The sequence below is a fragment of the Glycomyces albidus genome (assembly GCF_009451885.1).
GTDB classification, from domain to species: domain Bacteria; phylum Actinomycetota; class Actinomycetes; order Mycobacteriales; family Micromonosporaceae; genus Glycomyces; species Glycomyces albidus.
The window spans coordinates 57672-115342 of the sequence record NZ_WIAO01000014.1 but is presented as its reverse complement, the minus strand read 5'-3'; the positions used below and the strand labels follow the sequence as shown (position 1 = coordinate 115342).

Here is a 57671-nt window from a genome sequence, read left to right as displayed (position 1 = left end):
CGCATCGACGCGGCCCCGGCGACCGCCGCATCGAGCGTGCCCCAGTCGTAGGTCTCGATCATCAGGTACCGGGTCCCCGGGCCGTAGTAGCCGCAGTGCAGGACCGCGTTCCCCTGGCCGAGCGCCGGGTCGAGTTCTTCGGCGTACTGCGACGGGTCGTCGGACACCACGCCGCGGTCGCCCGACGCCGAAGTGCCGAACAGCTCGGTCACCGGCCCGAGGTCGTACCTCGCGCAGGTGTCCCAGTGCCAGAACGGGCCCAGGTCCCCTGAGGGAACCCACGCCTCTGCGCTCTCCCCGCCGCTCTCCCCGCTCCTGTCCTCGTCGCCCCAGTCCTCGCCGCCGCGCGACTCGTCCGGCTCGGTCTCGTAGGCGTCGAACGACGGCTGGAGGCACGACTCGGAGTCGCCCTCGGGGTGGTCGTCGAGGAACCCGCGGGCCCGCTGGTAACCGAGGTTCCACGACATGAGGTCCTGGTCGTCGGAGTCCCAGCGGCCGTCGAGCATGCACGCGTAGTCCTCGTCGTCCAGCCCGGCGAACTCGGGCACGGCGTCGTCCGAGAGCTGCTGGAGGTAGTACCGGTCCAACTTGTGGTCGTGGTCGATGTTGTACCGGGCGATGAGCGCGTCAGGATTCGCGGCGGCCAGGCCCAGGAGCGTCAGGGCCCCGGAGGCCAGGACCGCGCGCGGCAGCCAGTTCGCCCGGAGCTTCCAGCAGCCGACCAGGACCAGCGCGAACAGGACCGCGAGCCAGAACTCGACGGTGAAGATCCAGACCCGCATACGCGTGAGCCCGAACGTCTCGGTGTACGTGTACATGCGGTACGCCGCCGACGCGACCACCGCCATCGACATGAGCGCGAGCAGCCCGAGCATCACCCGGGCCGTCCACCTGTCGGCCTTCGCACGCTTGGGCGCGAGCCACGCCGCGATCGCGATGACCGCCAACACCAGCACCGCGACCGCGCTGAGCTCCCAGAAGCCGCGCCGCGCGTATTCGGCGAACGTGAGCCCGGACGTCTTCATGACGTACTCCTCGCCGCCGAAGTACACCCGAAGCTGCACGGCGATGAACACCGCGAACAGGAGGTTCAAGGCGCCCAGGGGGACCGCGAGCTCGAACCGCGAGACCGTGCGGTGCCCGCGCTCCTCCTCGCCGTCCCAGCGGGGCCTGACGACCGCCGCGTACGTCCACACCAGGACCACCGCGAACAGGATCACCGCGAGCATGAGCCGCAGGAACACCTCGACCGGGTCGAGGTCGGGGAGCAGCCGCGCCGCGAGGTCGGCGAACGTCGAGTCCGCGGCCGCGAAGAGGCCGCCGAAGACCAGCAGCAGGACGACCGTGACGCCCGCGGTCCATGCCATGCGCACCGTGCCCGGGTTCGCGCCGTCCGCGGACCGGCGCCCGCGCCCGGCCCACTTGAAGGACTCGGCGAGCCCTTCGAGCCAGCCGAAGCAGACCGCGACGAGCGTACCGCCGATGCGGTGCTGCGGGGCCAGTGCCAGCGGCGTCAGCACGAACGCGGCGAGCGTGCACAGGGCGACGACCCATCCTGCGTCGCGGATCGCGGCCACCGACCACAGCGCGGCGACCAGGACCGCGCCCGGGAGCCGGGAGCGCACGTCTTCTCCGGACATGGCCAGCGGCACCGCGACCATGGCGATGCCGAAGAGCGACATGCCGATCCCGACACCGTCGTTCGGGAACGCCGACCAGGCGCCGAAGAGCGCGACGGCGCCGGCGAGGAGGATCGCGGTCTGCGTGGCGCTCAGCTCGGGCCGGTGCCAGCGCGGGTTGGGGAGGACCGTCCGCGGCCGCTGCGCGGCCATCTGCTGGTAGTACTGGTGCTGCCGCTGCTGGGCGTAGGGATGCTGCGGCGCGGTGACGAGCACGCCCTGCTGCACCGGCGGCTGCGCCTGGTGATGCGGGGGCGCGTGCCGGTCCGGGGCGGGCGGCGTCGGGTGCCCGTCCCGCTGCACCGGCGGTTGCGCCTCGTGATGCGGGGGCGCCTGCGCCGGCTGCTCGTCCGGGCCGGACGAGTCCGGCCTCCGGTCCGGGTCGAGCGGTGTCGCGTGCTCGGCCGGGGCGTCCCCGGCCGTCTCGCGGTTTCCGGCCGACTCCGCCGGGGGAGTCTCGGCCGGCTGCGCCTCGCCTCGGGCCTCGTGCCCGTCGGCGGCCTCTGATCCAGGCGCGGGGGAGTTCTCGGGTTCGCTCATGTGATTGAGCCCCTTCTATCGGAGGGAGTGCGAGGATATCCCGGGTCAACCACTCCGGGAAAGGTCCCTAATGGAGTGGTGACGCTCCGTCGCCGGAAATAACGCCCCACAGTGGTGCAATACGGGACCTGCCGTGAGAAGACCCACCCGGTGCAACCCTGTGGTTCACTGAGGGCGTGGATGCGCACGACGGCGAGGGACTCCGGACGGTCGGCAGCCGGCTCAACTGGCTGCGGGCCGGCGTCCTCGGCGCGAACGACGGCATCGTCTCGGTCGCCGGCATCGTCATCGGCGTCGCGGGCGCGACGGCCGACCGCTCCACCATCCTCATCTCCGGCGTCGCCGGCCTCGTCGCCGGCGCGTTCTCGATGGCCGGCGGCGAGTACACCTCGGTCTCGACCCAGCGCGACACCGAGGCCACGCTCGTCGAGGCCGAGCGGCGCGAACTCGAGGAGAACCCCGACGAAGCCGAGGACGAGCTCGCCGAGAACCTCGAGCGCCGCGGCCTGTCCGCGCACACCGCCCGCAGGGCCGCCCGCGAGCTCTCCGAAGAGGACCCGCTGGGCGCCCACGCCCGCGTCGAGTTCGGGCTCGACCCCGACGACCTCACCAACCCCTGGCACGCCGCGATCTCGTCGTTCATCAGCTTCACGTGCGGCGCGCTGCTGCCGCTGCTCGCGATCACCCTCCTGCCCGACGGCATCCGCGTGATCGGCTGCGCGATCGCCGTCGTGGCCGCGCTGGCCCTGACCGGGTACACCTCGGCGCTGCTCGGCGGCGCCCCGAGGGCCCCGGCGATGCTGCGGATCACGGCCGTCGGCGCCGTCACGATGATCGTGACGTACGCGGTCGGCTCGGCGTTCGACGTGGCGATATAGCGCGGCCGGCTCGGCCGTCGACGTCGCGTACGAGCGCGGGCTGCGGCTCGCCGTGCGGTTCCGCCCGGCCCGCGGTTCGCCTACGCTGGAAGTGCCGACCCTGTCAGACCGCGTCCGGTGGAGGGAGGTGATCGTCGTGCAGGTGAAGAAGGGCGACCGGCTGCGCTTCCTGGGCCGCCAGGTCGGCATGAAGGACCATGTCGCCGAGGTCGAGGCGGTGCTGGGCGAGGACGGCGCGCCGCCGTACCGGGTGCGCTACGAGGACGGCCACGAGGCCGTCGTGGTCCCGGAGTCGGACTGCGTCGTGGAGCCCCGCGGGCTCAGAGCCAGTTGATGCGCCTGAACACCACCCACAGGACGACGGCCGAGACGACCATGACGCCCAGCGCCAGCGGGTAGCCGAAGGTCCAGTTCAGCTCCGGCATGTGGGTGAAGTTCATGCCGTAGATGGTGCCGACCAGGCCGGGCGCGAACAGGATCGCCGCCCACGAGCTGATCTTCTTGACCTGGTCGCCCTGCTCGTGCGTCTGCGCCGCGAGCGCGTGCATCTCCTCGTTCTGCGCCTGGGTCACGAGCGTGGAGTGCACGGTGAGCGCGTTCTGCAGCAGCGTGCGGAACGTGTCGGCGCGCTCGACGGTCCGGAGGACGTTGTCGAGCACGTCCCGCATGTCGCGGCGCAGCTCCAGGTCCACCGCGTACTTGTCGTACCCGGCCTCGAGGGATTTGAGGACGCCCACGAGCGGGTGCGTGGCCCGCTGGAACGCCATCGCCTCGCGCAGCAGCTCGTAGGTGCGCCGGGTGACGGCCGGGTCGCCGGAGAAGATGGCCTCTTCGATCTCGTCGATGTCGTTCTCCAGGCCGGAGACGACCGGCCGGTACCCGCGCACCACCTCGTCCATGACGGCGTACAGGACCGCCTGGGGCCCGAGCGCGCACAGCACCGGGTCGCCTTCGATGCGCTTGCGGACCTTCGCGAGGTCCGGGGACTCGGCGTGGCGGATGGTGATCGCGAAGTTCGGTCCGATGAACAGGTGGACCTCGCCGAACTCGACCTGCTCGGGCTCGTCCAGGTAGCGGGCCGCGCGCAGCACCACGAACAGGGTCTCGCCGTACCGCTCCAGCTTGGGGCGCTGGTGCCCGGTCCGCGCGTCCTGGATCGCGAGGTGGTGGAGCTCGAACTCCTCGGCGACCGAGGCGAGTTCGGCCGCGGTGGGGCGGTAGAGGCCGATCCACGCGAAGCCGCCGTTCTCGTGCAGGTCCTCGTAGGTCTGGTCGAGGGTCACGTGGTGGGTCTCGCGGGCGCCTTCGCGGTAGATGGCGCTGTCGACGATCGGCATGCGGCCAGTCTAGGGCGGCCCGCCACGGGCCCGACCGGACGCGAGGCCCGGTCGCGTCAGGATCGCGTCAGGATTCCCGGGACAGGTGCTCGACCGGCATCGTCAGGTACCGGTCGATGGTCGGGCCGACCGTCTCGGCCAGCTCCGCCTCGCTCAGCGACGCCATCGGCTCGAGTTTGAGGATGTACCGGGTCACGACCAGGCCGAAGATCTGGGAGGCGATGAAGTTCGCCCGGATCGGGATGTGGTCGACCTGGCCGCCCAGGGTCGACTCGACCGTCTTGACGATCCGGTGCTCGAAGAGCTGCCGCAGCACGAACGCCATGGCGGGCTTGGAGAGGCTCGTGCGCACCACGGCGAGGAGCTTCTCGTGGTGCGGGCCGTCCCAGATCGCGACGAACGCGTGCATGAGCCGCCCGCCCGCGCCGTCGACGTCGCCGCTCTTGAGCACGGCCTCGACCTCCGGGGCCGGGTCGAACGGGATCTCGATGGCGGCCATGAACAGCTCGTCCTTGGACCCGAAGTAGTGGTGGATGAGCGACGGGTCCACACCGGCCTCGCCGGCGATGCGCCGCATGGACACCGATTCGAAGCCCTCGTCCGCGAACAGGCGCCGGGCAGCGCTCAGGATCTCCGACCTCGTGTCGGGGTTCCCCGAGCGCCGCCCGGTCCGCTTGGTTCTCGCCACGTGAGGAACCTTAATCGGTCCGCCGCCTGAGGGTCGCGGCTCCGAGCACGGTTGCGACGACGACCGCACCGAGCACGACCGCGAGGTCGGCCCACATGTCCCCGGTGACGTCCGGGTTGAGCTGGACTTCGGTGAGCGCCTTGACCGCGTACGTGAGCGGCAGCGCGTCGGAGACGCCCTGGAGCCAGCCGGCCATCTGGTCGGCGGGCCAGATCAGCCCGCACAGGAAGAGCTGCGGCACCACGAACACCGGCATGAACTGGATCGCCTGGAACTCGGTCGTGGCGAACGCGGACACGAACAGCCCGAGCGCCATCCCGAACAGCGCGGTGACGATGCAGATGAGGAACACCGCCCACGTCGGACCGGCCGTGTCGAGCCCGAGGAACCAGAACGCGACGGTGGCCGCCACCGCGGTCTGGGCCGCGGCCGCGGTTCCGAACGCGATCGCGTAGCCGACCACCAGGTCGAGCTTGCCGGTGGGGGTGGTCATGAGCCGTTCGAGCGTCCCGCCGGTGCGCTCGCGCAGGAGCGTGATCGAGGTGATCATGAACATGAGCATGAAGGGGAAGGCGGCCAGCAGGATCAGGCCGGTCTGGTCGAAGACCCGCGGTGCCTCGTCCATGATGGCGCTGATCAGGGCGATGATGAGCGCCGGCACGGCCAGGATGAGCCCGACGGTGCGGTGGTCGTTGAGGAGCTGGCGCAGGATGCGCCCGGCGGTGATGAACGTGATCCGCGGCGACATGTCAGTTCACCCCTTCGAGTGCGCGGATGAGGTGGAGGAACGCGGCCTCGAGGTTCGCGGTCCCGGTGGCGGCGCGCAGGTCGGCCGGCGTGTCGTCGGCGATGAACACGCCGTCGCGCAGCAGCAGGAGCCGGTCGCAGCGGTCGGCCTCGTCCATGACGTGGCTGGAGACCAGCAGCGTGGCGCCGCCGGCGGCGAGGGCCCGGAACCGGTCCCACAGCTCCTCGCGGATCACCGGGTCGAGCCCGACCGTGGGCTCGTCGAGCACGAGCACCTCGGGTTCGATGACGAGCGCGCACGCCAGCGAGGTGCGGGTCTTCTGCCCGCCCGAGAGGTTCCCGGCGAGCTTGTCGGCGTGGTCGCCCATGCCGACGCCCTCGATGGCCTGCATGGCCTCGTGGCGGCTCCGGCCGTAGAGCGCCGCGAAGTAGGCGACGTTGGCCTTGACGGACAGGTCGCGGTAGATCGAGGCGTCCTGGGTCACGTAGGCGACGCGGCGGCGCAGCGGCTTCGTCCCGGCCGGGTGCCCGAGGACCTGCACGGTCCCGGACTTGACCTTCTGGGTGCCGACGATCGACCTGATGAACGTGGTCTTGCCCGAGCCCGAGGGCCCGAGCAGTCCGGTGACCGTGCCCGCCGAGATCTCGGTCGACACGCTTCTGAGCACCGGCTTCTTGCCGCGGTCGACCACCAGGTCGGTCACCACGATCGCGGGGGTGGACGGCATCGGGGCCTCCAAAGAATTCAACGAGTGATGAATTCACCGTAGCACAGGAATTCAACGCACGTTGAAATGCTACTCCTGGAACCGGCGGCACGCTTCCGTTCGCCCGCCTCGGGCACGACGAGGACCGGCCCCGCGTTCGTGGGCCGCGGGGCCGGTCTCATCGGAGGAGCAGGCCTTAGAGGACGCCCCGGTCCCAGGGGCCCCAGATCGCGATCGTGCGGGCCGGCTCGGCCCGGTCGCCGCGGGCCGCGCCGCGCAGGTTCGCGAAGAGCACCTTCCCGTCCGGCGAGAACACCGCTCCGCTCCACACGGCGGTGCCGTCGTGGCCGGCGACCTCGAGCAGCTCGCCGCCGCGCGTGAGCCCGCGCAGCACGGGCGCCTCGCGGCCGGTGCCCTCGCACAGCACCAGTCTCCCGGCCGGGGACACCGCGATGGCGTCCGGGAACGGCAGCAGCGCCGCGTCAGGGGACTCGAACACGAGCGTGAGCGTCCCGCCGCGAAGACCCCGCGGCCGGAACTCCCAGAGCTGGCCCTCGCCCTCATCGCCGCCCGAGACCGACGCGGCGTACACCGCGCCGTCCGCGGAGAAGCAGCCCTGGAGCCGGCCGAACACGGCCGCGCCCTGCGCCCAGCCCTGGTCGAACACCGCGTACGGGTTCGCCTCGGCGCCGGCCGGGTCGGGGTCGTCGACGTCGACCCACTCGACGTGGACGGCGCGCGAGGCGCGGCGGCCGCTGCGCGCGTCGGCGTTCCACTCGTCCGCGAACTTCAGCATCTGGAGCCGCCCGCCCTCGGCGAGCCGCCCCGGCACGTTCGGCAGGAACCGGTAGAACCCGGCCGAGTTCTGGTCCTCGGTCAGGTACACCGCGCCGGTGCGCGGGTCCACCGCGGCCGCCGCGTGCACGAACCGGCCCATCTCCTTGAGCGGCAGCGGCTCCGACTCCGCTTCGGCATCCGAGGGCACCTCGAAGACGTACCCGTGCGGGGCCTCCCAGCCGGCCGCGGTCCCGGCGGTGGCCTCCTCGCACGAGAGCCACGAGCCCCACGGGGTCGCGCCTCCCGAGCGGTTCGCGAGCGTGCCCGAGAGCGAGCGCCGCGCCCCCTCGAACGCGAACGCGCCGTCCTTCCAGGACACCGCCAAAGTCGTGGTGCCGCCCGCGGCGAGCGCGTCGTACCGGTGCTTGGCCTCGCCTGCGGCGACCTCCGGGACGCCGGTCACGCCGTGGCCGCGCACCAGGCGCCACTCGCCGCGGCGCCCGGTCGGGAAGCACGCCATGCCGCCGTGCGCCGGCGGCGTCGCCGACCCGTCGGCCAGCGGCGACCCCGCGACGGAGCACACCGCGAAGTCGAAGCCGTCCGGCAGCCGCAGCGTCTGCGCGAAACCGGAGTCGGCGTCGGTGCGGGTCAGCTCGCGCAGCGGCCCGTAGCCGCCGTTCCCGGGAGCGGTGCGCGGCTTCCGGCCGTCCGCGGCGCGCGCGGCCCGGACCGCGAGGCCCTCCACCGCCGAGGCCGCGAAGCCCCCGCCCGCCGAGGCCGCGCCGCGGCGCAGGAAGCTGCGGCGGTTCGAACCTTGCAGAGTCACCAAGACCTGGGCTCCTTCTGAGGAAGGTGAGGGGCGGGGCGGGCGTACCGGCCCGATCATCGCGGCCCAAAGGGTGGGGAAGGCAATCAGGACGTGAACGGAAAGTGACCGGTGGCATAAGGCTTCGACCTCCGCGAAACGTCGCACCAGGCTGACACAATGGGGCGTGTGAGCACGACCGACACGAACCAGCACCGCGAGGACCCGGACTTCGATTCGGCGAGGGCCCGGCACGAGACCCTCGCGGCCGAGATCACCGAGCACCGCCGCCGGTACTACGCCGAAGACGCGCCCACGATCTCCGACAGCCAGTTCGACGAGCTCATGCACGAACTGGTCGACATCGAGACCGCATACCCGCAGCTGAAGAACGAGGACTCGCCCACCCAGCAGGTCGGCACCTTCTCCGAAGCGTTCACCCCGGTCGTCCACCTCGAGAAGATGCTCAGCCTCCAGGACGTCTTCAGCCTCGACGAAGTGCGGGCGTGGGCCGACCGCATCACCGCCGAGGTCCCCGACGAGCCCTACCTCTGCGAGGTCAAGATCGACGGCCTCGCCGTCGACCTCGTCTACGAGCGCGGCCGCCTCACCCGCGCCGCCACCCGCGGCGACGGCACCACCGGCGAAGACGTCACCGCCAACGTCCGCACCATCGGCTCCGTCCCGCACCGCCTCAGCGAAGGCGACGGCTTCCCCGTCCCCGAGCTCCTCGAGGTCCGCGGCGAGGTGTACTTCCCGACCGCCGACTTCGAGCGCCTCAACGAAGCCCAGGTCGAGGCCGGCAAGGCCCCGTTCGCGAACCCGCGCAACGCCGCCGCCGGCTCCCTGCGCCAGAAGGACGCCGCCAAGACCGCCGAGCGGCCCCTCTCGTTCATCGCCCACGGCCTCGGCGCCCTCCAGGGCTTCCAGCCCGAGTCCCAGTCCCGGTCGTACGAGGCGCTCGCCGCCTGGGGCCTGCCCACCAGCCCCTACTGGCGGGTCGTCCCCACCATCGACGAGGTCTTCGCCTACATCGACGAGTTCGGCGGCAAGCGCCACGGACTCGTCCACGAGATCGACGGCGTCGTCGTCAAGATGGACGACTTCGGCGTCCAGCGCCGACTCGGCGCCACCAGCCGCACCCCGCGCTGGGCCGTCGCCTTCAAGTTCCCGCCCGAGGAGGTCAACACCAGGCTCCTCGACATCAAGGTCTCCATCGGCCGCACCGGCCGCGCCACCCCCTACGCCGTGCTCGAACCCGTCCGCGTCGCCGGCTCCGAAGTCGAGTTCGCGACCCTGCACAACGCCGACCAGGTCAAGGCCAAGGGCGTGCTCATCGGCGACACCGTCGTCGTCCGCAAGGCCGGCGACGTCATCCCCGAGGTCGTCGCCCCGGTCGCCGCCGCCCGCACCGGCGACGAGACCGAGTTCGTCATGCCCGAGCGCTGCCCCGAATGCGACTCCGTGCTCGCCCCCGCCGCCGAAGGCGACATCGACCTGCGCTGCCCCAACGGCCGCACCTGCCCGGGCCAGCTCCGCGAGCGCCTCGCGTACCTCGCGGGCCGCTCCTGCTTCGACGTCGACCGCATGGGCTACATCGCCTGCGCGGCCCTCGTACAACCGCTCGAGCCCGCCGAACCGGTCCTCACCGACGAAGGCGGCGTCTTCGACCTGCGCATCGAGCAGCTCCTGCCGATCCGCGTCGTCGTGCGCGACCCCGACACCGGCCTGCCGAAGGTCGACGAGAAGACCGGCCGGCCGAAGGTCGTCACCCCCTTCGCGAAGCAGCCGGACAAGAAGACCGGCGAGATCCTCCCGCGCAAGAACGCCGAGGAGATGATCCAGAACCTCGACAAGGCGAAGTCCCAGCCCCTGTGGCGGGTCGTCAACGCCCTCTCGATCCGCCACGTCGGCCCGGTCGCCGCCCAGGCCCTGGCCGAGCACTTCCGCGACCTCGACCGCATCCGGAACGCCGACGAGGCCGAGATCGCCGCCGTCGAGGGCGTCGGCCCCACGATCGCCGCGGCCATCAAGGACTGGTTCGCCGTCGACTGGCACCGGGAGATCGTCGAGCGCTGGCGCGCCGCGGGCGTGCGCATGCGCGACGAGGACCCCGACCCCTCCGAGGCGCTGCCCCAGACGCTCGAGGGCGTCTCGGTGGTCATCACCGGCGGCATTCCGGGGTACACCCGGGAGGGGGCGGCCGCGGCCGTGAAGGCCCGCGGCGGCAAGTCCACCTCCTCGGTCTCGAAGAAGACCGGGGTGGTCGTGGCGGGGGACAAGCCCGGGTCGAAATACGACAAGGCCGTCGAACTCGGCGTCCGGATCGTCCCGGGGGAGGACTTCGAGCGGCTCCTCGAGCACGGTCTGCCCGAGTCGGTAACGCAAAACGACGAGAACGAACCAGAATGATCACAAGTCGGTAACGATCCGTATTCCGTTGAGGGGGGAAGCTCGTTAGAACCAGGCAGAGTCGTCTCGTGGAAGCACGCCCCTGCCGCGGCCGCGGCTCGGAGCGGCCGCCCGAAGCGGCCGCCGGGTCCGAAACCGACCCGGGAGGTCGTGCCGCCGACGTACGGAGAACGGTTTCTGTCACGGACATGTCGCGCCTGGTCACAAGTGTGCCGCATGTGCCCCCAGCGTTGTCTGGGAGCGAAAATCGCGATATGACAGAGGAGTCGGCCACGACCGTCCCGAGGTGATTCTGGCGCGTCGCCGCGGAACGGTGTGGCAGTGGGAGGAGCGATATGGCCACGACGCTCATGCGCAACACTGCGCCGAGAGAGCATCCAGGCCGGTACTACGGCTTCATGTCGGCGGTCACCGTATTGGCGATCGCCGGCGCGGGGTTCACCGCCGTGCGCGCCGGCGCATTCGAGGGCGGCTGGTTCGACGTGCCCTTCGCGTTCTGGCTGACCGCCGGCCTCGCGCTCATCGCCGAGTTCCGCCCCACCCGCTGGGGCGGCCTGTGGATGTCGCCGATCGCGTCGATCTACCTCGTGTACGTGCTCGCCACCATGATCACCTGGGGCTTCCTCCCCGCCCTGGTGGTCCAGTCGGGCGCGATCGTGCTCCTCTCCGTCCAGATCGGCTCCTCGGCCTGGCGGATGGTCTTCAACGTCTCGCAGCAGGGCGTCGCCCTGTGCGTGGCCTGGCAGGTCTGGAGCGCGATCTCCGCCGAGGCCACCTGGAGCGGGGCCGCGCACCAGCTCCTCGCCGTCTTCGCGGCCGGCACCGCGTGGACCCTGACCAGCTCGGCCCTGGTGGCCGGACGCCAGAGCCTTCGCACCGGACTCGGATGGAGCGACCTCGCATTGCAGTGGCTCAAGAGCGAGTGGGCGCTGCGCGCCACCCAGGTCGCGATCGCGCCGATCCTCGCGACCGCCGCCATGTCCTCGTGGTGGCTGGTGGCCGCCTCGGCGATCCCGATCTTCAGCGTCTACCGGATCCTCCAGACCGCTGCCGACCGCGAGCGCGAGGCCGACCACGACCCGCTGACGGGACTGCTCAACCGCAAGGGCTTCCAGCAGGTCGTCGACGGCAAGCTCACCGACGCCGCCGAGACCGACACCGCGGTGGCGCTGCTCATCCTCGACCTCGACCGGTTCGCGGACGTCAACTCCGCGCTCGGCCACGAGGTCGGCGACCAGCTCCTGGTGGAGCTCGCGAAGCGCTTCACGACCGACACCCCGCCCGGCAAGGCCATCGCGCACCTGGGCGGCGACGAGTTCGCGTTCGTGTGGTCCGAGCTCGACGGCATGACCGACCCGATGGAGTGCGCCCGCGAGATCCGCGCCCGCCTGGACGCCCCGATCGTCCTGGGCGACGTCAGCCTCGAGATCGACGGCTCGGTGGGCGTCGCGGTGTTCCCCGACGACGGCGCCGACTTCCAGACCCTGTTCCGCCACGCCGACATCGCGATGTACGAGTCGAAGCAGCGGGCCGGCTCGTACACCCGCTACGGCGCCGAGTTCGACCACCACTCGCCCGAGCGGCTCCACCTCCTCGGCGACCTGCGTCGGGCCCTCGACCACCCTGACGCGCCCGGGGTCAACCTCTACTACCAGCCGCAGGTGCGCCTCGTCGACGGCGAGGTCATCGGCGCCGAGGCGCTGCTGCGCTACAGCCATCCCGAGCGCGGCATGGTCAACCCGTCCGAGATCATCGAGACCGCCGAGCACTCGTCGGTGATGCGGATGCTCACCGAGCGGGTCGTCGACATCGCCCTGCGCCAGCTCCGGGCCTGGAAGGAGGCCGGGTACGACCTGCGGATGGCCGTGAACGTCTCCGTGCGCGACCTCCAGTCGCCGGAGTTCACCGACTTCCTGACCGAGCGCATCGACGCGTACGGCGTGAACGCGAAGCGGTTCCAGCTCGAGATCACCGAGTCCGCGCTGATGGCCGACCCGAGGCGCGTGCTCCTCAACGTGCAGCGGCTCTCGGACCTGGGCGTGGGCATCAGTCTCGACGACTTCGGCACCGGGTTCTCCTCGATGCAGCACCTGCGCCGGCTCCCGGTCACCGAGATCAAGATCGACAAGTCCTTCGTGACCTCGCTGGTCGACGACCCGGACAACGCCGCGATCGTCTCGACCACGATCGACCTGGGCCGGGCCCTGGACGCCGAGGGCGTCGAGGACGACAAGGTCCGCAAGCAGCTCGACGACTGGGGCTGCCACGCCGGCCAGGGCTGGCACTTCGCGAAGCCGATGAGCGCCGACGCGTTCGAACGCTGGCTGGCCGACCGGCGCAAGGACCGCTGAAGCCGGTAGCGCCACAAGGGAGTTCGGCCGGGCCCGCCGACCTGTGCGCGCGGTTCCGGAACCTTGCTCGCGAATGTCGGTGGCCTGTGCGAAGCTGTCGTCATGAACATCGAAGTCAACGACGACGTGCTGGCCCGGTTCGAGCCGCACCGGCGCGAGCTGTGCGCCTACGCGTACCGCATGCTCGGTTCGTCCTTCGAGGCCGAGGACGCCGTCCAGGACGCGTTCACGCGCGCCTGGAAGTCCTACGACTCGTTCGAGGGCCGCTCCTCGCTGCGCTCGTGGCTCTACAAGATCACCACGAACGTCTGCCTGGACATGCTCAAGGGCCCGCAGCGGCGGGCCCGGCCGATGGACCTGGCCCCGGCCTCGGACGCCGGCGCGCCCCTGCCCGCGCCCGAGCCCGACTACCTGTGGGTCGAGCCGATCCCCGACTCGATGGCCTTCGGCGCCGACCCGGCAGCGGCCGCGGAGGCCAAGGACACGCTCCGCCTCGCGTTCGTCGCCGCCGTCCAGCACCTGCCGGCCAAGCAGCGCGCCGTGATGCTCATGCGCGAGGTCCTGCGCTTCTCGGCCGCCGAGACCGCCGAGGCCCTCCACCTCAGCCCGGCCTCGGTCAACAGCGCCCTCCAGCGCGCGAAGGCCACCATGGAGAAGGTCCACACCGAGCCCAAGCCCGAGTCGGCCGACCTGGACGACGCCGAGCTGCGCAAGCTCGTCGACGGCTACGTCAGCGCCTTCGAGGCGTACGACATGGACGCCCTCACCGCGCTGTGCACGCAGGACGTCGCCCTCTCGATGCCGCCGTTCCCGCTGTGGGTCCAGGGCCACGCCGGCGTCGCCGAGTTCATGCTCGGCACCGGCTCCACCTGCCGCGACTCCCGCCTGGTCCCCGTCGGTGCCAACGGCCTCCCGGCCTTCGGCCACTACCGCCCCAGCGGCGAGCCCGGCGTCTGGGAGCCCTGGTCGATCACGGTCCTCGAACTCGAGGACGGCAAGATCGCCGGCCTCAACTACTTCCTCGACACCGCCCGCCTCTTCCCCCTCTTCGGCCTCCCGAACGAGTACCGCGAGTAGCTGTCGCGTCCGTCGCGCCCCGGTCCGGTCGGGATTCGGCCGGGCCGGGGCGCAACCGTTCACGCCCCCGCGGGCGTGTCCACACTGAAGCGTCGAGCGACGCGGCACCGACACGCACCCGGTCGCACCCCGAGGAGTCCCATGCGAACCCCCGTCCGAACCCTGAGGGCGATCGCCGCCGCGGGAATCGCCGCGGCCGCGATCCTCACGGCCGCACCCGGCTTCGCCCAGGAACCCGAGCCCGAAGCCGAGCAGGACCTCGTTCCGCTCATTCCCCTCGAACTCGACTTCGAGCTCGCCGCCCCGCTGGCCGTCGGGAACAACCGGCTCACGATGGACTGGACGGCCGACTACCCGCCCTCGTACGAGGGCCTGCCGCTGACGATCTGGATCATGAACCACGAGAGCACGCTGTGGTTCTGGGAGCACCCCGATGAGGACCGCTGCAGGACGATCGCCGAAGGCGTCATCGAGTGCACCGTGAACCTCGGGGACGAGACCGCCGACGCACCGTTCGTCGTGAACGCCCACGTGTACGACCTTCCGATCCTGACGGACCGGGTCCCCTTCTCCGTGCGGACGTGGAGCGACCCCGTCGTGCACGACGTGTACTGGGATTCGCCGATGTACTACCTCTTCCTCGGCGAGGAGGGCGCCTACGAGGAGGGGGAGGAGCCCACCGACCCGCCGACCGAGCCGTCCCGGTCGCCGTCGCAGGACCCGACCTCCGCCGGACCGAGCGCGTCCGCCACCGCCACGCCGAGCGCGAAGCCCGACACCCTTCCCGCGACGGGGACGAGCTCCACCCTGCCGCTGGCCGTCGCCGCGACCGCGATCCTGACCGGCGCGGGTGCCCTCGTGCTCGCGCGTCGAAGAGCCGCCGAGCAGCGGTAGCCGCAAGCGCGGCGAGGCGAATGGAGGTGCTGTCCGAGCGGCGCAGCGTCCGGGCCGAGCTGCCCCTGTCGACCCGCCCCAGCAGGGAGACCCGCTACCGCATCGAAGACCCGTACCTGCGCTTCTGGCTCTACTTCCTGGCGGGGGCGATCTCCAAGGTGGAGCGCGGGCGGGGGGACCTGGTGCTCGAGTCGATCCGCAAGGGCTGGGCCTCATGGCGTGGTCGAGCAGTCGAACCGGTCGTCCGGGAGGCGCTGTGGCGGCTGGCACCGGAGCTGCTCCCCGAGGGCACCGATGCGGTCGGCGGGTACTGGACCAGGTCGAACAATCCGGAGATCGACATCGTCGGTGGTGACCGCGAGCCGGTCGCCAGGCGCGTCACGGTCGTCGGCTCGATCAAGTGGCTCGAGAACAAGCCGTTCGACCAGCGCGACTTCGCCGCTCTCGTCGCACACCGCGCCCGGCTCCCCGGCGCGGACGAGGACACGCCGCTGCTCGCGGTCGCCCGCTCCGGCTGCGGCATCGGCGCCGTCCGGTGCATCGGACCGGAGGAGCTGCTGCGCGCCTGGGGCGGTCCCTCCGCATAGGACCGCATGCCGACGGCCGCCCCGCATGAAGCGGGGCGGCCGTCGGCGTTCCTGGACTCCTCGGGGCGCAGGCTACTGCGGGTAGGGCATGTAGAACGGCTCCCACTGGTGGCCGTCGAGGTCGAGGAAGGTGCGGCCGTACATGCCGACCTCGGCCTCCTGGGTGCGGCGGTCGTTCTTGGAGGTCTCCTCGGTGCCGCCGGCCATGAGGGCGGCGTCGGTGAGGTCGTCGACGGCCTCGCGTTCGGGGAGGGCCAGGGCGTATGCGGCGGCCGAGTAGTTGGCGGTGTCGGCGATGGGGCGCTCGGCGAAGGTCGTGTAGAAGTCGCGGGCGAGGAGCATCACGCAGATGTTGTCGTCCACGACCACGCACGCGGCGTTCTCGTCCGTGAAGTCGGGGTTCACGCTCCAGCCGAGGGCGAGGTAGAAGTCCTTGGACTTCCGGAGGTCGGCCACGGGCAGGTTCAGGAAGATCATCTTGCTCGCCATCGGCTCACGCTTCTTTCCGGTCTCGGTGTGCCTTCCGAGTAATGACGAGTCCCGCTGGGCGGATTCATCGTTCGCGCCCGTACTTCCCGCCGGCGCCGTTCGCCGACCGCTCGCCGCCCGTTCGGCGGCGGCTCGGCGCAGACTCGCCGCAGGATGGCGACACTCCAGCGACGCGCGTCACATCAATACTTCACTCGGGCCACGCGGCCTCTTAGGTTCCTTGTAAACCCGTCACCGTGCCGACACGCGCCAGTCATGACGTCGACACGGCAACCCCTTCAAGGAGGAAGGCCCGATGGCAACGCCCACCCGCGAGGGACCCCCGCCCGAGGTCACCGACGAGCAGCTCGCCGCCATGCACGACGACCCCCGCTTCGCCGACCTCAAGCGCCGCCTGTACCGGTTCATCATCCCGGCGACGATCGGATTCCTCGCCTGGTACCTCCTCTACGTCCTCCTGTCCGCCTACGCCCGCGACTTCATGGGGACGGTCGTCTTCGGCAACGTGAACGTGGCGCTCCTCTTCGGCCTCGGCCAGTTCGTGTCGACCTTCGCGATCGCCTGGGGCTACTCCCGCTACGCCTCCCGCAACTTCGACCCCAAGGCGATCGAACTGCACGACGCCATCCATTACGGAGAGGACCGCTGATGGACATCCTCGCGCAGGCCGAAGGCTCCGGCCGCACGCTCACGATGGTCCTGTTCCTCGCCACCGTCGCCGTCACCATCGGCATCACGGTCTGGGGCCACCGGTACACCCGCACCGCCACCGACTTCCACTCCGGCGGGCGCAGCTTCTCCTCATGGCAGAACGGCTTCGCGATCGCCTCCGACTACATGTCGGCGGCGTCCTTCCTCGGCATCGCCGGCACCATCGCCCTGTTCGGCTACGACGGCTTCCTCTACTCGATCGGCTTCCTCGTCGCCTGGCTCGTGGCGCTGCTGCTGGTCGCCGAGATGCTGCGGAACACCGGCCGGTTCACCATGGCCGACGTCCTCTCGTTCCGGATGCGCCAGCGCCCCGTCCGCACCGCCGCGGCCGTCTCCACGCTGAGCGTCTCGATCTTCTACCTGCTCGCCCAGATGGTCGGCGCCGGCGCGCTCATCGCACTGCTCCTGGGCATCCAGGAGGGCGAGACCTACCTCGGCATGGACGCCGCGACCGCCAAGATCGCCGGCATCGTCCTCGTCGGGCTCATCATGACCCTCTATGTCGCGCTCGGCGGCATGAAGGGCAACACCTGGGTCCAGATCTTCCAGGCGATCATCCTGGTCGGCGGCGCGGCCGTCCTCACGATCATGGTGCTCGCCCAGTACGGGTTCAACGTCTCCGACCTCCTCGGCGACGCCGCCAGTGCGTCCGGCCAGGGCGCGGCCTTCCTCGAACCGGGGCTGCGCTACGGCGTCGAGGTGCCGGGGGACGCCGTCCAGACCATGTGGAACAAGCTCGACCTCGTGAGCCTCGGACTCGCCCTGGTGCTCGGCACCGCGGGCCTGCCGCACGTGCTCATCCGCTTCTACACCGTCCCCGACGCCCGGGTCGCCCGCAAGTCGATCAACTGGGGCATCGGCCTCATCGGCGCGTTCTACCTGATGACGCTCGTGCTCGGCTTCGGCGCCGCCGCGATCGTCGGGGTGGAGGCCATCACGGCGCAGAACCCGGCCGGGAACACCGCCGCCCCGCAGCTCGCCGAAGTCGTCGGCGGCGACGTCGGCGGCACCACGCTGGGTGCGGTCATGCTCGCGGTCATCGCCTCCGCGGCGTTCGCGGCGATCCTCTCGACGGTGTCCGGCCTGGTCATCGCCTCGTCCTCCTCGCTGGCCCACGACCTCTACAACGCGGTCATCCGGCACGGCAAGGCGACCGAGCGCGAAGAGGTCGGCGTCGCCAAGCTCGCCTCGATCGGCATCGGCGTCGTCGCGATCCTCCTGGCGATCTTCGCGCAGGACCTGAACGTGGCGTTCCTGGTGGGCCTCGCGTTCGCCGTGGCCGCCTCCGCCAACCTCCCCACACTGCTGCTGAGCCTGTTCTGGAAGCGGTTCAACACCAGCGGCGCCCTGTGGGGCATCTACGGCGGCCTGATCTCCTCGATCGCGCTCGTCGTGTTCTCCCCGGTCTTCTCCGGGGCCGAGACTTCGCTGCTCGGCGAAGGGGTCGACATCGCATGGTTCCCGATGTCGAACCCCGGCTTGGTGTCCATCCCGCTCGGTCTCATCTGCGCCGTGGTCGGCACGCGGATGAGCGACGAGTCCCGCTCCGACCGGTTCGCGACCCTCCAGGTGAGGGCGCTGACCGGGGCGGGATCCGAGCGGGCCGTGGATCACTGAGCCACGCGATGGCGGGGAGGGCCGGGGCGGCCCTCCCCGCCGGCCCCAAGGGCCTGGCCTGCCCGCTCTTCCCGCAGGCCAGGCCCGCAAGGCGTCCCCGGCGCGCCCGCCGCTCCCTCGGGCCCGTCCGCTGGACGGGCCCCGCTGTGCGCCACGTTACAGTGGCAGGGTGATCGCGCGATCCCCTCACCGCCAGCGACGGCGGACCGGCAGCGCGGCGACCCTCGCCGCGCTGCGCTTGTCGCGCCAGATCGGCGAAGCCCTCGCCGACGGGCTCACCGGCAAGGGCGCCCAGCTCGCCGCCCGCCGCCTGGCCCGGCTCCTCGCGGCGGACGCCGTCGCGCTGGCCGACTGCGAGAAGCTCCTGGCCACCGCCGGGAGCCTCGACCCCGACGCGGCCCAGGCGCTCCTGGTGGAGACGCTCGACGTCCTCGAACCGGTCACCGCGCCGCCGCTGCGCGCGGCCCCGCTCGTCGTCTCGGGCGACCTGGCCGGGTGCCTGCTCGTCTCGGGGGACGTCAGCGACGCCGACCTCGCCGAGGCCGCCGACCTCGTCGCCCGCGCGCTCGACCACGCCGACCTCGTCCGGGCCCGCGAACGCATCGCCGAAGCCGACCTCCGCACCCTCAGGGCCCAGATCTCGCCGCACTTCATGCACAACGCCCTCGCCGCCATCAGCGCCCACACCCGCACCGACCCCGAGCGCGCCCGCGAGCTCCTCACCGACTTCTCCGACTACCTCCGCTACTCGTTCGCGGGGACCGGGGACTTCGCGACGGTGGCCGACGAGCTCCACGCCGTCCAGACCTACCTCGAGCTCCAGCGGGCCCGCTTCGACGACCGACTCGACATCACCGTGCGCATCGCCCCGGAGGTCCTGCCCGTGCCCATCCCGTTCCTGGTGGTCCAGCCCATCGTCGAGAACGCCGTCCGCCACGGCTTCGAGTCCCGGCCCGGCACCGGCCACATCGCCGTTCGCGGCTTCTCCGAGGGGCCCCTGTGCGTCATCGAGGTCGAGGACGACGGCGCCGGGATGGACCCCGACGTGGCCAAGGCGATCCTGACCGGCAGCCGCGCCGGCTCGGGCCGCATCGGCCTCGCCAACGTCGACAAGCGCCTGCGGGCCGTCTACGGTCCCGAGTACGGCCTGTGGCTCGACACCGCGCCCGGCGCGGGCACCAAGGCCACCGTGCGCATCCCCCGCTACGCCAGAGGAGTCCACGCATGAGCAGCGCCCGCACCTTGACGCGCGCACATGTCGCGCGCCGCCCTGCGCCGGGAGTGTTCCTCGCCGAGCCGGGACGGAGTTCCGGCACCTTGATGCGGCCGCCTTTCGCGCGCCGTGCCTCGGCAGGACTTTTCTCCGAGCCGGAACGAAGTCCCCGCACCTTGTCGCTCTCACACGGCGCCCGCCGTGTCGCGGCGGGACGGCTTCGCGCGGAGTCGGAACGCGGCTCTCGCGCCCGGCCCGCTCGCCGACCGGACGGGAGCGGGCGATGAGCGGCGGTCTGCGCATCCTCGTCGTCGAGGACGAGCCCTCGACCCGCGCCGAGCTCGCCGGGCAGCTCGCCGAGCAGCCGAGCGTCGGCGACGTCCAGTGCGCCGCCGGCGGCGACGAAGCGGTGCGCCTCCTCGGCGAGGGCACCTTCGACGCCGCGTTCCTCGACATCGCCATGCCCGGCCTGACCGGGATCGACGTCGCCCGCATCCTGCGGCGGCTCTCGCACCCGCCCGCGATCGTCTTCGTCACCGCCTACGACAACCACGCCGTCGAGGCGTTCGGGCTCGGCGCGGTCGACTACCTGCTCAAGCCGTTCCGGCCCGAGCGACTCGCCGAGGCCGTCGCCCGCATCGGCCGCCGCTCCGGCCCGGCCCCGGCGGGGGACAAGGCCGACGACCTCGCCGTCGTCCAGGTCGAGCTCGCCGGGCGGACCGTGTTCGTGCGGCGCGACGACATCGCCTACGCCGAAGCCCACGGCGACTACGTGAGGCTCCACTCAGGACAGCACTCGCACCTGCTGCGCCAGTCCCTCACCTACCTCGAAGAGGTCTGGGACGCCGCTGGATTCGTGCGCGCCCACCGCTCGTTCCTGGTCAACCTCGCCGCCATCACCGAACTGCGCGTGACCTCCACGGCCGGCCTCGTCGCCGTCACCGGCGCCGGCGAAGTGCCCGTCAGCCGCCGCCACTCGCGTCTGCTGCGCGAACGCCTCCTCCAAGCGGTGCGCGGCGACTCATGACCCGCACGCGCCCGACCGCCGCCCCCCGCCGCCCGGCGGGGACGCCGCACCGCACCCGCTGCCCGGTGCCGGCGTGGCACTGGACGAGCCGCCGGCCAGAGGTGCCGCACCGCACCCGCTGCCCGATGCCGGAATTGCAATGGACCCGCCGCTCGGCTGGGGTGCCGCACCGCATCTGTCGCGCTATGCCGGAGTTGCATTGCACCCGCCGCGCGGTGGCGGCGTTGCCTCGGACCCCCTGTTCGATGACTGCACACCGGATGCGCCGCCCAGGTGTACCGCACCGCACCCGGTGCCCGATGGGATCGCCGCACCGCACCCGCCCGCCGCTCGCCGGACTGGAGTCCGCGCCGTGATCCAACGCGTCCGCGTCACGAGCCCCCAGACCCGCCTCGCGCAGCGGCGCGGGGCGGACGCCATGGGCCGGTTGAGCCACCTCGCCGGGCGGCCCCCGATCCCCTCCTCCGCGATCGACCTCGTCGCCGCCGAACGCGCCCTCCGACGCCAGCGCCGCCTCGCCGCCGGCACCGCCGCCGCGCTCGCCGTCGCACTAGCCGCGCTGCTCACCGCCGCCGCGGTCGTCCCCGGCCGGCTCGGCTGGGCCGTCCTGTTCTTCGCGCCCTACCCGGTCCTCCTGGTCCTCGCCGCCGTCCACGTGCGCCGCGCCGAACGCGTCGAGGCCGACCACGACACGGACGGCCCCTGATGCTCGGCCTGGCCGCGATCATGCTGGTGCTCATCGCCAGCGTCGTCATCGGCGTGTGGGGCGTGCGCGCCGCCCGCTCCACACCGGACTTCCTGGTGGCCTCCCGCTCGATCGTGCCCGGCTGGAACGCGCTCGCGATCGCGGGGGAGTACGTCTCGGCCGCTTCGGTACTCGGCCTCGCGGGCCTGCTCGTCAAGAACGGCGTCGGCGCGATGTGGTACGCCGTGGGCTTCACCGCCGGGTACGTGCTCGTCGCGGCCCTCGTCGCCGGGCCGATGCGCCGCAGCGGCGCCTACACCGTCCCCGACTTCGCCGAGTACCGGCTCGGCTCACCGCGCATCCGCCGCATGTGCGGCCTCGTCGTCCTGGTGATCATGCTGCTGTACCTGCTGCCGCAGTTCAAGGCCGCCGGAGTCGTCCTCGAACTCGTCTCCGGCATCCCGTACTGGATCGGCGTCATCGGCGCCGGCCTCGTCGTCTCCTCCACGATCGCGGTCGGCGGGATGCGCTCGGCGACCTACGTGCAGGCGTTCCACTACATCGTGAAGCTCGTGTTCATCGCCGGCCCCGCGATCGTGCTCATCGTCCTGGCCGGAACCGACCGCCGCGAAGCCGCCCTCGCCACCACCGGCCCCGACCCGGACTGGGCCCGGCCGCTGCTCGACCTCGACGGCTCGGGCCACTCGGTCCTGGCGACCGTGTCGGTCCTGGTGGCGACCACCTTGGGCGCCATGGGACTCCCGCACGTCGTGATGCGCTTCCACACCGTCGCCGGCGCCCGCGCGGCCCGCCGGGTCGCCGTCTCGGTGATCGTCCTGCTCAGCCTGTTCTACCTGTTCCCGATCGTCTACGGCCTCCTGGGACGCATCGTCGTCCCGAACCCCGAGGAGACCGACGTCGTCCCGGTGCTCGTGCCCGAGGCGATCGCGCCGGGCACCGTGGGCGCGGTCCTCACCGCGCTCGTCGCCGCGGGCGCGTTCGCGGCGTTCCTGTCGACGTCCTCGGGGCTGCTGCTCGCGCTCGCCGGGGGCCTCTCGCACGACCTGTTCGGCGGCTCGCTCTCCAAGCTGCGCCTGGGGGTCCTCGCCGGCACCGCCCTCGCGGTGGTGCTGTCGCTCCCGGCCGCCGACGTCGATATCAACGTCCTGGTCGGCTGGGCCTTCGCCGTCGCCGCCTCCACGTTCTGCCCGCTGCTGACCCTCGGGATCTGGTGGCGCGGCCTCACCGCGACCGGCGCCACGGCCGGGCTTCTCGTCGGCGCCGCCTCCTCCACCGGCGCGGCGCTGGCGTCGGTGATCCTCGACCTGCCGCCCGGCACCTGGTCGATCCTGCTCGCGCAGCCGGCACTGTGGACGGTCCCGCTGGCGTTCGCGACGATGGCCGCCGCGTCCCGGCCCGGCTCGGTCCCCGACTGGGCCGGCGAGGCCGTCCTTCGCCTGCACGTGCCCGGGCGCTACTCGACCGGCGACACCGGCCCGATCCGCGTCAGGGACCGCGGCGCCGCCTCGAGGTGAGGGGCGGGGCGCACCGGCGGCCGCGATAACCGCTCGACACCGATCGCCCCGTCGGGTAACCTGGCCGCCATGTCAGGATCACCGGGGTTGAACGCGTGCGCCGCGTTCGGTCCGACCTTCTTCATTCGGCTGCGCGCGGCGGCCTAGGCCCCGCACGCGCTCTCTTCCCGGCTGCCGCCGGTCTTGAACGGTGCCTTCTGCACGCACCGCTGCGCCGCTGCGCGGTCTAGGCGAATCGATCGACCTGATTCGACTACTCCGCCTGGAGGATTCCGATGTCCCGCAGCCAGTTCCCGCGCGCCCGCGAGTCCCGCGGCGTCTCCGACCGCAAGCGCCTGTCCCAGAACTTCCTCGCCGACGCGCACCTGGCGCGCCGCCTCGCCGCGGACGTCGGACCCGACGACCTCGTCGTCGAGGCCGGCCCCGGCGGCGGCATGCTCACCGGGCCGCTCCTGGACCGCGCCCGCCGCGTGATCGCCTACGAGAAGGACCGGCACTTCGCCGAGCGCCTGCGCTCCCGCTTCGGCCACCACGAGCACTTCCGGCTCCACACCGGCGACTTCCGCGACGCCCGTCCGCCGCGGGAGCCGTTCCGCGTCGTCGCCAACGTGCCCTTCGCGATCACCACCGACATCGTCCGCTGGTGCCTGGACGCCCGCTCGCTCACCACCGCGAGCCTGGTCGTCCAGCTCGAGTTCGCCCGCAAGCACACCGGCGATTACGGCCGCTGGTCCAAACTCGCCGTCGACGCCTGGCCCGAGCACGAACTCGCGCTCGGGATGCGCATCGGCCGCCACCGGTTCCGGCCGGTCCCCAAAGTCGACGCGGCCGTCCTCCACCTGCGACGGCGGCCTGAGCCGCTGCTGCCCCGGCGCGACCTCGCCGACTACCGCGACCTGGTCGCCCTCGGCTTCACCGGCATCGGCGGCTCCCTCGCGGCCTCCCTGCGCCAGGCCGTCCCCGCCCGCGCCGCGGCCCGCGCCTGCGCCGAGGCCGGCATCGCGAAGGACGCCCCGGTCGGCCTCGTCCCGCCCGACCGCTGGATCGCCCTCTACAAAGCGCTCACCCGCTAGCGGAAGGGCGAGCCGGACCGGTTGCGCAAGGGCGCGCCGGCCCGGCCGTCCTCACCGGCGGCGGAACGGGCGCGCCGGACCGGTCGCTGCACTCGGCCGGTCCGGCTCGTCCGTTTCCTGCGCTGTCGGCGCCCCCTTATGCCGTTCCCGTACCAGGGGCCTCCCGCGTTTCGGCTTGAGCCGCACACCATGGGCGGCTCACACCCGGATCCACCGGACGGGCCCGATCCGATTAAGGTTGAATCGCCCGGCCCGGAACCCCCTCTGTTGGAGCCATTCATGAGCGAAGCCATCTGGATCGAGCTGATCAAGGTGCTCCCCGCCTTCCTCTGGATCGGTTTCGGGTTCATCGCGCTGGCCGTCGCCAAGCGCATCTTCACGCAGCAGGCCCCGCGAATGACCAAGGTCGAGACCCCTTGGGTCACCGTCGAACTCGCACAGCAGGCCATCGAGGAGGCGTCCCACCGCAGCCCGCAGCCGCCTCTGCCGGACTGGAACGCGGCCTTCCAGGCGCCGCCGCCGGTCCAGCAGCCGGCCTACGGCGTCCCGTCGCAGTTCGGGAGCGCACCGGGCAGCGCCCAGCCGTACGGCGTCGCACCGGGCGGCCCTCAGCCCTACCGCGCCGCACCGGGAGGTGCTGCGCCCTACGGCGTCGCCGCTCCCGGCGGCCGGCAGGCCGGGACCGACACGGGGGCGTCCGCCCGGGTCGCGCCGCCGAAGCAGGTGCTCGACACCGCCGACGAAGCGGACGAGACCTCCGAGGAACCGGTCCAGACCGAGCCCGCCCCCCTCCGCCCCCCGAACACCCCGCCGGCCGACGAGCCGGCGACCGGAGCGAACGCCAACGGCGCCAAGCCGAACGACGACCCCGCCGGCCCCCTCACCGAGCCGCGCCCGGCGAACCCCGACATCCCGGCCTACCAGTTCGCGCCGCCGCCGACCACGTACTACGCCCCGCCGCTGCCGAACAACCAGAGCGCCTACCCCGGATCCGTCCCGCTCCCGCCGTACCAGCAGCCGCCCGCGTACACCTCGGCCGACGCCCAGCGCGGCCTCCGCGCGGCCACCCGCCTCGCACTCTCGGCCGACCTCCTCAACGGCGGCGCGATCCTCTGGGTCGACGACCACCCGGAGGGGAACGAGTCGCTCATCCGTCTCTTCAGGACCGCCGGAATCACCGTGGACGCCGTCGTCTCCACAGCCCGTGCCGTGCTGGCGCTCAAGGAGAAGCCCTACGACCTGGTCATCACCGACATGAGGCGCGGTTCCGAAGCCGATGGGGCGACCGCCGGCATTGTCCTCCTCGACCGCATGGTCGAAGCCGGCGTACCGACTCCAGGGATCATCTACTCGAGCGATCTCGGAGCGATTCCGAGCGTCCACCCGCGCGCCGCGAAGGTCACCGACAGCCCCGAGGAACTGGTGGACGCGGTGGTCGACTTCGTCGGCACGCGCCGCAGCCGGCTCGCACAGAACCAGGGCGGCACCTGGCTCGACCGGCTCAGAGGCGACTAGCGCCGATCAGAGGCGAGCCCCGGCCGCTGCGGCGCCGCCGGCTCGCCCGACGGTCCCGGACGCGAAGCGGCGGGCGGGGCCATTGTGTGGCCCCGCCCGCCGGTCTTTCCTTCTCGAGCTCTGTCAGCTCCGCTTGTACTGCTCCCACCAGGTGAACGAGCCCCGGTAGGCGCTGGGGGTGTTGTCGGCCGCGTGGCTCGCGAGGCCGTTCTTGCCGTAGAAGTAGTCGTGGACCTGCGCGCGGGCGACGTCGACCATGTCGGTGTCGCCGATCGCATTGGCGTGGATGTGGTAGCTGAAGCCCTGTTCAGGCGTGCGCAGCCAGGCCGCGAAGCCGACGTCGCGGAGGGCCTTGACGGTCTGCCAGCGCTGGGTCGCCGTCATGCCGGACACGCTGACGTCGACGACCCCGCCGCCGTCGTGCGTGCCCGCCGAGCTCGGGTTCCCGGTGGTGTAGGAGCCCTGCGTGAGGGCGAGGCTCCAGGAGAGCTTCGCGTCGGCGGCGGCGAGCATGTTCCTGGTGCGGGTGTTGACCCGCCTGCCGCCGTAGGAGTCCGAGTTCGATCCGATGCTGACCTGGCGGGTCACGGAGAACACGCCGGTGTCGGTGCCGAGCTTCGTCAAGGAGGTGGGACCGGGGATGCCGTTGGCGTCGAGGCCGCTGTACCCGAGGGACCGCTGCCAGGCCGCGTACGCGGCGATCGTGGAGCTGCCGTAGTGACCGTCCACGTAGGACGCAGCGAGGAAGTTCTTGGCGTCGAGCGCCTGCTCGACGGCCTTCACCGACGCCGCCGCGTTGAGCGTGGTTCCGGTGCCGGACTTCTGCGGGTCGACCATCGCGGCCACGAGCACGAGCTCCATGTCGACCGTCGTCGCCGCGCTCGCCGACTGGAGGGCGAACACGGAGGGGACGGCGGCGGCGGTCACCGCGCCGCCGACCATCAGGGCGCGGGAGAGCACCCAGCGTCGGGAGCGGGGGATCCGCGAGTCTTGGTGGGTCATGCGATTGCGTCCCTTCGGAATTCCTGGTGCGGCGGTGCCGATGGGCCGCCGCGGGCGGACCGGGGATCGGTCGGGGTTGAAGCTGAGCCGAGGTGATTCAGACCATAGCGGAGTTTTTCTTCGTTGAGAAGCACTCTGATGAAATAAAACTCCATGTAATCGGTTCCGGACCCGTTCGCTCCGTTGGGCGGACGGTCCGATCCGGGCCTCGGCCGGCGCGGCAGGCCCTACACCGCCAGCGCGCTCACGTCCTCGATGAACCGCTCGGGATCGCTCAGATGCGGGAACCGGTCCCCGGTCCCGTAGACCGCGCACACCGCGCCCGGGACCCGCGCCTCCAGCCACGCCGGGTAGCCGGGCGCCGGAGCCGACCCGAACACCGCGAGGTACCGGCACTCGATCCGCCGCGGCCCGGCCGCGATCTCGGCCAGCGCCGCATCCGCGTCCGGGTCCCCGCCCGGACCGTCGAGCGCCTGCTCGACGCTCACCACCCCGTGCGCCACATACCGGGCCGCGAACAGCGACGCGACGATCGCGGCCCGCCCGTGCCCGACGACCACCGGCGCCCGCGTCCCCAGGTTCGCGACGAACTGCGCGAGCGTCTCGGCCTGGTCGCCGATCGGCCCGTCCTCGGGCAGGTCCAGCACTGCCACCGCGAGGTCCTCGGCGAGGCGCGCGGCCACCGGCCACCACGCCGAGCGGTCGTCACCGCTCTCGGTCAGCAGCAGCACCGGCCGGCCCTCGGCGCCCCAGCGCTCGCCGGTCCACTCCGGCTCCGGTTGGCGCAGCAGGTCTTCGGAGTGCAGCGTCGGCACGAGATCGCTCCAGTCGGTCGTTGCGGTGGCGGAAGGCGGTCGCCCGCCGGCCCGGACGGCGCCGGGCTGGAGCGCGACAGCCGTGCGATGCGCGTCGGCGGTGACGGGCCTGCAGAGGGTCGGGCCGTCGCGGTGCGCTGCGGCCCAAGGCGTTTCCGATGGGTATGTGAAACGTGAGCAGTGTACGGGATCGGTGCGCGGAAAGCGCCGATCGGTCCGCGTACGTCCGCGATGCGGCCCCCGCCGGCCCGATCGTGTTCGCCCACGGCGGAACACCAGGTCAAAGCTCACATCGCCACTTAATCGATTGCCCGCTGTCGGACCCTCCCTTTACGCTCGGCAAGTGAGGTTCCTCCGCGCTCCCGAATTCCCGCTCCCCGATCCGCTGCGCCCGGACGGCACGCGAGGCGACCCCCAGGAACCGCCGTCGAGCCCCTGGCGCTTCCTCGCCTGGCTCGCCACCCGCGACAAGGGCCTCGCGATCGCCGCGCTCATCACCTCCGGCCTCGCCCTCGGCTCGCTCCCGGTCCTCCCGTACTTCCTGACCGGCGCGGTCGACCACGGCCTGCGCGAACGCGACTGGGGCGCCCTCGCGTTCTGGGCCGCCGCCATGGTCCTCGCCGGCTTCGCCACCGCCGGGATGATCGTGTGGTCCCACCGCCTCACCGTCTACTGGCGCATGGACGCGTCCTACCGCACCCTCCAGCTCGCCACCCGCAAGGTCAACCGCCTCGGCGACGAGCTGCGGCAGAAGGTCACCACCGGCGAGGTCGTCTCGGTCGGCGCCACCGACATCAACCGCATCTCCTGGGCCGTCGACTCCCTCTCGCCCACCGCCGGGTGCCTCATCGGCCTCATCGCCGTCGGCGTGCTCCTGTTCAACACCTCGGTCGCGCTCGGCCTCACCATCTTCGTCGGCGTCTTCGCCGTCGGCCTCATCACCGGCCCGGTCCTCAACAAGCTCCAGGACCGCCAGGAGGCCTACCGCGAACGCGTCGGCGACATCACCGACCGCGCCTCCGACATCGTCTCCGGCCTGCGGGTCCTGCGCGGCATCGGCGGCGAGGCCCGCTTCACCGCCTCCTACCGCAAGGACTCCGAGGCCCTGCGCGAAGCCGGGTTCAAAGTCGCCGGACCGCAGGCGTGGCTCAACGCCCTCGGCGAAGGCACCCCCGCGGTCCTCCTCGGCGTCGTCATCTGGATCGCCGCCCGACAGGTCGCCGCCGGCGACCTCACCCCCGGCCAGATGGTCGCCGCGTTCGGCTACACCAGCGCACTCCTGCTGCCCGTCCACTGGCTCATCGGATGCACCTACCGCATCATCGAAGGCCGCGTCGCCGCCGGCAAGGTCTGCGAACTGCTGAACACGCCCGAACGCGAGACCCCCGCCCAGACCCTCCCCGGCCCCGCGGCCGGCGCCGAACTCCACGACCCCGACTCCGGCCTCACCGTCGAAGGCGGCGAACTCCTCGCCGTCGCCTCCGCCGACTCCGACCAGGTCGCCCGCGTCTTCGACCGCCTCGGCGGCTACGCCGAATCCGAAGCCCGCTTCGGCGGCGTCCCCGTCTCGGGGCTCGACCGCGACGAACTGCGCCGCCGCGTCCTCGTCGCCGAACACGACGCCTACCTCTTCGCCGGCACCCTCGCCTCCACGATCGCCGCCCGCGACGGCGAGACCCGAGTCGCATCCGCCATCGAAGCCGCCTCCGCCGCCGACGTCGTCGAATCCCTCCCCGACGGCCTCGACTCCGAACTCGACAACCAGGCCCGCACCCTCTCCGGCGGCCAGCGGCAGCGCCTGCGGCTCGCCCGCGCCCTCGCCGCCGCCCCCGAAGCGCTCCTGCTCCACGAGCCGACCTCCGCGGTCGACTCCCACACCGAGGCCCGCATCGTCGACCGCCTCACCGAGACCCGCGCCGGCCTCGCCACCGCGGTCGCCACCACCTCGCCCTTGTGGCTCGGCCGCGCCGACCGCGTCGCCTTCGTCCAGGGCGGCAAGGTCATCGCCACCGGCACCCACCACGAGCTCGCCGCCGAGCACCCCGACTACCGCGCACTCGTCTCCCGGGAGGAAGCATGAGCACCACCGCCCCCGCCGCCGGGCAGCTCCCCGTCGCCGACACCCCCGCGGTCCGCCGCGCCTTCCTGCGGCTCCTCCTGACCGAGAAGCGCCGCGCCGCCGTCGCCGTGGGACTCCACCTCGTCGCCGCCGTCGCCGCCGCGGTCGCGCCCCTCCTCCTCGGCGAGATGCTCGACCGGCTCACCGCCGGCTCCGGCACCGGCGCCATCGACCGGCTCGCCCTCGGCCTCGTCGCCTCCATCGCCGCCGTCATCGGCTTCACCTGGGCCGGGACCTTCGTCTCCCACCGCCTCGGCGAACGCCTCTCCGCGCGCATGCGCGTCGAGTTCGTCGACCGCGCCCTCCGCCTGCCGATGCCCGTCGTCGAACAGGCCGGCTCCGGCGACCTCATGACCCGCTCCTCCGCCGACGTCCCCGAAGCCGGCGTGCTCTTCCGCGACGGCCTCCCGCAGATCACCGTCTCGATCCTCAAGGTCATCGTCTTCCTCGGCGCCATGCTCTGGGCCAGCCCGCTGCTGGGCCTGTGCATGCTCGTCGTCGTCCCGCCCCTGTTCATCGGCACCCGCTGGTACCTCAAGCGCGCCCGCACCGGCTACCTCAACGAACGCCAGGCCGAATCCGCCATCGGCGACACCATCGGCGCCTCCGCCGACGGCGCCCGCACCACCGAGACCTACCGCCTCCGCGACCGCCGCGACGCCGCCGGCGACGCCACCGTCGCTCGCCACTGGGCCGCCGCCCGCTACACCCTGTTCCTGCGCAGCGTGTTCTTCCCGTTTCTCGACGGCGCCTACGCCCTCCCGACCGCGACCGTGCTCCTGGTCGGCGGCGCACTCTACTTCGACGGCGCGGTCACCATCGGCACCGTCGCCTCCTGCGCGGTCCTCACCCGCCAGATCATGTTCCCGATCGACCACATCCTCATGTGGGTCGAGAAGGTCCAGCGCGGCTTCGCCGCCATGTCCCGCATCGAAGGCGTCGCCGAAGCCGAGGACACCGAAGCGAACGCCACCGCCGAGCGGCCCGTCGACGGCACCGTCGACCTCATCGACGTCCGCTACGCCTACCCCTCCGGCACCCGCGACGTCCTCCACGGCGTCACCCTCAGCGTCCCCGCCGGCCAGCGCCTCGCCGTCGTCGGACCCTCCGGCGCCGGCAAGTCCACTCTCGCCCGCCTCATCTCCGGCTCCGACACGCCCCGCGAAGGCCGCGCGGCCATCGGCGGCGTCGACGTCGCCGCACTCCCGCTCGACGAGCGCCGCCGCCGCGTCACCCTCGTCACCCAGGAGCACCACGTCTTCACGGCCTCCCTGCGCGACAACCTCATCCTGGCCAGAGCCGACGCCTCGGACGCGGAACTGAACGACGCGCTCGCCGCCGTCGGCGCCGACTGGGCCTTCGACCTGCCCGACGGACTCGACACCGCCCTGGGCGGCAAGGCCCGCGAACTCGACGCCGCCTCCGCGCAGCAGATCGCGCTCGCGCGCATCATCCTCGCCGACCCCGACGTGGTGATCCTCGACGAGGCCACCGCGATGCTCGACCCGCGGGCCGCCCGCGACACCGAGCGGGCCCTCGCCGCGGTCCTGGAGGGCCGCACCGTGATCGCGATCGCCCACCGGCTCCACACCGCCCACGACGCCGACCGCATCGCCGTCGTCGAGGACGGCCGCGTCGCCGAACTCGGCAGCCACGACGAGCTCATCGCCCTCGACGGCCACTACGCCGCCCTCTGGCGGGCCTGGCACGGCGGGGCCGAGAACCGGGCGGACGCCGACGACGGCGAACCGGAGCACCGGGAGGAGGATCTTGCGTCCGCGGGGAACCCGTTGTAGGGCAAAAGAAATGGGCCCCGGACGAACGCCCGGGGCCCGCACTGGCTCGAGAACACCACCACAAGTCGGAACACCCACCGACTCGTTCTTAGCAAGGAAACAGAAAGGAAACCAGGAAACCCGTTCCGAACCAGTACCGAGAGAGTATCACGTCACATTCGAATCGGCTAGGGGGTGGATTCCGGCCTGCTCGATCCGTGACGACACGAGTACCGGCCTGCGCCGCCGCACCCGGCGGCCGCCGCGGTATGACGCGCTCCCGCACGCGCCGTGCCCGCCTCGGGCCGCCGCCGCGCACGGCACTAGACTCGACTGGTCTTCCCGCAGCTAGTAACCGTTAGGAAACACCTGTCGTGAGTACGATTTCTCGCGAGGAAGTCGCGCACCTGGCGCGGCTCGCCCGCCTCGAGGTCACCGATGAAGAGCTCGACGCCTTCGCCGGCCAGCTCGACGTCATCCTCCAGTCGATGAAGACGCTCGCCGAAGTGGACACGGACGGCGTCCAGCCGACCTCGCACGCGGTGCCGCTGGTGAACGTGTTCCGGGAAGACCAGCCCCAGCCGTCCCTGCCCCGCGACGCCGCGCTCGCCGGCGGCCCCGACACCTTCGAGGACCGCTTCCGCGTCCCGCGCATCCTCGACGAGGAGGCATAAGCGCATGAGCCGCATCATCGACAAGACCGCCGCCGAGCTCGCCGCCGACATCCGCGACGGCCGCCTCACCTCCGTCGAGGTCACCACCGCGTTCCTCGACCGCATCGACGCCGTCGACGGCACCGTCAAGGCGTTCCTGCACGTCGACCGCGACGGCGCGCTCGCCACCGCCCGCGAAGTGGACGAGGCGGTCGCCCGCGGCGAGGCCCTCGGCCCGCTCGCCGGCGTCCCCGTCGCCGTCAAGGACGTCGTGGTCACCAAGGGCATGCCGACCACCGCCGCCTCCAAGATCCTCGAAGGCTGGATCCCGCCCTACGACGCGACCATCGTCGAGCGCATCAAGGCCGCGAAGCTCCCGATCCTCGGCAAGACGAACATGGACGAGTTCGCCATGGGCTCCTCCACCGAGTACTCGGCCTACTTCAAGACCGTCAACCCGTGGGACACCGGCCGCATCCCCGGCGGCTCCGGAGGCGGCTCCGCCGCCGCGGTCGCCGCGAAGATGGCCCCGCTCGCCATCGGCACCGACACCGGCGGCTCCATCCGCCAGCCCGGCGCCGTCACCGGCACCTTCGGCGCCAAACCCACCTACGGCGGCAACTCCCGCTACGGGCTCATCGCCTTCTCCTCCTCGCTCGACACGCCCGGCCCGGTGTCCCGCAACGCCCTCGACGGCGCGCTGCTCCACGAGGTCATCTCCGGGCACGACCCGCGCGACTCGACCTCCATCGACGCGCCCGTCCCGCCCGTGGTCGAGGCCGCGCGCCTCGGCGCCACCGGCGACCTCTCCGGCGTGAAGCTCGGCGTCGTCAAGGAGTTCAAGGAAGGCGCCGACGCCGCCGAACCCGGCGTCGTCGCCGCCTACGAGGCCGGCCTCGAGCAGCTCGTCAAGCTCGGCGCCGAACTCGTCGAGGTCTCCTGCCCGTCCTTCGCGTACGCGCTGCCGACCTACTACCTCATCGCCCCGTCCGAGGCCTCCTCGAACCTGGCCCGCTACGACGGCGTCCGGTACGGCCTCCGCGCCGGCGACGACGGCAAGCGGAGCCTCGAAGAGGTCATGAGCCTCACCCGCGAAGCCGGGTTCGGCCCGGAGGTCAAGCGCCGCATCATCCTCGGCACCTACGCCCTCTCCGCCGGGTACGTCGACGCCTTCTACGGCAAGGCCCAGAAGGTCCGCACGCTCATCAAGCAGGACTTCGAGAAGGCGTTCGAGCAGGTCGACGCCCTCGTCAGCCCGACCACGCCGTTCATCGCGTTCGAGTTCGGCGCCCGCACCGGCGACCCGTACCAGATGTACCTCGCCGACCTCTACACGATCCCGACGAACATGTACGGCGGCCCCGGCGTCTCCGTCCCCGTCGGCCTCTCCGAGGGCATGCCCGTCGGCCTCCAGGTCATGGGCCCCGTACTCGGCGACGACATCACCTACCGCGTCGCGGCCGCACTGGAGTCCACCCAGGACGTCCTCCTCGCCGACACCGCGCCCGAGATCTCCGCACAACGTTTCACTTCGTTCGACGAGGGTGGGAAGTAAGCACATGACGAAGTTGAACACCTTCGAGCAGGCCGTCGCGACCTACGAGCCCGTCCTCGGCCTCGAGACGCACATCGAGCTCGACACGAACACCAAGATGTTCTGCGGCTGCTCGACCGCCTTCGGCGCCGAGCCCAACACCCAGGTGTGCCCGGTCTGCCTGGCCCTGCCCGGCGCCCTCCCGGTCGCCAACAAGGCCGCCGTCGAGGCCACCATCAAGATCGGCCTGGCGCTCAACTGCCGCATCGCCGAGTGGACCCGCTTCGCCCGGAAGAACTACTTCTACCCGGACATGCCGAAGAACTTCCAGACCAGCCAGTACGAGGAGCCGCTCTGCGAAGACGGCTACGTCGACGTGGTCGTGGACGGCAAGGCGTACCGCGTCGAGATCGAGCGCGTGCACCTCGAGGAGGACACCGGCAAGACCCTCCACGTCGGCGGCACCACCGGCCGCATCCACGGCGCCACCGAGTCCCTCGTGGACTACAACCGCGCCGGCATCCCGCTGGTGGAGATCGTCACCAAGCCCGTGCCGGGCACCGGCGCACTCGCGCCCGAGGTCGCCCGCGCCTACACCGCCGAGCTGCGCGACATCGTCCGCTCCCTCGGCGTCTCCGACGTCCGCATGGAGCAGGGCTCCCTGCGCTGCGACGTCAACCTCTCGCTGAACCGGCCCGGCGAGGAGTGGGGCACCCGCACCGAGACCAAGAACGTGAACTCGCTGCGCTCGGTCGAACGCGCCGTCCGCTACGAGGTCCGCCGCCAGTCGGCGCTCCTCGACGCCGGCGAGCGGATCTTCCAGGAGACCCGCCACTTCCACGAGACCACCGGCGAGACCAGCCCCGGCCGCTCCAAGGAGGAGGCCACCGACTACCGGTACTTCCCCGAGCCGGACCTCGCCGTCATGGAGCCGTCCCGCGAATGGGTCGAGGAGCTCCGCGCCTCGCTGCCCGAACTCCCGCGCAAGCGCCGCGAGCGCCTCCAGGCCGCGTGGTCCTTGGGGGACAAGGAGATGCAGTCGGTCGTCAACGCCGACGCCGTGGACCTCATCGAGGCCACCGTCGCCGCCGGCGCCACGCCGTCCGCGGCCGTCAAGTGGTGGCTCGGCGAGCTCTCCCGCCGCGCCAACGAGTCCGGCGAGGAGCTCGCCGCCATGCGGATCACGCCCGCGGAGGTCGCCGAGCTCCAGGGCATGGTCGACGACGGCCGGCTCAACGACAAGCTGGCCCGCCAGGTCATCGACGGCGTCCTCGCCGGCGAGGGCTCCCCGTCCGACGTCGCGGCCAAGCGCGGCCTCGAGGTCGTCTCCGACACCGGCGCGCTCGAAGCCGCCGTCGACGAGGCCATCGCTGCGAACCCGGCCGTCGCCGACAAGATCCGCGGCGGCACCCACGCCGCCGCCGGCGTCCTCATCGGCGCGGTCATGAAGGCCACCAAGGGCCAGGCCGACGCCGGCACGGTCCGCCAGATCATCCTGGACAAGCTCGGATAGTCCACCGAAGCGGGGGCCGGATCGACTGATCCGGCCCTTTTGCGTTCACCGTCCGTTCAGTCCCAGTGTGAGCCGCGAGTCTTTGGGAACCCCACAGAGCGATGTTCTTCACAGCGGCGGAGTACCCTGAAGCGGCAGGTGCAGTTGCGACCCGAGGAGGTGAGGGCCATGGGCGACGACCCCGGATCCAGTCGAGATACCGACGTGTTCTTCCCTTTCCGGCTTCACCGTGCCTCGCGCCCTCTTATCGTGGAGAGGGCCGCCTGACCTGCGCATCTCTTCTTGCGCGTCGATGGGTTGATCGACGGCTCGCCAGTCTCGCGAGCCGGGGCACGGCCCTTTCCTCGTGTTAGGAGGTGGCTGACGCATGGCAACGACCATTCAGCCCATTTCGCCCGCAGCGGTCGACGAACTCGCTGCACTCCGGCTCGAACTCGCCGACACCTCGACCGTCGAACTCGCCGAAGAGCTCCCCCGCATGGACCTCGCGGAGCAGGCGCTCAGGTTCCGGCTGCTCCCCAAGGACCGCGCGCTCGCCGTCTTCGAGGAGCTCGACACCGTCCACCAGCAGGAGCTGCTCGACGGACTCAAGTCCGACTTCGTGCGGGACCTGCTCGAGTCCATGGAGGCCGACGACCGGGCCAAGCTCTTCGACGAGATGCCCGCCAAGGTCGCGACCCGGTTCCAGTCCCAGTTGAGCGCCGCCGACCGGCGCCAGACCGCCCAGCTCCTCGGGTACGACCCCGAGTCGGCCGGGCGCATCATGACGCCCGACTACGTGTCGCTGCGCGCGTCGATGTCCGCCGCCGCGGCGATCGAGCGCATCCGGCACCTGCGCGAGCGCCCCCGGCACCTCGACGTGCTGCCGGTGACCGACGGGCACCGCAAGCTCCTCGGCACCGTCACCCTGGCCGACCTCGTCAGCGCCGACCCGGACACCGCCGTCGCCGAGCTCATCGCGAGCGAGCACTACCAGGTCTCCACCGACACCGACCAGGAGGAGGCCGCGCGCCTCATCCAGGAGGCCAACCTCAACGCGCTGCCGGTCGTGGACCACGAGGACCGGCTCGTCGGCCTCATCACCTGGGACGACGCCATGGAGGTCCTCGAGGCCGAGGACACCGAGGACGCCGCCCGAGGCGGTGCCTCCGAGCCGCTGGAGCGGCCGTACCTGTCCGCGGGCGTGTTCATGCTGGCGCGCAAGCGCGCCATGTGGCTCCTCGTGCTCGCCGTCTCGGCCTCGCTGACGGTGACGGTGCTCAACGCCTTCGAGGGGTACCTCGCGAACGTCACGGTCCTGGCGGTGTTCATCTCGCTGCTCACCGGCACGGGCGGGAACTCCGGCTCCCAGGCGTCGGTGACGATCATCCGCGCCATGGCCGTCGGCGAGGTCCGGTTCTCCGACGCGTTCCGGATCACCTGGCGGGAGTCGCGCGTGGGCTTCCTCCTGGGCGCCATGCTCGCGGCCGTCGGCGGCCCGGTCGTCGGCGTCGTCTACGGCTGGGACATCGGGCTCATCATCGCCGTGACGCTGCTGTGCATCTGCACCTGGTCGACGTTCGTCGGCTCGCTCCTGCCGCTCCTGGCGAAGAAGGTCGGCATCGACCCGGCCCTGGTCTCGGCCCCGATGGTCTCGACGCTGTGCGACGCGACCGGGCTGCTCATCTACTTCTCGGTCGCGGCCCTGGTCCTCGGACCGGCCCTGACCGGTTGAGCCGCAAGCGGAAAGCCCCCGGCGCGCATCGCGCCGGGGGCTTTCCGCCCGCTTCAGTCCTGCTGGGGGCTCGTCGTCTCGGTGCCGCTCTGCAGCTCGCCCCCGTCGACCTGGTCCTCGGTGGGGATCACGGTCCGGTCGAGGGTCACGTCGCCCTCGCCGGCGGAGCCGACCGAGATCGAGTCGTACGCGGTGAGCGCCTTCGTGGCCGGGTCGAAGTAGAGGATGTCCATCTCCATCTTCATCGCGTCCGAGGACGTGAAGGCGCGCAGCCCGGCCGCGCCGGTGGAGCCCTCGACCATGAGCATGGTGCCGTCGCCGAGGTCCGAGACCGACCGCTCGTGCATGTGCCCGGCCAGGACCAGCGGGACCGTCCCGGCGAGGGGCGGGGCCATCGGGGGCTCGTGGACCATGGCGACGTCGGCGCCGCCGGCCTCCTCGATCGCGGCCGCGAGCCGCTCCCCGGACTCGACGAGCATCTGCTCGGCGTACTCGCTCGTCGGCTGGTTGCCCTTGTCGGGGGTGAAGCGCGGGTCGGCGACCCCGGCGAACTCGAGCCCGGCGATCTCGCGGACCTCGCCGTCGAGGACCACGACGTTGTCGTAGGCGGCCAGGGCGGCCACGGTCGTCGCCGAGTCGTGGTTGCCCTTGACGAACACGTACGGCACGTCGATCTGCTCGACGCCCTGCGAGAAGATCTCGGCCTCCTGCTCGGAGCCCCAGTCGTTCATGTCGCCGGTGTCGGCGACCGCGTCGATGTCGAACTGGCCGACGACGGTCTCCATCAGGTGCCATGCGGACGGGTTCAGGTGCAGGTCGGAGACGTGGAGGACCTTGATCGAGTCGTCCTCGATGCCGACCTGCGGCATGTTCATCGCGAGCGTGTAGAACCCGGAGATGTTGGTGACGATCTGCTGGAGGTCGGAGACGTACTCCTCGTAGTTCTCGGCGATGTCCTCGGCGCTGCCGACCACGCTGGGCGCGTAGGTGAGCAGCCCCTCGTACCGCGGCTGCGAGATGGACTCGGCGCGCAGGGTGGACGCCGCGTAGCCGCAGATCGCCGCGGTCACGGCCAGTGAGGTGAGCCCGGTGAGCAGCGCGCGGCGCATGTTGCGGAACGCGAGGGCGCCGACGAGGAGCCCGCACAGGGTCACGATCGCGAGCGCTTCGACGGCGACGCGGATGACGGCGTCGGTGACCTCGGTGGCGAGGTTCTCGGAGGCGACGGTGAAGCCGTCGGGAGAGTTCATGATCTGCCGCGCCTCGATCGGGTCGACCGAGTCGAGCGTCAGGTTCAGGCCCACGGGCCCGTCGTGGCTGTCGAACACGATGTCGCCGAGCGGCGGGATGTTCACGACGGTCTCGCCGCCGACGTCCGGGTGGAGGGCCACGGTGGTGTCGAACGGCCCGATGTCGGCCTCGGTGCCGCCGACGAGCGCCAGGCCGGCCGCGGCGGCGCCGGTGCCGAGGAGCAGGACCGCGGCGACGACGGCGGCGCGCCGGGCCCCGGGCCTGCTGCGGAAGCGCGACCAGCCCGCTCTCGCCTTGCGCCACAAGGATCTCGCGCGCCGCCCGGACTGGCGGGCGGCGGTGCGGAGGCGGCGCATGGAGCTGGACTGATCGCTCATAAGACCCTTCCCTGTGCGGCGTAGCTGGTGGAGAAGCGGATGATGCGGTCGTCGGTCTCGTCGGCGGTGCAGCCGCGCTCTTCGACGCAGCGGCCGTCGCGGTTGGAGGTCGTCACCCACAGCATCCCGTCGGGGCCCATCGCGACCGATCGTAGTCGACCGAATTCGCTGACGATCGCCGCTTGCGGCTCGCCGGCGGGTGCGCCGGACCCGTCGAACTGGACGACCCAGAGCCGCTGCCCGCGCAGGCAGGCGGTGACGAGGGAGTCCCCGAGGAAGACCGCGCCGGCGCAGGAGGCCTCGAAGGGCTCCCAGGTGACGACCGGGTCCCGGTACGCCGAGTCGGTGCCCGGCCCCTCGAAGTGGGGCCAGCCGTAGTTCGCGCCGGGCTCGATGAGGTTGACCTCGTCGGCCACGTCCTGGCCGAACTCGGTGGCGTACAGGGCTCCGGCGGCGTTCCAGGCGAGGCCCTGGACGTTGCGGAGCCCGAGCGCGTAGACGGGGGAGGCGGCGTCCGGGTTGCCTTCGGCGGGTTCGCCTGCGGTGGTGATGCGGAGGATCTTGCCGCCCAGGGATTCCGGGTCCTGGGAGTTGCCCCCGTCCCCGGCGTCGCCGGTGGCGGCGTACAGGAACCCGTCGGGGCCGAAGTCGAGGGCGCCGCCGTTGTGCTCGGGCCCGGCCGGGATTCCGGTCAGGATCGGTTCGGGCGCGGCGTCGCTCGCGGTGTCGATGCGGGCGATCCGGTTGTCCTCGCCGGTCGTGTAGTAGACGAACACCGAGTGGTCCTCGGCGTAGCCGGGGGAGACGGCGAGGCCGAGGAGCCCGCCTTCACCGGTGGCCTCCACGTCGACGGTGCGGAGCTCCTCGGGAGTGCCGGGGGTGCCGTCGGCGGCGATGGGGATCCGGAGGATCCGGCCGCTGCGCTCGCCGACGATGGCGGTGCCGTCGGGCAGGAAGTCGAGGCCCCACGGCACGTCGAGTCCGTCGGCGACGACGTCGATGAACGTGGCCGGGCTCTCGGGCGCGTCGGAGGGCGACGGCAGGTTCGGCGGCCGGCCGGTCTCCGGTTCGGGCGGCTCGCCGAACGAGCACGAGGCGAGGGAGAGTGCGGCGGCGGCCGCAGCCGCGGCCGAGAGCAACCTGCGCATGGCCCCAACCTTATAGGCATGGGGTGACCGGGAACTGATGCCGCTTTTCACCGCCCCGGGGGTCCCCGATCGGGAGGCGTTTTATGCCGGAGTGGCGAAACCGATTGCTTCCATTACGCTTGGGACCTGTGAAAGTCTGGATCGCCCATGAAGAAGGCCGCGCCCTGCTGGGCGAGCTCCCCGCGGACGTCGAGGTCGAGGTGTACGACGGGAAGTCGGGCTATCCGTCCGACCCGTCGACGGTCGAGTTCTGGATCCCTCCCTTCCTGGCCCAGTCGAAGCTCACCACGCCGCTGCGGGACATGACGTCGCTGAAGGCGATCCAGCTCCTGAGCGCGGGCGCCGAGGTGTGGGTCCCGGTGGTCCCGCCGGGCGTGGCCCTGTGCGACGCGCAGGGCGTGCACTCGGGGACGACCGCCGAGTGGACCGTCGGCGCGGTCCTCGCGTCGATGCGCGGCTTCGACGTGTTCGCCCGGCAGCAGCTCCGGCACGAGTGGAAGGTCGAGTTCACGACCACGATCGTCGGCAAGCGCGCCCTCATCGTCGGCGCCGGCGACATCGGCGAGCGGGTCGCCGCGGTCCTGGCCGCGCTCGGTGCCGAGGTCGACAAGGTCGCCCGCCGCGCCCGCCCCGGCGTCCACCCGATCGACGCGGTCGAGGACCTCCTGCCGGCCGCCGACGTGGTGGTCCTGATCCTTCCGCTGACCGACGCCACCCGCGGCCTGGTGGACGCGAAGTTCCTGTCCCGCATGAAGGACGGCGCGCTCCTGGTCAACGCCGCGCGCGGCCCCATCGTCGACACCGACGCCCTCGTCGCCGAGGTCGCCTCGGGCCGTCTGAAGTGCGCCCTCGACGTGGTCGACCCCGAGCCGCTCCCTGAGGACCACCCGCTGTGGGACCTGGAGGGCGCGATCATCACCCCGCACGTCGCCGCCTCGGTCGACGGCACCATCGCCCGCGCCTACGCCCCCGTCGGAGCCCAGATCCGCAGGGCCGCAGCGGGAGAGCCCCTGCGGAACGTGGTGGCGGACGGCTACTAGGGGCGGCTCACCGCGCGACGCTCACGACCCGGCGCTCACCGTTCGCCTTCGGCGGGGGCGTCCTCGCGGAGCTCCTGGCCGCCGATCTCGAGGACCTGCGGTAGGTTCTCGGGCTTGAGCGGGTCGAGTCTGACCTGGGACTGGTCGGCGAGTATGGCCTGGACGCCCTCGTCGCCGGTGGCGAAGCCGTCGATGTGCCTCCAGGGGATCTCGCGGGCGGTGAACATGCCGCGGACGACGATGCCGTCGGTGGTGACGTCCACTCCGGAGCGCCAGGCCCACATCGAGACCGCTACAGGCGCGAAGAGCAGGACGACGCCGAGGACGGCCGAGAGCGGGCCCCAGAGCGGCCGCTCCACGATGAGCGAGAAGGACAGCGGCGCCACCGTCAGCCAGGCCACGAAGGCCGCGCCGGTGATCGCCGCGGAGCGGCGCACGCGCAGTCGGCGGGTCGGGAGCGGGGAGTCTGCGGACGTCATGCGTCCAGATTGACACACGCGGGCGCGCAGGCCGCGGGGTGCCGGTCCGGTTTCTGTCGGATTGTCGCTTGACGTGCGGCTACGGCGTGGCACGATCAGCTCATCGGCAGCGGTACGAGCCTGGTGGGGGTGAGCGTGGCCGTCAAGATCACATTCCGTCCGACGACGCGGCAGGTCGTCGGCCGCGCGCTGTTCCTCGGCGGAGTCGCCGCGCTCGTGGCGCTCGTCCCGGCCGCGCTCTACATGCTCGTGGTCGGCCACTGGTACCGCCTCACCCTCGGCGGGCTCGTCCTCGTCGCCGCCGCGGTGGCCCTCGCGGTCGCCTACGCCGGGGCTCGCCGGCACGGCGTGGTCCTCGACGAGCGGGGGATCCACCCGCTGGAGTCCAATGGGCCGCAAGGGGCTTCGAAGGCCGAACGGTACGCCGCCTGGACCGAGGTGGCGGACATCCGCGCCGAGCGGCGCGCCGGGCGGACCGTCCCGGTCGTCTACCTGAACGACCCGGCGCAGAAGCCGTGGCGGCTCGGGGCCCCCTACTCGGGCCGCGCGCTCTCGGCCGACGACGAGCTCGACGAGAAGATCTTCGTCATGCGCAGCCTCTGGGAGGGGTACCGCCACGGGCGCTCGCCGCGCCGCGAAGGCGTGTGAAGGCATCGGCCGGCGTCATCGGGGAAGGCGCTGACGCGAACCGGGGCTTCTGAAAGTGTCGAGCGGCGCTGCGCCGGTATGCGATTGCCGATCCGATCCGTTTTCATCCCGCGACGAGCTTGACCCGCAGGGCATGGTCGGGGCATCATCCTGAATACGCTTTCCGACGATCTGGATCCGCCGACACCGAAGGGCTCCGCCGCAGTGCCGCATCCGAACACCGACATCATCCCCACGATCGAAGGCCTCGCCTACGGCGGCGACTACAACCCCGAGCAGTGGCCGCGCGAAGTCTGGGACGAGGACGTCCGGCTCATGCGCGACGCCGGCGTCAACCTCGTCAGCGTCAACATCTTCGCCTGGGCCGGCATCAACCCCGGTCCGGGCGAGTGGGACTTCGCGCGCCTCGACGCGATCATGGACCTCCTCGCCGGGGCGGGGATCAAGGCCGACCTCGCGACCGCCACCGCCTCGCCGCCGCCGTGGTTCTCCCAGCGCCACCCCGAGACGCTCCCGGTCAACGCCGAAGGCGTGCGCCTGAACCCCGGCGCCCGCGCCGAGTACTGCCCGCACGCGCCCGCGTACCAGGAGGCCGTCGTCGAGATGGCGTCCCGCCTCGCCGAGCGGTACGCCGCCCACCCCGCGCTCGCCATGTGGCACGTCGGCAACGAGTACTACCGCTCCTGCTTCTGCGACCTCGCCGCCGACGCCTTCCGGGCCTGGCTCCGGGACCGCCACGGCTCCCTCGACGGCCTCAACCACGCCTGGGGCACCACGTTCTGGTCCCAGACCTTCACCGACTGGTCCCAGGTCCTGCCGCCGCGGATCAGCGCCGAGACCCCCAACCCGGGCCTCGTCCTCGACTGGCGGCGGTTCGGCTCCGACGCGCTCCTCGCCCTCTTCAGGTCCGAGGCCGACGCGATCGCGAAGCGGAGCCCCGACAAGCCGATCACGACGAACCTCATGGTCACCGGCGACTTCTCCGGGCTCGACTACCACCGCTGGGGCGAGCACATGACCGGCCCGAACCGCCTCGTCGCCACCGACCACTACCTCATCCCCGAGCACGAGAGCGACATCGAGTGGCCCGCCCAGGTCGCCTTCGGCGCCGACGCCTCCCGCGGCCTCGCCGGCGGCTCGCCGTGGCTCCTGATGGAGCAGGCCGCGAACTCCAGCGCCTGGCGCCGCGGCTACTTCGCCAAGCGGCCCGGCGACCAGCTCCGCCACTCGCTCTCCTACGTCGCCCGCGGCTCGGAGGGCGCCATGTTCTTCCAGTGGCGCGCTTCGCGGTACGGCGCCGAGCGGTACCACTCGGCGATGCTCCCGCACGGCGGCCCGGACTCGAAGGTCTTCCGCGAAGTGAAGGCGTTCGGCGCGCAGCTCCAGCGGCTCGCCGAGATCAAGGGATCCACAGTGGTCTCGCGGGCCGCGGTCCTCCTCGACTTCGAGTCGTGCTGGGCCGCGGCGACCCCGGGCCAGCCGTCCTCCGACATGGCCTCGTACCCCGAGATCCGGCGCTGGCACGCGGCCCTGTGGCGCCGCGGCGTCACCACCGATGTGGTGAACCCCGCGTGGGACCTCGGCGGCTACGAGTTCGTGTTCGCCCCGCACCTGTACCTCCTCGACTCCGACGCGCACCTGCGCGGCTACGTCGAGCGCGGCGGCACCCTCGTCATCGGCCCCTACTCGGGGATCGCCGACCGCAACGAGCACGTCCACCCGGGACCGCCCGGCGCGATCCGCGACCTCGTCGGGGTCCGCGTCGAGGAGTTCGCGCCGCTCCCGGAGGGCGCGACGATCGCCCTCGACGACGGCACCGAGGGCCGGACCTGGTCCGAGGCGGCGCACCCGATCGACGCCGACGTGGTCGCCTCCTTCACCGAGTACCCGTCCACGGGCGCGGTCTTCCGCCGCCGCCTCGGCGACGGCGAGGTCTGGTACCTCGCGACCCGCCCGACCGACCTCGGCCCGCTCCTCGACCGGCTCGGCATCACCGCCGACGCCCCGGCGGGCCTCGAACTCGTCCGCCGCCGCCACGCGGACGGCCGCACGTACCTGTTCGCGCTCAACCACACCGGCGCACCGCAGCGCGTGGACGCGACCGGCGAGGACCTCCTGTCGGGCCGGCCCTGGACGCCGGCCTCGACGCTCGACGCCGGGGAGACGGCGGTGATCAGAGAACGAGCTGCGGCGCGTACGCGAGGACGATGAACCGGGCCGCCCGCCCGACGAGGCAGACGCCGGCGAACACCGGCGTCCGCATCCCGGTCCCGGCGATGTAGACACTGGTCGCCAGCAGCGGCGGCAGCCCGATGAACGCGCTCAGCAGCAGGACCGGCAGCGTCAGCGCGGGCCGCTCGAGCAGCGCCGTCAGCTTCGCGCCGGCGCGGCGCAGCGGCCCGCCCAGCCGGCTCATGCGCTCGCGCATCGGCGACGCGGGCCGCGGCCCGCGCCGCCGCTTGCGCTCGGCGACCGCGGCGAGCCAGCCCCGCACCCGCTCGGACCGGAACACGCCGCGGGCGCCGAGGAAGATCACGGTCTTCCCGATGGTCTGCCCGACGGCGGCGGCGATCCCCAGCCCGATCGGCCCGTACCCCGTCAGCGCCGCCAACCCGATCAGGTAAGGCTCGATCGGCGTGACCGGCACGAACGCCGACACGAGCGCCGTCAGGAACGTCGAGGCGTACGCGGCGATCACGCGCGGGCCGACTCGTCCGCCAGGAGCCGCCCCACCGCGACGAGCGACGCCACCTTCACCGCGGCCACCGCCACCGCGAACAGCGCCGGCCACAACGGCGTGGGCGACACCAGGACCAGCACGACCAGTCCGCCCGTGTTCAGCGCCTTCGCCGGCGGCGACCAGTTCCACCGGTACACGCCGCGGTGGACCTCGTAGAAGTAGTTGGGGCTGCTGATGGGCCAGCACAGGAACGCGAGGCTCAGCATGCAGTCGACGACCATGAACTGCGCCAGGAAGATCCCGACCGGCAGCGCCATGCCCGGCAGCAGCACGATCAACGCCGCCGCGCACAGGGAGGTGCACGCCCGGTCGGACACGATGTCGAACACGGCCCCGGCCCGCGTCTCCTGCCCCAGCCACCGCGCCGTCATCCCGTCCAGCATGTCGCCGACCCAGTAGACCAGGTACGCCGCCACCGCCAGCCACATGCTCTCCTGCACGATCGCCGGCACCGCCAGCCCGACCGACACGACCGTCCGCACCAGCGTCACCGCGTTCGGCACATTGACGAACCCCGACTCCGCAGCGACCACACCGCCGGAGCCGCGAGTGACAGGTCGCTCGATCACACCAAGTCCGAATCCATCGAGGGGCTGCAGCTGCGCGCTACCCCACAGACCCTATCCGGTCCCCGCAAACCCGTGTCCACCAACCGTTCACGGCCGCGCCGGGTCATCGCAGCGCGACAGCGGTGGCGATGATGAGCGCCCCGGCGATCGCGAAGCAGACGATGGCGGCCCGGAGCCGCTGGAACTTGGTCACCGCCAGCGTCGACAGCAGACGGCATTCCTCGACCGCGAACCGGAGGCGCACCTCGGGGTCCCGGGCCATGCGGCGGAAGTTCGCCTCGATCCGGTCGTGGGCGACGCCGGCCGCCGCGCGGAGCCCCGTCCTCCCCGACAGCCGCGGCCAGATCGCCGAGCCCAGGAACACGACGCCCAGCAGCATCACCGCCGCGGCGGTCCAGGCGAAGACCGTGCTGCTGCCCCGCGGCTCCACTAAAGAAGGCGTCGCGAGCAGCACGGCGGCCACCGGGAACGCGCCGGCCGCGAGCAGCGACGCCTTCGTGTCGGCCTGCACCAGCGTCGCCCGCGCCGCGTCGATGTTCCGGTGCGCCTCTTCGATCGCGGTCCGCACCTGCGATTCCGACATGGTCTCGACGTCGTCCATGAGCTTCTCCCGATCCGGCGGCCGCTTCATCTGAACGAGCCTAGGGCGTCCGCGCCGCCGCCGATGTCCCCGAACGGACAGTGTCGGCATTCCGACCGAAGCCTGAACCATTGCGCCGCAACGCATCCGATTACGAGACTGACTGCTCCGGAGCCGGGGACCCGGCCGGGGCCACCGGGTGGCGCAGGCCCGGGTGGCCGTCGGGGAGGGCCGCCTTGATGACCCACCCGCTCGCGATGAGGCACAGGACGAGCAGGGGCCAGGAGAGGACGACCTGCGCGAGGCCGCCGCCGATGACCGCGAAGTCGTCGCTGTCGCTGTTCCAGAACGGGGTGAGGATCGCGACGCGCAGCGCGTACATCGCCACCCAGACCCAGGAGGCGAGGGAGTACGCGCGCAGCAGGGCCGGGTCGAGGCGCCACTGGGTGCGCTGACCGAGGAGGCCGCCGACGATGAGTCCCAGGAGCGGTCGGCGGAAGACGATGAAGCCGGCCCAGACGAGGGCGCTGGCCGCGTTCGAGACGATCCGGGGGAGGAGGATGTCCTGCGCGCGTCCCGTGTAGAGGACGATCAGCGCCGCGACCGCGACGCTCAGCAGGCCGAGGACGACCGCGCGGGGCTTGCGCCGCTGCTTGAGCCGCACCACCGCGATCACGCCGGCCGACAGCAGTGAGGCCGAAGCCGCCCATGCGATCGAGTTGCCGGTCAGGAGCCAGGTGAGGACGAACACCACGAGCGGGGCGGTGGCGTCGATGGCGCCGCGCTTCCCGCCTAGTAGGCTGACGAGCGTGTCTTGCCGCACAATATCGGACAACTCCCGCCCCTCACCTCTCGACCCGGTATCCGAGGCAAGGCTACCCTAACCGCAGTGGCCCGCCGGGTTCCAGGCCCGCAGCCCCAACTACGGACGGATTGGCACGGTACCGGATGCTCGGCACACATCGGATCAGTGAATCGCAGCTCGTCGACCTGCTCCGCCGGGCCCGAAAAACCGACTTCGGCCGCTGGAACAAGGGCGACCTCACCCGCGCCATGACCGACCTCGGCTGGCAGGTCCGCTCCGCGGAGGTCGACATCGGCATGTGGCGCGCCGAGACCGGCTACGACACCGGCAACGCCATCGCCGACTCGGTCCCGCCCCAGACCCCGGTCTCCGGCCGCGCCGACTTCTACTCCATCGAGGTCATGGTCCTCCGGTCCGCCGAACGCGGCCGCCAGGGCGAGAACCACCGCACCCTCATCTTCCGCGAAGTCCTGCGGACCATGATGGCCGAACTCGGCGCCCCCGAGATCCGCGGCGGCGACGGCGGCCCCTGGATCCGCTGGTACCGCGACGGCCTCATCTTCGAACTCCACCTGCGCCGCTTCCACGGCGGCGTCACCCTCCGCCTGCTCTCCCCGGACCTGTTCGAGCAGCTCGAAGCCCACGCCATCGGCAAGGGCGACATCTCCGGCTGGGCCGCCTACGCCCGCCCGGGCCAGCGCCCGCCCGAGCCCGCCGTCCACGACATGGGCGAGTTCACCGAGCGCCTCAGCTCGCTCCTCCAGGACATGGCCGCCGACGTCCCGGTCGTCGACACCTCCGGCACCGTGCTCCTGCGCACCAGCGACTGGTCCGCCCGGTACGTCGCCGCGTTCGTCGACGACGGCCTCCGCGTCGAGGCCAGCGCCGCCGTCAGCGGCGCCTGGCGCTCCGGCCTGTCGAACCTGCCGAGCATGGGCTTCCGCGCCCCCAGCGGCACCCAGCCGAACTGGTCCCGGACCTTCAACTCCACCGACCGCACCGCCACCAACCAGGCCGCCCACATGATGGTGGACGCCCTGCGGGCCTTCGGCATCCAGGACCTGTTCGACATCGTCTACGACGGCTTCACCGCCGACGGCGAGCGCATGTACCTGCCCGTTCTCGGCATCGGCAGCGGCGACAGCCCGTACTAGGACCCGCGCTTCGGCGCCGCGCCGGCCCGAGGCGTCGACAGAGGCGCCGGTCAGCGGCGCGGTCCGACGACTCCGGCCGACCCTAGCCGCGCGGCTAGAATCGGCACCATGATCGTCGACCTCCGTTCCGACACCGTGACCCGCCCGACCCCGGGCATGCTCGAAGCCATGGCGAGCGCCGGCGTCGGCGACGACGTCTACGGCGAAGACCCCAGCGTCAACGCCCTCGAAGCCGAGGCCGCCGCCCTCTTCGGCAAGGAAGCCGCCGTCTTCACCCCGACCGGCTCCATGGCCAACCAGATCGGCCTGCAGCTCCTCGTCCGCCCCGGCGAAGAACTCCTGTGCGACGTCAAAGCCCACGTCGTCAACTTCGAGATGGGCGCCGCCGCCGCCCTCGGCGGCATCTCCACCCGTACCTGGGCCGGCCCGAACGGCCGCGTGGACGCGCGTCTGGTCGAACCGCTCATCAACCGCCCCAACCCCTACGTCACCGTCACCCGCGCCATCGCCGTCGAGAACACCCACAACATCGGCGGCGGCACCGTCCAGCCGATCGAGGAGCTCCGGCGCCTCCGCGACCTCGCCGACGCCTACGGCCTCGGCCTCCACCTCGACGGCGCCCGCATCTGGAACGCCCACGCGGCCACCGGCGTCCCCTTCGACGAGTACGGCCGCCTCTTCGACACCGTCTCCGTGTGCCTCTCCAAGGGCCTCGGCGCCCCCGTCGGCTCCCTCCTCATCACCGACGCCGAGCGCGCCCAGCGCGCCCGCGTCATCCGCAAGCGCCTCGGCGGCGGCATGCGCCAGGCGGGGTTCCTCGCGGCGGCCGGGCGCTACGCGCTGGCGAACCACATCGACCGCCTCGGCGAGGACCACGCCCGCGCCCGGCGCCTCGCCCGCTCGCTCGAGCCGTTCGGGATCTGCGACGCCGCTCAGGTCGAGACCAACATCGTGCTCGTGCGCATCCCCGAGATCGCGCGCGTCGCGGCGGCCGCCGCGGACCAGGGCGTGAAGATCTCGGTGCTCGGCGCCGACTGGGGCCGGATGCTCACGCACCTCGACGTGGACGACGCCGGGATCGAGCACGCGGTGAAGGTCCTGGGCACGCTGCTGGGGAAGTGACCGAAGGGACGGTTGCCGATCGCCCCTTCCTCGGATAGGTTAGGCATGCCTTCCTTAGTCCTGCCTAACCTTCCGGAGGTCGGTGCGTGTACGCCTGCATCTGCCACGCGGTCCACGAGAACGAGGTCCGCGCCTGTATCAGCGCCGGCGCGCATACCCAAGAGGCCATCGGCGAGGCCTGCGACGCCGGGACGAGCTGCGGCACGTGCCACGAGCGCCTGGTCGACATGATCGAGAGCTACTTCACGGACTCGGTCCCGGCGGCCGCCTGATTCCCCGGCTTTAACGGGATTTTCCGGTCCCTTTAGGATTCCCTCCCTTAGGATAGGTTGTCCTATTTTAGGTATTCCTGGCTGGATATGGACGCCGTTCTGGTCCTAGTCTGGGGTCACCGGTCGCCGGACCGGCGACTGTAGGACCGGGAAGGATCAGCCATGCAGGGTGACAAGCAGGTCATCGAATTCCTCAACGAGCAGCTGACCGCGGAGCTGACCGCCATCAACCAGTACTTCCTGCACTACAAGCTGCAGGAGAACTGGGGCTACACGAAGCTGGCGAAGTACACCAGGGCCGAGTCGATGGACGAGATGCGCCACGCCGAGATCCTCACCGACCGCATCCTGTTCCTCGACGGCATGCCGAACTACCAGCGACTCTTCCCGCTGCGCATCGGCACCTCCGTCAAGGAGATCTTCGAGTGCGACCGCCAGATCGAGGTCGAGGCGATCGACCGGCTCAAGCGCGGCATCGAGCACATGGAGTCGGTCAAGGACTACGTCTCCCGCGACCTCTTCGAGTCGATCCTCAAGGACGAGGAGCACCACATCGACTACCTGGACACCCAGCTCGACATCATCGAGAAGATCGGCGAGGCGCTGTACATCCAGTCCCTCATCGAGCAGCCCGAGGAAGCGTAGGGCTGCGAGCGCGTGGAGGGGGCCGGCTTTCGCCGGCCCCCTTTCTTCTTGCGGCAGAGCCCCTCACATCTCCGCCACAGTGGTATGCCGCCGCCTTGACAGCGCCGACGAGAGGATCGTAACATATCAATACTTTGAACGAAAGTTTCCGAGAGTTTCGGTCTTCGTTGGAAGCGTCCAGTCGCGGTCCGGCACCCCCGACTCCCCCGCCCGCGGCGTCCCCTCACCGCAAAGGAGCGTCCATGCCCAGCCCCTCCCCGCAGGCCAGCCGCCGCGCGGTCCTCACCGGGGCCGCCGTCGCCGGCGGCGCCGCGGTCCTCCCGTTCGGCTTCGCGACCGCCGCGCACGCCGACGAGCTGCTGCTCGCCACCGACTTCTCCTCCGGCACCACCGAAGGCTGGTACGCCCGCGGCCCGGTCGCCCTCTCGGTGAACGCCGAAGGAAGCCTCCTGGTCGAAGGCCGCACCGCCACCTGGAACGGCGCCGCCATCGACATCACCGCCCACATCGAAGTCGGCGTCCGCTACCAGCTCCGCGTCCTGCTGCGCCTGCCGTCCGGCTCGGACGCGGCCGACCTGCGGACCACCGTGCAGCGCGACGCCGCCGGATCGACCGCCTACGAGTCGGTCAAGTGGAACACCGCCGTCACCCCCGACGCCTGGACCGAGTTCACCGGCACGTACTCGGTCAGTCAGGCCGCCGACCAGCTCCAGTTCTACGTCGAGTCCGACTCCAGCCTCACGCCCGTCCTGGTCGACAACTTCACGCTCACCCGCATCGAGGAGCCCGAGATCCAGGACCTGGTGCCGCTCAAGGACTTCCTCGAATGCGACTTCCCGATCGGCTGCGCCGTCGAGCCGCTCGAGGTCGTCGGCAGACCCGCCGAACTCCTCGCGAAGCACTTCGCGCAGGTCACGACCGGCAACCAGATGAAACCCGACGCGATCCAGCCGACCGAGGGCGTCTTCGACTTCACCCGGGCCGACCAGATCGTGGCGTTCGCCGAGGCCAACGGCATGCGCGTCTACGGCCACACCCTGCTGTGGCACAACCAGACCCCCGCATGGTGGTTCGACGACGCCGACGGGAACCCGCTCCAGAACACCCCCGAGCACCAGGCGCTCATCCTCGACCGGTTCGAAGCCCACGTCACCGCCATCGCCGAGCACTACGGCCGCCGCGTCTGGGCCTGGGACGTCGTGAACGAGGTCGTCGACCCCGAGCAGACCGACGGGCTGCGCCGCTCGCGCTGGTACGAGATCTTCGGCGGCGGCGCCTACATCGGCGAGGTCTTCAAGATCGCCCGCCGGGTCCTGCCGCGCCGGGTCAAGCTCTTCATCAACGACTACAACACCGAGTTCCCCGACAAGCGCGAGGCGATGTTCAACCTGGTGCAGGACCTCAAGCGCAAGCGGGTCCCGGTCGACGGGGTCGGCCACCAGGCCCACGTCGACTACAAGCGCGACCCGCAGCTCCTCGGCGACACCATCGACGCGTTCAAGCGCCTGCGGGTGCTCCAGGCCGTCACCGAGCTCGACGTGTCGGTCTCGGACTACATGGAGGAGTCGCTGCCCTCGACGCCGCCCGAGCGCCTGATCGCCCAGGGCTGGTACTACAAGGAGCTGTTCGAGGTCCTGCGCGAGCGCGCGCACCTGCTCGAGTCGGTGACGATGTGGGGCCTGTACGACGCGGTCTCATGGCTGCGGAGCTGGCCGGTCTCGCGCCCCCACGAGGCGCCCCTGTTCTTCGACGACCGCCTCCAGGCGAAGCCCGCCTACTGGGGCGTCGTCGACCCGAGCCGGCTCGAGCCGGCGCCGGAGGCGGCCGGCGAGTCCTAGACCGCACCGGCCGGAAGGAGCCGCCCGGGAGCGGGGCATACAGATCCGGGGCCCCGCTCCCGGGCTTTCCGCGCGAACGCGTGGCGTCGGCGAACGCTCGTTCGTCGGTGGTCCGCCGCAGGGTGGCGGCCCGGGGTCCCTACCGGTTGTTCCGGGCAGGTCACTTTCCCGGTCGGCGCATCGGCACGTGCGGGATGCCGTCCTCGAGGTACTCCTCGCCGTCCTCGGTGAAGCCGTACTTGCGGTAGAACCCCGCCGCGTACGTCTGCGAGTCGAGGACCAGCTCGGCCTCCGGGCCCGCCGTCTCGAGCGCCGCCGTCATGAGCCGTCCGCTCAGCCCCGTGCCGCGCTCGGCCGGAGCGCAGCAGACCCGGCCGATCCGCCACCGTCCCTCGGCGGCGCCGCCGACGAGGGCGCGGTCGTCGAACGTCCGCGCCGCGACGGGGCCGTGGCCGCCGGTGTCGCGCAGGAGCCGCAGGCAGGCGACCGCCTCCCCGGGGCCGTCGCCGACCGCCCAGAAGTGGACCGTCTCCGGCGCCGTGTCGTGCTCGTCGAGGTCCGGGTAGGGGCATTCCTGCTCGACCACGAACACCGACTGCCGCAGCCGGGCCAGGGCGAACACCGTCGGACCGTCGAGTTCCTCGAACCGGCCCCGTCGAATTTCACGCATACCCGCCATTAGAGCAGCGTTCCAGTTCCGGTGTATAGACGCTTCTGCACCCGTCGCCCTGCACGCCTTGACAAACCGCGCGACCTCGCCCCCGGGCGCTCCGGGAGGCTACGCAGCCGTACCCCTGGCCGCTCCGGCGAGCTACGCATATTCATCGGCGATCTCGCGCGCCCGGTCCCGTGCCGCCTCGATCGCGTCCGTCACCGCCGAGCGCGCCCGGTGGTTCTCGAGCTGCCGGACCGCGCTGATCGTCGTCCCGGCCGGGGACTCGACCGCCTCGCGCAGCGCCACCGGGGACTCGCCGCTCTCGCGGAGCATCCGCGCCGCGCCGAGCGCGGTCTGCGTGACCAGCTCCTTGCTGACCTCCCGCGGCAGTCCCATGAGGACGCCCGCCTCGGTCATCGCCTCGGCCAGGTAGTAGAAGTACGCCGGGCCCGAGCCCGAGATCGCGGTGACCGCGTCCTGGTGCTTCTCGTCGACCACGAGCGTGCGCCCGAGCGGCTTGAACAGCTCCTCGACCGCGTCGAGGCACCGCTCGTCGGCGTGCGTGCCCGGAGAGAGGACCGTCATCGCCTCGTCGACCAGCGCCGGCGTGTTCGGCATCGCCCGCACCACCGGCGTCGCGTCCGGCAGCCGCTTCTCGAAGAACGCCACCGGAAGACCCGCGCAGATGCTCACCACCGGGGCCGCCGACGAGAACGCGCCTGAGAGCTCGTCGAGCAGCGCCGCCGCGTCCTGCGGCTTCACCGCGACCACCACGACGTCGGCCTGCGCCACCGCCGCCGCGTTCGGCTCCACCCGGACCCCGTACTGCTCGCGCAGCGCCGCCGCGCGCTCCTCGCTGCGGGCCGTGGCCACGACCGCGTCCTTCGACCAGCCCGCGCGAAGCAGGCCCGACACGATGGCCTGGCCCATCTTCCCGGCGCCCAGCACTGCGACTCTCCGCATCACGTCTCCTCACGCAATCGACTGCCCATCGATTGTGCCTCGCCGGGCGGCAACGCGAAAACTCGATGCATTGCGCGTTTCGTCCCCTTGGGATCGCCCAAGCTGCCACGATAATCGGACTCAGGAATTCAACGGGCGATTGGGGCGTAATGGACGTTCTCGACTTGGCGCGGATTCAGTTCGGCGTCACGACCGTCTACCACTTCCTGTTCGTGCCCGTCACCATCGGCCTCTCGCTCCTCGTCGCGATCCTGCAGACCATGTGGCGCACCACCGGCTCGACCGCGTACCTTCGCGCGACGAAGTTCTGGGGCAAGCTCTTCCTCATCAACATCGCCATGGGCGTGGTCACCGGCATCGTCCAGGAGTTCCAGTTCGGCATGAACTGGTCGGCGTACTCGCGCTTCGTCGGCGACGTCTTCGGCGCGCCCCTCGCGTTCGAGGCGCTCATGGCGTTCTTCCTCGAATCCACCTTCATCGGCGTGTGGATCTTCGGCTGGGACCGCCTCATGCCCGGCCTGCACCTCGCCTGCATCTGGATGGTCGCCTTCGGCTCCATGGCCTCCGCGTACTTCATCCTCGCCGCGAACGCGTTCATGCAGAACCCCGTCGGCTACCACCTCAACGAGACCGCCGGGCGCGCCGAGCTCACCGACTTCGGCGCGGTCATGTCCAACCCGGTCGTCCTCGCCGCGTTCCCGCACACCGTCTTCGCCTCCTGGCTCACCGCCGGCACCGTCGTCGTCGCCGTCTGCGGCTACCACTTCATGCACCGCCGCGACCTCGACGTGCACCGGCCCGTGCTGCGCCTGGGCATCCTCGTCACGCTCGTCGGCGGCCTCGGGCTGGTCCTGTCGGGCGACTCCCTCAGCAAGGTCATGACCGTGACCCAGCCGATGAAGATGGCCGCCGCCGAAGCGCTCTACCAGACCACCTCCAGCGCGCCGTTCTCCGTGCTCACCATCGGCTCGCTCGACGGCCGCACCGGCACGCCGGTCATCGAGATCCCCGGGCTCCTGTCGTACCTCGCCACCGGGTCCTTCAGCGGCACCGTCGAAGGCATCAACGACCTCAACGCCCAGTACAACGACCGGTTCGGCGCCGGCGACTACGTGCCGTACATCCCGCTCACGTACTGGTCCTTCCGGCTCATGATCGGCTTCGGGCTCCTCGCCGTGGCCATGGCCGTCATCGTCTGGTGGTTCACCCGCCGCGGCCGCCTCCCCGAGCACCGCCTGTTCTGGCCCGTCGCCATGTGGATGGCGGTCACCCCGTTCCTCGCCAACAGCTCCGGGTGGATCTTCACCGAGATGGGACGCCAGCCGTGGGTCGTGTTCAGCCTCTACCAGACCAGCGAGGGCGTCTCGCCCCGCGTCGGCGCGCCCACGGTCGCCGCGTCCCTCATCGGCTTCACCCTCGTCTACCTGATCCTCGCCGTCGTCGCCCTGAACCTGTTCTTCAAGTTCGCGAAGGCCGGCCCGCCCGGCGAGGAGCTCGCCATGTCCACCTCCAGCCCGTCCGACGACCCCGACAAGCCGATGGCCTTCGCCTACTAGCCGAGGACGCCCCATGGAACTGACCACCATCTGGTTCATCGCCATCGCCGTGCTCTTCACCGGCTACTTCATCCTCGAAGGGTTCGACTTCGGCGTCGGCATGCTCCTGCCCGTCCTCGGCCGCGACGAGCGCGAGCGCCGCGCCATGATCAACACCATCGGACCCGTCTGGGACGGCAACGAAGTCTGGGTCATCACCGCCGGCGGCGCCATGTTCGCGGCCTTCCCGCACTGGTACGCCACCCTCTTCTCCGGGTTCTACCTGCTGTTCTTCCTCATCCTCCTGGGACTCATCGTCCGCGGCGTCGCCTTCGAGTACCGCGGCAAGGGCGACACCCCGCAGTGGCGCCGCGGCTGGGACCTGTGCCTCGTGGCCGGCTCGGCCGCCCCCGCCTTCCTGTGGGGCGCCGTCGTCGCCAACATCGTGCGCGGCGTCCCGCTCGACGCGAACTTCGACTACACCGGCTCGATCTGGGGCCTGCTCAACGGGTACGCGCTCCTCGGCGGGCTCACGACACTGCTCCTGTTCGCCACCCACGGCGCCTACTTCCTCCACCTGCGCACCACCGGCGACCTCAGCGCCCGCGCCCGCGCCACCGGCCTCCTGCTCGGCGCCGCCACCGCCGTGCCCGCGCTGGCGTTCCTCGTCTGGACCCAGGCCGCGCACGGCAACGCCGCCTCGCTCGTCCTCATCGTCCTCGCGGTCCTCGCCCTCCTGGCGGGCCTCGCGCTCGACTTCACAGGCCGCGGCGGCTGGGCGTTCGCGGCCACGGCACTGACGATCGCGCTGACCTCCTCGGCCCTGTTCTGCGCGCTCTGGCCCGACGTCCTGCCGTCCACCGGGGACCCCGCCAACGGCCTCACCCACGAGAACGCGGCCGCCACCGAGAAGACCCTCGGCATCATGGCCTGGTCCGCCGTGGTCTTCCTGCCGCTCATCCTGCTCTACCAGGGCTGGACCTACTGGGTGTTCCGCCAGCGGGTCTCCGTCGAAAGGATCCCGGTCGCATGACGCCGCTCGCCCCGCAGTACACCCGGAACGCCGCCGCCGGCGCGTTCGACCGCCGCCTGCTCCACCGGGCCCGGGGCGCGTCCGTCTACATCGGCGTGTGCGCCGCGCTCGGCCTCGCCCAGACCGCGTGCGTCATCGCCGGCGCCTGGCTCACGGCGAGCCTCGTCGCCGGAGCCTTCGCCGGCGGCCAGGACCTCGCCGCGCTCACCCCGCGCCTCATCGGCCTCGCCGCCGTCCTCGCCGCCCGGGCCCTGCTCGCCTCCGTGCAGGAGGCCGCCGCGAACCGGGCCGCCGCCGGCGTCAAGTCCGGCCTGCGCCGCCAGGCCCTCGAACGCCTCATGCGCCTGCCCTCGGGCACCCGCCACACCGGCGAGACCGCCCAGCTCCTCGTCCGCGGCATCGACGCCCTGGACGCCTACTTCGCCCGGTACCTCCCGCAGCTCGTCCTCGCCGCCCTCGTCCCCGCCGGCGTCCTCGCCGTCATGTTCCTCGCCCACCCGCCCGCCGCGCTCGTCGTCGCCCTGACGCTGCCGCTGATCCCGCTGTTCGGCGTCCTCATCGGCCGGTACACGAAAGCCCGCGCCGAACGCCAATGGGCCTCCACCTCCGCGCTCGCCCACCACTTCGCCGACCTCGTCGCCGGACTGCCCACGCTGAAGGCGTTCGGGCGCGCCGGCAGGCAGGCCGGGGCCATCCAGGTCACCACCGGCGAGTACCGGCGCCGCTCGATGGCGCTGCTGCGCGTCGCGTTCTGCTCCGCGCTGGTCCTCGAACTCGCCGCGTCCCTGTCGGTCGCGGTCGTCGCCGTCACCGTCGGCGTCCAGCTCGTGGAAGGCGGCCTCGCCGGGCAGGCCGGGCTCCAGACCGCGCTGCTCGTGCTCATCCTCGCCCCCGAGGCGTACCTGCCGCTGCGGGGCGTCGGCACCCACTACCACGCCAGCGCCGAGGGCCTCGCCGCCGCCGAACGCGTCTTCGCCATCCTCGCCGAACCGGTCGAACCCGGCGGCGATGCGGCACCGCACGCCGGCCCCGCCGCGCTCCCCGCGGCCCCGCACCTCCCGCCGCCGCTGCGCCGCGCGCCGACGATCATGTTCCGCCGCACCGTCTTCGGCTACCCGGGCCGCGACCCGCTGCCCGAGATCAGCCTCACCGTGCCCGCCGCGCAGACCACCGTCCTCACCGCCCGCTCGGGCGCCGGCAAGTCCACGCTCCTGGCCGCGCTCCTCGGCTTCCGGCGGCCCGTGACCGGCTCCATCGCGTTCGACGGCACCGACCTGTCCGGCCTCGACCCGGCGGCCGTCCGCCGCTCCATCTCGTGGCTCCCGCAGCGACCGGTCCTCATCGACGGCACCGTCGCCGACAACGTCCGCCTCGCCGTCCCCGAAGACGCCCCGGACGCCGCCGTCGCCAAGGCGATCGCGGCCGCCCACGCGCCCGACGCGCGCCGCCGGGTCGCCGCGAACGGCGCCGGGCTCTCCGCCGGCGAGGCCGCCCGCGTCGGCCTCGCCCGGGCCCTGCTGCGCGCCGACCTCCTCGACACGCCGGTCCTGCTCCTCGACGAACCGACCGCGCACCTCGACGCCGACACCGAGCGCGCCGTCCTCGAATCCCTCGCGCCCTACCGCGAGCAGCGGACCGTCCTGATCGCCTCCCACCGCGAAGCGGTGCGCGCGATCGCCGACCGAGAGGTGGCCTGGTGACGACCTGGCGAAACCCGATCGCCCTGCGGCTCGGCCTCGGCGCCGTCCTCGGGGCCCTCGCCCAGCTCAGCGCGCTCGGTCTCCTGGCCGTCTCCGCGTACCTCGTCTCGCGCGCCTGGGAGCAGCCGCCGATCCTGTACCTGATGGTCGCCATCACCTCCGTACGCGCCCTGGGCATCGGCCGCGGCGTGCTCCGGTACGCCGAGCGGCTCGTCTCCCACGACGCCGCCTTCCGCGGCCTCGAACGCCTCCGCATCGCCGTGTGGCGCAAGCTCGTCCGCCTCGCACCCGCAGGCGTCCCCGTCTGGCGCTCCGGCGACCTCCAGGCCCGCCTCGTCGACGACGTCGACGGCACCGGCGACCGGTGGCTCCGCGGCACCCTCCCGCTTACCGCCGCCGTCATCACCGCCGCCACCGCCGTCGCCGTCCAGGCCGCGATCCTGCCCGCCGCCGGCGCGGTCCTCGCGGCCGCACTCCTGGCCGCCGCCCTCGCCGGGCCCGCGCTCGCCTCCTGGTCCTCGCGGTACGCCCTGCGCGCCACCGCCGCCGAACGCGGCGCCCTCACCGAGAACGTCCGCGCCTGCCTCCACGGCCGCGAAGAGCTCGTCGCCGCCGGCACCGACCGCGTCGCGCTCGAACGCGCCCTCG

General features: G+C 71.8%; 51 protein-coding genes (2 of these 51 cut by a window edge). 33 read left to right on the top strand and 18 right to left on the bottom strand.

What is annotated here, in order from left to right; all coding sequences use genetic code 11:
* Positions 1-2219: the 5' portion of a DUF4153 domain-containing protein gene (locus tag GFD30_RS13250; protein WP_153025678.1), read on the bottom strand. Its footprint begins 235 nt before the window's first position; 2219 of the gene's 2454 nt are visible here — the first part of the coding sequence; it begins with the start codon at positions 2217-2219; the stop codon falls past the left edge of the window.
* Positions 2220-2395: 176 nt separating this feature from the next.
* On the opposite strand from GFD30_RS13250, the gene GFD30_RS13245 reads away from it, so the two are divergent.
* Positions 2396-3097: a VIT1/CCC1 transporter family protein gene (locus tag GFD30_RS13245; protein WP_322633221.1), complete on the top strand. Its 702-nt coding sequence runs from the start codon at positions 2396-2398 to the stop codon at positions 3095-3097.
* Between the two features lie 91 nt (positions 3098-3188).
* A complete protein-coding gene (locus GFD30_RS26990; RefSeq protein WP_322633220.1) occupies positions 3189-3431 on the top strand; it encodes a DUF1918 domain-containing protein in 243 nt (80 codons plus the stop codon).
* Here the strand turns inward: GFD30_RS26990 and GFD30_RS13235 are convergent.
* The 5 genes from GFD30_RS13235 to GFD30_RS13215 form a co-directional block, all read right to left on the bottom strand.
* Positions 3418-4434: a magnesium and cobalt transport protein CorA gene (locus GFD30_RS13235; RefSeq protein ID WP_153025676.1), complete on the bottom strand. Its 1017-nt coding sequence runs from the start codon at positions 4432-4434 to the stop codon at positions 3418-3420. The genes GFD30_RS26990 and GFD30_RS13235 overlap by 14 nt on opposite strands.
* 67 nt (positions 4435-4501) lie before the next feature.
* On the bottom strand, positions 4502-5122 hold the full coding sequence (locus GFD30_RS13230) for a TetR/AcrR family transcriptional regulator (RefSeq protein WP_153025675.1): 621 nt from the start codon (positions 5120-5122) through the stop codon (positions 4502-4504).
* Positions 5123-5132: 10 nt separating this feature from the next.
* A complete protein-coding gene (locus GFD30_RS13225; RefSeq protein ID WP_153025674.1) occupies positions 5133-5870 on the bottom strand; it encodes an ABC transporter permease in 738 nt (245 codons plus the stop codon).
* A gap of 1 nt (position 5871) precedes the next feature.
* Positions 5872-6597, bottom strand: a complete 726-nt coding sequence (locus GFD30_RS13220) for an ABC transporter ATP-binding protein (RefSeq protein WP_153025673.1) — start codon at positions 6595-6597, stop codon at positions 5872-5874.
* 175 nt (positions 6598-6772) lie between these two features.
* Entirely contained in the window at positions 6773-8179 is a 1407-nt protein-coding gene (locus GFD30_RS13215) for an alkaline phosphatase PhoX (RefSeq protein WP_322633224.1), read from the bottom strand.
* 168 nt (positions 8180-8347) lie between these two features.
* On the opposite strand from GFD30_RS13215, the gene ligA reads away from it, so the two are divergent.
* The 5 genes from ligA to GFD30_RS13190 all read left to right on the top strand — a co-directional run bounded on the left by ligA (position 8348) and on the right by GFD30_RS13190 (position 15479).
* A complete protein-coding gene (gene ligA, locus GFD30_RS13210; RefSeq protein ID WP_322633219.1) occupies positions 8348-10570 on the top strand; it encodes an NAD-dependent DNA ligase LigA in 2223 nt (740 codons plus the stop codon).
* Between the two features lie 335 nt (positions 10571-10905).
* Positions 10906-12921, top strand: coding sequence for a putative bifunctional diguanylate cyclase/phosphodiesterase (locus tag GFD30_RS13205; protein WP_153025670.1), 2016 nt, complete (start codon positions 10906-10908; stop codon positions 12919-12921).
* Between the two features lie 102 nt (positions 12922-13023).
* Positions 13024-13998 carry a sigma-70 family RNA polymerase sigma factor gene (locus GFD30_RS13200; protein WP_153025669.1) on the top strand — a complete coding sequence of 325 codons (975 nt, stop codon included), beginning with the start codon at positions 13024-13026 and terminating at the stop codon, positions 13996-13998.
* A 141-nt stretch (positions 13999-14139) separates the two neighbouring features.
* Positions 14140-14892, top strand: a complete 753-nt coding sequence (locus GFD30_RS13195) for an LPXTG cell wall anchor domain-containing protein (RefSeq protein ID WP_153025668.1) — start codon at positions 14140-14142, stop codon at positions 14890-14892.
* Positions 14893-14912: 20 nt separating this feature from the next.
* Entirely contained in the window at positions 14913-15479 is a 567-nt protein-coding gene (locus tag GFD30_RS13190) for a DUF234 domain-containing protein (RefSeq protein WP_153025667.1), read from the top strand.
* 72 nt (positions 15480-15551) lie between these two features.
* On the opposite strand, the gene GFD30_RS13185 is transcribed toward GFD30_RS13190, so the two are convergent.
* Positions 15552-15968 (bottom strand): VOC family protein, encoded by a 417-nt coding sequence (locus GFD30_RS13185; protein ID WP_153025666.1) that lies wholly within the window; start codon positions 15966-15968, stop codon positions 15552-15554.
* 295 nt (positions 15969-16263) lie between these two features.
* Here GFD30_RS13185 and GFD30_RS13180 point away from each other — a divergent pair, with 295 nt between their 5' ends.
* The 8 genes from GFD30_RS13180 (at position 16264) to GFD30_RS13145 (ending at position 25344) form a co-directional block, all read left to right on the top strand.
* Complete coding sequence (locus tag GFD30_RS13180; RefSeq protein ID WP_153025665.1) at positions 16264-16617, top strand: DUF485 domain-containing protein; 354 nt, start codon at positions 16264-16266, stop codon at positions 16615-16617.
* Positions 16617-18296: a solute symporter family protein gene (locus tag GFD30_RS13175; RefSeq protein ID WP_153025664.1), complete on the top strand. Its 1680-nt coding sequence runs from the start codon at positions 16617-16619 to the stop codon at positions 18294-18296. Before GFD30_RS13180 ends, GFD30_RS13175 begins: the two co-directional genes overlap by 1 nt.
* 232 nt (positions 18297-18528) lie before the next feature.
* Positions 18529-19524, top strand: coding sequence for a sensor histidine kinase (locus tag GFD30_RS13170; protein ID WP_153025703.1), 996 nt, complete (start codon positions 18529-18531; stop codon positions 19522-19524).
* A gap of 268 nt (positions 19525-19792) precedes the next feature.
* Complete coding sequence (locus GFD30_RS13165; protein ID WP_153025663.1) at positions 19793-20536, top strand: LytR/AlgR family response regulator transcription factor; 744 nt, start codon at positions 19793-19795, stop codon at positions 20534-20536.
* Positions 20537-20888: 352 nt separating this feature from the next.
* The gene (locus GFD30_RS13160) at positions 20889-21242 is read left to right on the top strand and encodes a hypothetical protein (protein ID WP_153025662.1); all 354 of its coding nucleotides are present in this window, start codon (positions 20889-20891) and stop codon (positions 21240-21242) included.
* Positions 21242-22756: a sodium/solute symporter gene (locus GFD30_RS13155; protein ID WP_153025661.1), complete on the top strand. Its 1515-nt coding sequence runs from the start codon at positions 21242-21244 to the stop codon at positions 22754-22756. The genes GFD30_RS13160 and GFD30_RS13155 overlap by 1 nt, the downstream gene beginning before the upstream one ends.
* A 275-nt stretch (positions 22757-23031) precedes the next feature.
* Positions 23032-23829: a 23S ribosomal RNA methyltransferase Erm gene (gene erm, locus GFD30_RS13150; protein WP_153025660.1), complete on the top strand. Its 798-nt coding sequence runs from the start codon at positions 23032-23034 to the stop codon at positions 23827-23829.
* 279 nt (positions 23830-24108) lie between these two features.
* A complete protein-coding gene (locus GFD30_RS13145) occupies positions 24109-25344 on the top strand; it encodes a DNA-binding transcriptional response regulator (RefSeq protein ID WP_194201954.1) in 1236 nt (411 codons plus the stop codon).
* A gap of 123 nt (positions 25345-25467) precedes the next feature.
* Here GFD30_RS13145 and GFD30_RS13140 read toward each other — a convergent pair whose 3' ends face one another.
* Together GFD30_RS13140 and GFD30_RS13135 are read right to left on the bottom strand one after the other, a co-directional pair.
* Positions 25468-26346 carry a peptidoglycan-binding protein gene (locus tag GFD30_RS13140; protein WP_153025658.1) on the bottom strand — a complete coding sequence of 293 codons (879 nt, stop codon included), beginning with the start codon at positions 26344-26346 and terminating at the stop codon, positions 25468-25470.
* 227 nt (positions 26347-26573) lie between these two features.
* Positions 26574-27161, bottom strand: a complete 588-nt coding sequence (locus tag GFD30_RS13135) for an alpha/beta fold hydrolase (protein WP_153025657.1) — start codon at positions 27159-27161, stop codon at positions 26574-26576.
* 343 nt (positions 27162-27504) lie between these two features.
* Here GFD30_RS13135 and GFD30_RS13130 point away from each other — a divergent pair, with 343 nt between their 5' ends.
* From GFD30_RS13130 to mgtE, 6 genes are all read left to right on the top strand, one after another.
* Complete coding sequence (locus GFD30_RS13130; protein WP_194201953.1) at positions 27505-29241, top strand: ABC transporter transmembrane domain-containing protein; 1737 nt, start codon at positions 27505-27507, stop codon at positions 29239-29241.
* Entirely contained in the window at positions 29238-31076 is a 1839-nt protein-coding gene (locus GFD30_RS13125; RefSeq protein ID WP_153025655.1) for an ABC transporter ATP-binding protein, read from the top strand. The genes GFD30_RS13130 and GFD30_RS13125 overlap by 4 nt, the downstream gene beginning before the upstream one ends.
* 353 nt (positions 31077-31429) lie before the next feature.
* Complete coding sequence (gene gatC, locus GFD30_RS13120) at positions 31430-31729, top strand: Asp-tRNA(Asn)/Glu-tRNA(Gln) amidotransferase subunit GatC (RefSeq protein ID WP_322633217.1); 300 nt, start codon at positions 31430-31432, stop codon at positions 31727-31729.
* A gap of 4 nt (positions 31730-31733) precedes the next feature.
* The gene (gene gatA, locus GFD30_RS13115) at positions 31734-33263 is read left to right on the top strand and encodes an Asp-tRNA(Asn)/Glu-tRNA(Gln) amidotransferase subunit GatA (RefSeq protein ID WP_153025654.1); all 1530 of its coding nucleotides are present in this window, start codon (positions 31734-31736) and stop codon (positions 33261-33263) included.
* A gap of 4 nt (positions 33264-33267) precedes the next feature.
* Positions 33268-34755: an Asp-tRNA(Asn)/Glu-tRNA(Gln) amidotransferase subunit GatB gene (gene gatB / locus GFD30_RS13110; RefSeq protein ID WP_153025653.1), complete on the top strand. Its 1488-nt coding sequence runs from the start codon at positions 33268-33270 to the stop codon at positions 34753-34755.
* A 367-nt stretch (positions 34756-35122) separates the two neighbouring features.
* The gene (gene mgtE / locus GFD30_RS13105) at positions 35123-36469 is read left to right on the top strand and encodes a magnesium transporter (RefSeq protein ID WP_153025652.1); all 1347 of its coding nucleotides are present in this window, start codon (positions 35123-35125) and stop codon (positions 36467-36469) included.
* Between the two features lie 53 nt (positions 36470-36522).
* On the opposite strand, the gene GFD30_RS13100 is transcribed toward mgtE, so the two are convergent.
* Together GFD30_RS13100 and GFD30_RS13095 are read right to left on the bottom strand one after the other, a co-directional pair.
* Positions 36523-38097 carry a metallophosphoesterase family protein gene (locus GFD30_RS13100; RefSeq protein WP_153025651.1) on the bottom strand — a complete coding sequence of 525 codons (1575 nt, stop codon included), beginning with the start codon at positions 38095-38097 and terminating at the stop codon, positions 36523-36525.
* The gene (locus GFD30_RS13095; protein WP_153025650.1) at positions 38094-39245 is read right to left on the bottom strand and encodes a PQQ-dependent sugar dehydrogenase; all 1152 of its coding nucleotides are present in this window, start codon (positions 39243-39245) and stop codon (positions 38094-38096) included. The genes GFD30_RS13100 and GFD30_RS13095 overlap by 4 nt, the downstream gene beginning before the upstream one ends.
* Positions 39246-39373: 128 nt before the next feature.
* Here GFD30_RS13095 and GFD30_RS13090 point away from each other — a divergent pair, with 128 nt between their 5' ends.
* Complete coding sequence (locus GFD30_RS13090; RefSeq protein ID WP_322633216.1) at positions 39374-40285, top strand: 2-hydroxyacid dehydrogenase; 912 nt, start codon at positions 39374-39376, stop codon at positions 40283-40285.
* Between the two features lie 35 nt (positions 40286-40320).
* On the opposite strand, the gene GFD30_RS13085 is transcribed toward GFD30_RS13090, so the two are convergent.
* Positions 40321-40764: a PH domain-containing protein gene (locus GFD30_RS13085; RefSeq protein WP_153025648.1), complete on the bottom strand. Its 444-nt coding sequence runs from the start codon at positions 40762-40764 to the stop codon at positions 40321-40323.
* 129 nt (positions 40765-40893) lie between these two features.
* Here GFD30_RS13085 and GFD30_RS13080 point away from each other — a divergent pair, with 129 nt between their 5' ends.
* Positions 40894-41412: a hypothetical protein gene (locus tag GFD30_RS13080; protein WP_153025647.1), complete on the top strand. Its 519-nt coding sequence runs from the start codon at positions 40894-40896 to the stop codon at positions 41410-41412.
* Positions 41413-41616: 204 nt separating this feature from the next.
* Positions 41617-43623 carry a beta-galactosidase gene (locus tag GFD30_RS13075; RefSeq protein ID WP_322633215.1) on the top strand — a complete coding sequence of 669 codons (2007 nt, stop codon included), beginning with the start codon at positions 41617-41619 and terminating at the stop codon, positions 43621-43623.
* On the opposite strand, the gene GFD30_RS13070 is transcribed toward GFD30_RS13075, so the two are convergent.
* From GFD30_RS13070 to GFD30_RS13055, 4 genes are all read right to left on the bottom strand, one after another.
* Positions 43586-44110 carry a hypothetical protein gene (locus tag GFD30_RS13070; RefSeq protein ID WP_153025646.1) on the bottom strand — a complete coding sequence of 175 codons (525 nt, stop codon included), beginning with the start codon at positions 44108-44110 and terminating at the stop codon, positions 43586-43588. The two genes, GFD30_RS13075 and GFD30_RS13070, sit on opposite strands and share 38 nt — an antisense overlap.
* Positions 44107-44721, bottom strand: a complete 615-nt coding sequence (locus GFD30_RS13065; protein WP_322633214.1) for a CDP-alcohol phosphatidyltransferase family protein — start codon at positions 44719-44721, stop codon at positions 44107-44109. The genes GFD30_RS13070 and GFD30_RS13065 overlap by 4 nt, the downstream gene beginning before the upstream one ends.
* 103 nt (positions 44722-44824) lie before the next feature.
* Positions 44825-45352 (bottom strand): Pycsar system effector family protein, encoded by a 528-nt coding sequence (locus GFD30_RS13060; protein ID WP_153025644.1) that lies wholly within the window; start codon positions 45350-45352, stop codon positions 44825-44827.
* A 100-nt stretch (positions 45353-45452) separates the two neighbouring features.
* Positions 45453-46124, bottom strand: a complete 672-nt coding sequence (locus GFD30_RS13055) for a DUF3159 domain-containing protein (RefSeq protein ID WP_322633213.1) — start codon at positions 46122-46124, stop codon at positions 45453-45455.
* Between the two features lie 125 nt (positions 46125-46249).
* On the opposite strand from GFD30_RS13055, the gene GFD30_RS13050 reads away from it, so the two are divergent.
* The 5 genes from GFD30_RS13050 (at position 46250) to GFD30_RS13030 (ending at position 51137) form a co-directional block, all read left to right on the top strand.
* Positions 46250-47260: a TY-Chap domain-containing protein gene (locus tag GFD30_RS13050; protein WP_153025642.1), complete on the top strand. Its 1011-nt coding sequence runs from the start codon at positions 46250-46252 to the stop codon at positions 47258-47260.
* 111 nt (positions 47261-47371) lie between these two features.
* Positions 47372-48382, top strand: coding sequence for a threonine aldolase family protein (locus GFD30_RS13045; protein WP_407649045.1), 1011 nt, complete (start codon positions 47372-47374; stop codon positions 48380-48382).
* Positions 48383-48468: 86 nt separating this feature from the next.
* Complete coding sequence (locus tag GFD30_RS13040; protein ID WP_322633212.1) at positions 48469-48654, top strand: (2Fe-2S)-binding protein; 186 nt, start codon at positions 48469-48471, stop codon at positions 48652-48654.
* A 162-nt stretch (positions 48655-48816) separates the two neighbouring features.
* A complete protein-coding gene (bfr, locus tag GFD30_RS13035) occupies positions 48817-49299 on the top strand; it encodes a bacterioferritin (protein WP_153025640.1) in 483 nt (160 codons plus the stop codon).
* 242 nt (positions 49300-49541) lie between these two features.
* Entirely contained in the window at positions 49542-51137 is a 1596-nt protein-coding gene (locus tag GFD30_RS13030) for an endo-1,4-beta-xylanase (RefSeq protein ID WP_153025639.1), read from the top strand.
* A gap of 160 nt (positions 51138-51297) precedes the next feature.
* Here the strand turns inward: GFD30_RS13030 and GFD30_RS13025 are convergent, their stop codons facing one another.
* Together GFD30_RS13025 and proC are read right to left on the bottom strand one after the other, a co-directional pair.
* Complete coding sequence (locus GFD30_RS13025) at positions 51298-51807, bottom strand: GNAT family N-acetyltransferase (protein ID WP_153025638.1); 510 nt, start codon at positions 51805-51807, stop codon at positions 51298-51300.
* A 141-nt stretch (positions 51808-51948) separates the two neighbouring features.
* Positions 51949-52755, bottom strand: a complete 807-nt coding sequence (gene proC, locus GFD30_RS13020; RefSeq protein ID WP_153025637.1) for a pyrroline-5-carboxylate reductase — start codon at positions 52753-52755, stop codon at positions 51949-51951.
* A 149-nt stretch (positions 52756-52904) separates the two neighbouring features.
* Here proC and GFD30_RS13015 point away from each other — a divergent pair, with 149 nt between their 5' ends.
* The 4 genes in view from GFD30_RS13015 to cydC are tightly spaced (at most 13 nt apart) and all read left to right on the top strand, a layout consistent with a single transcriptional unit that may run on beyond the window.
* A complete protein-coding gene (locus GFD30_RS13015) occupies positions 52905-54311 on the top strand; it encodes a cytochrome ubiquinol oxidase subunit I (RefSeq protein WP_153025636.1) in 1407 nt (468 codons plus the stop codon).
* A gap of 13 nt (positions 54312-54324) precedes the next feature.
* Positions 54325-55323 carry a cytochrome d ubiquinol oxidase subunit II gene (gene cydB / locus GFD30_RS13010; protein WP_153025635.1) on the top strand — a complete coding sequence of 333 codons (999 nt, stop codon included), beginning with the start codon at positions 54325-54327 and terminating at the stop codon, positions 55321-55323.
* Entirely contained in the window at positions 55320-57023 is a 1704-nt protein-coding gene (cydD, locus tag GFD30_RS13005) for a thiol reductant ABC exporter subunit CydD (protein WP_153025634.1), read from the top strand. The genes cydB and cydD overlap by 4 nt, the downstream gene beginning before the upstream one ends.
* On the top strand, positions 57020-57671 hold the 5' portion of the coding sequence (cydC, locus tag GFD30_RS13000) for a thiol reductant ABC exporter subunit CydC (RefSeq protein ID WP_194201952.1). It continues 1094 nt past the right edge of the window; only the first 652 of its 1746 coding nucleotides appear in the window; the start codon lies at positions 57020-57022; its stop codon lies off the right edge, out of view. Before cydD ends, cydC begins: the two co-directional genes overlap by 4 nt.

Bases quoted from the DNA above. Each gene is read 5' to 3' on its own strand.
- GFD30_RS13235 (WP_153025676.1), bottom strand. From the start codon at position 4,434: ATGCCGATCGTCGACAGCGCCATCTACCGCGAAGGCGCCCGCGAGACC.
- GFD30_RS13225 (WP_153025674.1), bottom strand. From the start codon at position 5,870: ATGTCGCCGCGGATCACGTTCATCACCGCCGGGCGCATCCTGCGCCAG.
- GFD30_RS13220 (WP_153025673.1), bottom strand. From the start codon at position 6,597: ATGCCGTCCACCCCCGCGATCGTGGTGACCGACCTGGTGGTCGACCGC.
- GFD30_RS13205 (WP_153025670.1), top strand. From the start codon at position 10,906: ATGGCCACGACGCTCATGCGCAACACTGCGCCGAGAGAGCATCCAGGC.
- GFD30_RS13200 (WP_153025669.1), top strand. From the start codon at position 13,024: ATGAACATCGAAGTCAACGACGACGTGCTGGCCCGGTTCGAGCCGCAC.
- GFD30_RS13195 (WP_153025668.1), top strand. From the start codon at position 14,140: ATGCGAACCCCCGTCCGAACCCTGAGGGCGATCGCCGCCGCGGGAATC.
- GFD30_RS13190 (WP_153025667.1), top strand. From the start codon at position 14,913: ATGGAGGTGCTGTCCGAGCGGCGCAGCGTCCGGGCCGAGCTGCCCCTG.
- GFD30_RS13185 (WP_153025666.1), bottom strand. From the start codon at position 15,968: ATGGCGAGCAAGATGATCTTCCTGAACCTGCCCGTGGCCGACCTCCGG.
- GFD30_RS13180 (WP_153025665.1), top strand. From the start codon at position 16,264: ATGGCAACGCCCACCCGCGAGGGACCCCCGCCCGAGGTCACCGACGAG.
- GFD30_RS13175 (WP_153025664.1), top strand. From the start codon at position 16,617: ATGGACATCCTCGCGCAGGCCGAAGGCTCCGGCCGCACGCTCACGATG.
- GFD30_RS13165 (WP_153025663.1), top strand. From the start codon at position 19,793: ATGAGCGGCGGTCTGCGCATCCTCGTCGTCGAGGACGAGCCCTCGACC.
- GFD30_RS13155 (WP_153025661.1), top strand. From the start codon at position 21,242: ATGCTCGGCCTGGCCGCGATCATGCTGGTGCTCATCGCCAGCGTCGTC.
- erm (WP_153025660.1), top strand. From the start codon at position 23,032: ATGTCCCGCAGCCAGTTCCCGCGCGCCCGCGAGTCCCGCGGCGTCTCC.
- GFD30_RS13145 (WP_194201954.1), top strand. From the start codon at position 24,109: ATGAGCGAAGCCATCTGGATCGAGCTGATCAAGGTGCTCCCCGCCTTC.
- GFD30_RS13140 (WP_153025658.1), bottom strand. From the start codon at position 26,346: ATGACCCACCAAGACTCGCGGATCCCCCGCTCCCGACGCTGGGTGCTC.
- GFD30_RS13125 (WP_153025655.1), top strand. From the start codon at position 29,238: ATGAGCACCACCGCCCCCGCCGCCGGGCAGCTCCCCGTCGCCGACACC.
- gatA (WP_153025654.1), top strand. From the start codon at position 31,734: ATGAGCCGCATCATCGACAAGACCGCCGCCGAGCTCGCCGCCGACATC.
- gatB (WP_153025653.1), top strand. From the start codon at position 33,268: ATGACGAAGTTGAACACCTTCGAGCAGGCCGTCGCGACCTACGAGCCC.
- mgtE (WP_153025652.1), top strand. From the start codon at position 35,123: ATGGCAACGACCATTCAGCCCATTTCGCCCGCAGCGGTCGACGAACTC.
- GFD30_RS13100 (WP_153025651.1), bottom strand. From the start codon at position 38,097: ATGAGCGATCAGTCCAGCTCCATGCGCCGCCTCCGCACCGCCGCCCGC.
- GFD30_RS13095 (WP_153025650.1), bottom strand. From the start codon at position 39,245: ATGCGCAGGTTGCTCTCGGCCGCGGCTGCGGCCGCCGCCGCACTCTCC.
- GFD30_RS13085 (WP_153025648.1), bottom strand. From the start codon at position 40,764: ATGACGTCCGCAGACTCCCCGCTCCCGACCCGCCGACTGCGCGTGCGC.
- GFD30_RS13060 (WP_153025644.1), bottom strand. From the start codon at position 45,352: ATGAAGCGGCCGCCGGATCGGGAGAAGCTCATGGACGACGTCGAGACC.
- GFD30_RS13050 (WP_153025642.1), top strand. From the start codon at position 46,250: ATGCTCGGCACACATCGGATCAGTGAATCGCAGCTCGTCGACCTGCTC.
- bfr (WP_153025640.1), top strand. From the start codon at position 48,817: ATGCAGGGTGACAAGCAGGTCATCGAATTCCTCAACGAGCAGCTGACC.
- GFD30_RS13030 (WP_153025639.1), top strand. From the start codon at position 49,542: ATGCCCAGCCCCTCCCCGCAGGCCAGCCGCCGCGCGGTCCTCACCGGG.
- GFD30_RS13025 (WP_153025638.1), bottom strand. From the start codon at position 51,807: ATGCGTGAAATTCGACGGGGCCGGTTCGAGGAACTCGACGGTCCGACG.
- proC (WP_153025637.1), bottom strand. From the start codon at position 52,755: ATGCGGAGAGTCGCAGTGCTGGGCGCCGGGAAGATGGGCCAGGCCATC.
- GFD30_RS13015 (WP_153025636.1), top strand. From the start codon at position 52,905: ATGGACGTTCTCGACTTGGCGCGGATTCAGTTCGGCGTCACGACCGTC.
- cydB (WP_153025635.1), top strand. From the start codon at position 54,325: ATGGAACTGACCACCATCTGGTTCATCGCCATCGCCGTGCTCTTCACC.
- cydD (WP_153025634.1), top strand. From the start codon at position 55,320: ATGACGCCGCTCGCCCCGCAGTACACCCGGAACGCCGCCGCCGGCGCG.